The organism is Polaromonas sp. (genome assembly GCF_012927415.1).
Classification (GTDB): Bacteria; Pseudomonadota; Gammaproteobacteria; order Burkholderiales; family Burkholderiaceae_C; genus Polaromonas.
The window spans coordinates 1-55627 of record NZ_JABBPF010000161.1 but is presented as its reverse complement, the minus strand read 5'-3'; the positions used below and the strand labels follow the sequence as shown (position 1 = coordinate 55627).

52 protein-coding genes and 1 tRNA gene (1 of these 53 cut by a window edge) are annotated in these 55627 nt (G+C 61.2%); 28 read left to right on the top strand and 25 right to left on the bottom strand.

From position 1 onward, the window contains the following. Positions 1-568, bottom strand: the 5' portion of a protein-coding gene (locus HHJ19_RS13685) for a c-type cytochrome (protein ID WP_296908299.1). 308 nt of this gene lie to the left of the window's left edge; the window shows 568 of its 876 coding nt (coding positions 1-568); the start codon lies at positions 566-568; the stop codon falls past the left edge of the window. Between the two features lie 203 nt (positions 569-771). Here HHJ19_RS13685 and HHJ19_RS13680 point away from each other — a divergent pair. Then, a tRNA-Arg gene (locus HHJ19_RS13680) sits at positions 772-847 on the top strand. Between the two features lie 285 nt (positions 848-1132). On the opposite strand, the gene HHJ19_RS13675 is transcribed toward HHJ19_RS13680, so the two are convergent. After that, complete coding sequence (locus HHJ19_RS13675; RefSeq protein WP_296908298.1) at positions 1133-1447, bottom strand: high-potential iron-sulfur protein; 315 nt, start codon at positions 1445-1447, stop codon at positions 1133-1135. 436 nt (positions 1448-1883) lie between these two features. On the opposite strand from HHJ19_RS13675, the gene HHJ19_RS13670 reads away from it, so the two are divergent. The 3 genes from HHJ19_RS13670 to HHJ19_RS13660 all read left to right on the top strand — a co-directional run bounded on the left by HHJ19_RS13670 (position 1884) and on the right by HHJ19_RS13660 (position 3189). Beyond that, positions 1884-2192 carry an EthD family reductase gene (locus HHJ19_RS13670; protein WP_296908296.1) on the top strand — a complete coding sequence of 103 codons (309 nt, stop codon included), beginning with the start codon at positions 1884-1886 and terminating at the stop codon, positions 2190-2192. Between the two features lie 293 nt (positions 2193-2485). Beyond that, positions 2486-2923: a universal stress protein gene (locus HHJ19_RS13665; protein ID WP_296908294.1), complete on the top strand. Its 438-nt coding sequence runs from the start codon at positions 2486-2488 to the stop codon at positions 2921-2923. Positions 2924-2931: 8 nt separating this feature from the next. Next, the gene (locus tag HHJ19_RS13660) at positions 2932-3189 is read left to right on the top strand and encodes a hypothetical protein (protein WP_296908292.1); all 258 of its coding nucleotides are present in this window, start codon (positions 2932-2934) and stop codon (positions 3187-3189) included. 33 nt (positions 3190-3222) lie between these two features. Here the strand turns inward: HHJ19_RS13660 and ytfE are convergent, their stop codons facing one another. Further along, the gene (gene ytfE / locus HHJ19_RS13655) at positions 3223-3969 is read right to left on the bottom strand and encodes an iron-sulfur cluster repair protein YtfE (protein WP_296908290.1); all 747 of its coding nucleotides are present in this window, start codon (positions 3967-3969) and stop codon (positions 3223-3225) included. Between the two features lie 189 nt (positions 3970-4158). Here ytfE and HHJ19_RS13650 point away from each other — a divergent pair, with 189 nt between their 5' ends. Next, positions 4159-4644 carry a hypothetical protein gene (locus HHJ19_RS13650; protein WP_296908288.1) on the top strand — a complete coding sequence of 162 codons (486 nt, stop codon included), beginning with the start codon at positions 4159-4161 and terminating at the stop codon, positions 4642-4644. A 20-nt stretch (positions 4645-4664) separates the two neighbouring features. Here HHJ19_RS13650 and HHJ19_RS13645 read toward each other — a convergent pair whose 3' ends face one another. After that, positions 4665-5891 (bottom strand): multidrug effflux MFS transporter, encoded by a 1227-nt coding sequence (locus HHJ19_RS13645; RefSeq protein ID WP_296908286.1) that lies wholly within the window; start codon positions 5889-5891, stop codon positions 4665-4667. Then, on the bottom strand, positions 5888-6748 hold the full coding sequence (rsmI, locus tag HHJ19_RS13640; RefSeq protein ID WP_296908356.1) for a 16S rRNA (cytidine(1402)-2'-O)-methyltransferase: 861 nt from the start codon (positions 6746-6748) through the stop codon (positions 5888-5890). Before rsmI ends, HHJ19_RS13645 begins: the two co-directional genes overlap by 4 nt. Positions 6749-6798: 50 nt before the next feature. Here rsmI and HHJ19_RS13635 point away from each other — a divergent pair, with 50 nt between their 5' ends. The 3 genes from HHJ19_RS13635 (at position 6799) to HHJ19_RS13625 (ending at position 8624) form a co-directional block, all read left to right on the top strand. Then, positions 6799-7269 carry a YraN family protein gene (locus tag HHJ19_RS13635; protein ID WP_296908285.1) on the top strand — a complete coding sequence of 157 codons (471 nt, stop codon included), beginning with the start codon at positions 6799-6801 and terminating at the stop codon, positions 7267-7269. Between the two features lie 123 nt (positions 7270-7392). Continuing rightward, positions 7393-7992 carry a phosphoheptose isomerase gene (locus HHJ19_RS13630; protein WP_296908283.1) on the top strand — a complete coding sequence of 200 codons (600 nt, stop codon included), beginning with the start codon at positions 7393-7395 and terminating at the stop codon, positions 7990-7992. Further along, positions 7989-8624: a BON domain-containing protein gene (locus HHJ19_RS13625; protein WP_296908281.1), complete on the top strand. Its 636-nt coding sequence runs from the start codon at positions 7989-7991 to the stop codon at positions 8622-8624. Before HHJ19_RS13630 ends, HHJ19_RS13625 begins: the two co-directional genes overlap by 4 nt. A gap of 50 nt (positions 8625-8674) precedes the next feature. Here HHJ19_RS13625 and HHJ19_RS13620 read toward each other — a convergent pair whose 3' ends face one another. The 4 genes from HHJ19_RS13620 to HHJ19_RS13605 form a co-directional block, all read right to left on the bottom strand. Next, the gene (locus HHJ19_RS13620) at positions 8675-9577 is read right to left on the bottom strand and encodes an NAD(P)-dependent oxidoreductase (RefSeq protein ID WP_296908279.1); all 903 of its coding nucleotides are present in this window, start codon (positions 9575-9577) and stop codon (positions 8675-8677) included. 78 nt (positions 9578-9655) lie between these two features. After that, the gene (locus tag HHJ19_RS13615; protein WP_296908278.1) at positions 9656-10792 is read right to left on the bottom strand and encodes a PilT/PilU family type 4a pilus ATPase; all 1137 of its coding nucleotides are present in this window, start codon (positions 10790-10792) and stop codon (positions 9656-9658) included. 44 nt (positions 10793-10836) lie between these two features. Then, entirely contained in the window at positions 10837-11466 is a 630-nt protein-coding gene (locus HHJ19_RS13610) for a cyclic nucleotide-binding domain-containing protein (RefSeq protein WP_296908276.1), read from the bottom strand. 25 nt (positions 11467-11491) lie between these two features. Then, positions 11492-12535, bottom strand: coding sequence for a type IV pilus twitching motility protein PilT (locus HHJ19_RS13605; RefSeq protein ID WP_296908274.1), 1044 nt, complete (start codon positions 12533-12535; stop codon positions 11492-11494). A gap of 44 nt (positions 12536-12579) precedes the next feature. Between HHJ19_RS13605 and HHJ19_RS13600 the strand changes: the two genes are divergently transcribed. After that, complete coding sequence (locus HHJ19_RS13600) at positions 12580-13299, top strand: YggS family pyridoxal phosphate-dependent enzyme (protein WP_296908272.1); 720 nt, start codon at positions 12580-12582, stop codon at positions 13297-13299. A gap of 266 nt (positions 13300-13565) precedes the next feature. Here HHJ19_RS13600 and HHJ19_RS13595 read toward each other — a convergent pair whose 3' ends face one another. Further along, positions 13566-14045 carry an Lrp/AsnC ligand binding domain-containing protein gene (locus HHJ19_RS13595; RefSeq protein ID WP_296908270.1) on the bottom strand — a complete coding sequence of 160 codons (480 nt, stop codon included), beginning with the start codon at positions 14043-14045 and terminating at the stop codon, positions 13566-13568. A 132-nt stretch (positions 14046-14177) separates the two neighbouring features. Between HHJ19_RS13595 and HHJ19_RS13590 the strand changes: the two genes are divergently transcribed. Further along, complete coding sequence (locus HHJ19_RS13590) at positions 14178-17207, top strand: L-glutamate gamma-semialdehyde dehydrogenase (protein WP_296908268.1); 3030 nt, start codon at positions 14178-14180, stop codon at positions 17205-17207. On the opposite strand, the gene HHJ19_RS13585 is transcribed toward HHJ19_RS13590, so the two are convergent. Continuing rightward, positions 17204-19660, bottom strand: coding sequence for an EAL domain-containing protein (locus HHJ19_RS13585; RefSeq protein ID WP_296908266.1), 2457 nt, complete (start codon positions 19658-19660; stop codon positions 17204-17206). The genes HHJ19_RS13590 and HHJ19_RS13585 overlap by 4 nt on opposite strands. A gap of 118 nt (positions 19661-19778) precedes the next feature. Further along, positions 19779-20981, bottom strand: coding sequence for a non-hydrolyzing UDP-N-acetylglucosamine 2-epimerase (wecB, locus tag HHJ19_RS13580; protein WP_296908264.1), 1203 nt, complete (start codon positions 20979-20981; stop codon positions 19779-19781). 435 nt (positions 20982-21416) lie between these two features. Between wecB and HHJ19_RS13575 the strand changes: the two genes are divergently transcribed. The 7 genes from HHJ19_RS13575 to HHJ19_RS13545 all read left to right on the top strand — a co-directional run bounded on the left by HHJ19_RS13575 (position 21417) and on the right by HHJ19_RS13545 (position 29602). Beyond that, positions 21417-21818 (top strand): RNA-binding protein, encoded by a 402-nt coding sequence (locus HHJ19_RS13575; RefSeq protein WP_296908262.1) that lies wholly within the window; start codon positions 21417-21419, stop codon positions 21816-21818. A 57-nt stretch (positions 21819-21875) separates the two neighbouring features. After that, positions 21876-24179 carry a hypothetical protein gene (locus HHJ19_RS13570; RefSeq protein WP_296908260.1) on the top strand — a complete coding sequence of 768 codons (2304 nt, stop codon included), beginning with the start codon at positions 21876-21878 and terminating at the stop codon, positions 24177-24179. 354 nt (positions 24180-24533) lie between these two features. After that, a complete protein-coding gene (locus tag HHJ19_RS13565) occupies positions 24534-25817 on the top strand; it encodes a glycosyltransferase (RefSeq protein ID WP_296908259.1) in 1284 nt (427 codons plus the stop codon). Beyond that, complete coding sequence (locus tag HHJ19_RS13560; RefSeq protein ID WP_296908257.1) at positions 25814-26857, top strand: polymer-forming cytoskeletal protein; 1044 nt, start codon at positions 25814-25816, stop codon at positions 26855-26857. Before HHJ19_RS13565 ends, HHJ19_RS13560 begins: the two co-directional genes overlap by 4 nt. Then, the gene (locus tag HHJ19_RS13555; RefSeq protein WP_296908255.1) at positions 26854-27834 is read left to right on the top strand and encodes a hypothetical protein; all 981 of its coding nucleotides are present in this window, start codon (positions 26854-26856) and stop codon (positions 27832-27834) included. Before HHJ19_RS13560 ends, HHJ19_RS13555 begins: the two co-directional genes overlap by 4 nt. Before the next feature lie 71 nt (positions 27835-27905). Continuing rightward, complete coding sequence (locus tag HHJ19_RS13550) at positions 27906-28748, top strand: YaiO family outer membrane beta-barrel protein (protein ID WP_296908253.1); 843 nt, start codon at positions 27906-27908, stop codon at positions 28746-28748. 14 nt (positions 28749-28762) lie between these two features. Next, positions 28763-29602, top strand: coding sequence for a hypothetical protein (locus tag HHJ19_RS13545; RefSeq protein WP_296908252.1), 840 nt, complete (start codon positions 28763-28765; stop codon positions 29600-29602). Between the two features lie 85 nt (positions 29603-29687). Here the strand turns inward: HHJ19_RS13545 and fusA are convergent, their stop codons facing one another. Further along, the gene (gene fusA / locus HHJ19_RS13540) at positions 29688-31793 is read right to left on the bottom strand and encodes an elongation factor G (RefSeq protein ID WP_296908251.1); all 2106 of its coding nucleotides are present in this window, start codon (positions 31791-31793) and stop codon (positions 29688-29690) included. 198 nt (positions 31794-31991) lie between these two features. Between fusA and HHJ19_RS13535 the strand changes: the two genes are divergently transcribed. Together HHJ19_RS13535 and HHJ19_RS13530 are read left to right on the top strand one after the other, a co-directional pair. Further along, entirely contained in the window at positions 31992-33851 is a 1860-nt protein-coding gene (locus tag HHJ19_RS13535; protein ID WP_366929410.1) for a carboxyl transferase domain-containing protein, read from the top strand. Positions 33852-34030: 179 nt separating this feature from the next. Then, the gene (locus HHJ19_RS13530; RefSeq protein ID WP_296908248.1) at positions 34031-34582 is read left to right on the top strand and encodes a polymer-forming cytoskeletal protein; all 552 of its coding nucleotides are present in this window, start codon (positions 34031-34033) and stop codon (positions 34580-34582) included. A gap of 59 nt (positions 34583-34641) precedes the next feature. Here the strand turns inward: HHJ19_RS13530 and HHJ19_RS13525 are convergent, their stop codons facing one another. The 6 genes from HHJ19_RS13525 to purU all read right to left on the bottom strand — a co-directional run bounded on the left by HHJ19_RS13525 (position 34642) and on the right by purU (position 40388). Then, entirely contained in the window at positions 34642-35367 is a 726-nt protein-coding gene (locus HHJ19_RS13525; protein WP_296908246.1) for an LrgB family protein, read from the bottom strand. Further along, the gene (locus HHJ19_RS13520) at positions 35360-35743 is read right to left on the bottom strand and encodes a CidA/LrgA family protein (RefSeq protein WP_296908244.1); all 384 of its coding nucleotides are present in this window, start codon (positions 35741-35743) and stop codon (positions 35360-35362) included. Before HHJ19_RS13520 ends, HHJ19_RS13525 begins: the two co-directional genes overlap by 8 nt. A 61-nt stretch (positions 35744-35804) precedes the next feature. Then, positions 35805-37307, bottom strand: a complete 1503-nt coding sequence (locus HHJ19_RS13515) for an FAD-linked oxidase C-terminal domain-containing protein (RefSeq protein WP_296908242.1) — start codon at positions 37305-37307, stop codon at positions 35805-35807. Between the two features lie 205 nt (positions 37308-37512). Continuing rightward, complete coding sequence (locus HHJ19_RS13510) at positions 37513-38406, bottom strand: LysR substrate-binding domain-containing protein (protein WP_296908240.1); 894 nt, start codon at positions 38404-38406, stop codon at positions 37513-37515. After that, entirely contained in the window at positions 38403-39512 is a 1110-nt protein-coding gene (locus tag HHJ19_RS13505; RefSeq protein WP_296908238.1) for a hypothetical protein, read from the bottom strand. Before HHJ19_RS13505 ends, HHJ19_RS13510 begins: the two co-directional genes overlap by 4 nt. Positions 39513-39539: 27 nt before the next feature. Continuing rightward, on the bottom strand, positions 39540-40388 hold the full coding sequence (gene purU / locus HHJ19_RS13500) for a formyltetrahydrofolate deformylase (protein WP_296908236.1): 849 nt from the start codon (positions 40386-40388) through the stop codon (positions 39540-39542). Between the two features lie 139 nt (positions 40389-40527). On the opposite strand from purU, the gene HHJ19_RS13495 reads away from it, so the two are divergent. Continuing rightward, positions 40528-41868, top strand: a complete 1341-nt coding sequence (locus tag HHJ19_RS13495; protein WP_296908234.1) for an aspartate aminotransferase family protein — start codon at positions 40528-40530, stop codon at positions 41866-41868. Between the two features lie 25 nt (positions 41869-41893). Here the strand turns inward: HHJ19_RS13495 and HHJ19_RS13490 are convergent, their stop codons facing one another. Beyond that, entirely contained in the window at positions 41894-42769 is an 876-nt protein-coding gene (locus tag HHJ19_RS13490) for a ChaN family lipoprotein (RefSeq protein WP_296908232.1), read from the bottom strand. 42 nt (positions 42770-42811) lie between these two features. Between HHJ19_RS13490 and HHJ19_RS13485 the strand changes: the two genes are divergently transcribed. Beyond that, a complete protein-coding gene (locus HHJ19_RS13485) occupies positions 42812-43936 on the top strand; it encodes an AbrB family transcriptional regulator (protein WP_296908231.1) in 1125 nt (374 codons plus the stop codon). A gap of 15 nt (positions 43937-43951) precedes the next feature. Here the strand turns inward: HHJ19_RS13485 and HHJ19_RS13480 are convergent, their stop codons facing one another. Together HHJ19_RS13480 and HHJ19_RS13475 are read right to left on the bottom strand one after the other, a co-directional pair. Continuing rightward, on the bottom strand, positions 43952-44233 hold the full coding sequence (locus HHJ19_RS13480; RefSeq protein WP_296908229.1) for a DUF3567 domain-containing protein: 282 nt from the start codon (positions 44231-44233) through the stop codon (positions 43952-43954). Between the two features lie 156 nt (positions 44234-44389). After that, a complete protein-coding gene (locus HHJ19_RS13475) occupies positions 44390-45583 on the bottom strand; it encodes a DUF3108 domain-containing protein (RefSeq protein WP_296908227.1) in 1194 nt (397 codons plus the stop codon). Positions 45584-45760: 177 nt separating this feature from the next. Here HHJ19_RS13475 and HHJ19_RS13470 point away from each other — a divergent pair, with 177 nt between their 5' ends. Then, a complete protein-coding gene (locus HHJ19_RS13470) occupies positions 45761-46750 on the top strand; it encodes a fumarylacetoacetate hydrolase family protein (RefSeq protein WP_296908225.1) in 990 nt (329 codons plus the stop codon). On the opposite strand, the gene HHJ19_RS13465 is transcribed toward HHJ19_RS13470, so the two are convergent. Further along, on the bottom strand, positions 46751-47356 hold the full coding sequence (locus HHJ19_RS13465) for a MarC family protein (RefSeq protein WP_296908223.1): 606 nt from the start codon (positions 47354-47356) through the stop codon (positions 46751-46753). Between the two features lie 17 nt (positions 47357-47373). Further along, entirely contained in the window at positions 47374-47787 is a 414-nt protein-coding gene (locus tag HHJ19_RS13460) for a VOC family protein (protein ID WP_296908222.1), read from the bottom strand. A 332-nt stretch (positions 47788-48119) separates the two neighbouring features. Between HHJ19_RS13460 and HHJ19_RS13455 the strand changes: the two genes are divergently transcribed. The 6 genes from HHJ19_RS13455 (at position 48120) to HHJ19_RS13430 (ending at position 55197) form a co-directional block, all read left to right on the top strand. Next, positions 48120-48986 (top strand): PhaM family polyhydroxyalkanoate granule multifunctional regulatory protein, encoded by an 867-nt coding sequence (locus HHJ19_RS13455; RefSeq protein ID WP_296908220.1) that lies wholly within the window; start codon positions 48120-48122, stop codon positions 48984-48986. Between the two features lie 36 nt (positions 48987-49022). After that, a complete protein-coding gene (locus tag HHJ19_RS13450; RefSeq protein WP_296908219.1) occupies positions 49023-50324 on the top strand; it encodes an FIST N-terminal domain-containing protein in 1302 nt (433 codons plus the stop codon). Between the two features lie 230 nt (positions 50325-50554). After that, entirely contained in the window at positions 50555-52528 is a 1974-nt protein-coding gene (locus HHJ19_RS13445) for an MFS transporter (protein ID WP_296908217.1), read from the top strand. A 75-nt stretch (positions 52529-52603) separates the two neighbouring features. After that, a complete protein-coding gene (locus tag HHJ19_RS13440) occupies positions 52604-53677 on the top strand; it encodes a zinc ribbon domain-containing protein (RefSeq protein WP_296908216.1) in 1074 nt (357 codons plus the stop codon). 192 nt (positions 53678-53869) lie between these two features. Then, positions 53870-54586 carry a hypothetical protein gene (locus HHJ19_RS13435; RefSeq protein WP_296908214.1) on the top strand — a complete coding sequence of 239 codons (717 nt, stop codon included), beginning with the start codon at positions 53870-53872 and terminating at the stop codon, positions 54584-54586. 8 nt (positions 54587-54594) lie between these two features. Beyond that, on the top strand, positions 54595-55197 hold the full coding sequence (locus HHJ19_RS13430; RefSeq protein WP_296908212.1) for a hypothetical protein: 603 nt from the start codon (positions 54595-54597) through the stop codon (positions 55195-55197). Positions 55198-55364: 167 nt separating this feature from the next. Here the strand turns inward: HHJ19_RS13430 and HHJ19_RS13425 are convergent. Beyond that, the coding region (locus HHJ19_RS13425; RefSeq protein WP_296908210.1) for an aldo/keto reductase at positions 55365-55627 on the bottom strand (263 nt) is incomplete at its 5' end.

The window sequence follows — 55627 nt, the reverse complement described above, 5'->3', positions numbered from 1 at the left end:
TCGCTGTAGCGGCTGGAGCCGTAGCCGCGGCAGCCACAGGGGCCGAAGCAGCACCTGCCGCAGGTGCTACGGGCTCGGGGAATTTGCCGCCCGCTGCGGCAGTCATGTAGACCACCGCACGGCCAATTTCAATGTCCTCATAGTCACCGCCACCCTGCGCGCCCATGGCGTTCTTGCCCTTGAGCGCTGAGAGCAACAGTGCGTCATAGCCGGTGCTGATACGCGGGCTCCAGGCAGCGGCATCGCCAAACTTGGGCGCACCCGCCAAGCCCGCGCCGTGGCAGGTCACGCACTGGGCTTTGAAGACTTCCTCGCCGGTCTTGAGCACTCGGTTGGCGTCGCGGATTTCGACCATGCCGATTTTCTGGATACGCTGCGCCACTGCCCGTTCGGAGTTATCGCTACCGGCCAGCGGCTTGTTGGCGGAAGTCACGTAATAAACCAGTCCGATAATGGCAAAAATCGGAACCACAAAAGAGAAAAAAACCGCGGCCAGCAGCTGCTGAGGGGTCTTGATCGGTCCGGTGTGTACTTCTGCGTGGGCCGTTGTGTGATCGTTAGCGCTCATGGCGTCCTCAAAAAGCTAGAAATCGGGGGGCTATCTCGGTCTGCTGAAGCAGCCTCATATTATAGCCGCGAGCCTTGCAAAACCTCCCGCGGCAGGCTGGCTGATAGAATCATGTTCCTGCGCGTTAACCAGTTAATGCGCAGCGTGATTGCCCAAGAGCCAGTCTCGCCTTCAGACTTTGCGTCAAGTTGTTTTCCAGCGTTGCGGCTGTAGCTCAGTGGATAGAGTATTGGCCTCCGAAGCCAAGGGTCGTGGGTTCGATCCCCGCCAGCCGCACCAAGAACTGCATCGCCCGCCGTGGTCATCCGCCCGGAGGATGTTGAATGTTTGCCCAGGTGTTGGCGTCATATCAACTAACGCCAAGCCGCACTTCAACATGAATCTTTACACTTGGTGGGATACGGCAACTTATCTGGCTTGGCGACTCGCCGGCTACAGTTTGCTTAACGTCGGTGAAGACGCCGCCCTGATCGCCCTGATGTTTTGCTGAGCAGCTGCCCGGCAAGCCGGGCAGTGCTGCAATCAGCTGTTAAGCGCATGGCGCTACGAAGGCCAGGTCTGGACTCAGGCCTTCTTGGCCCACGCACTGCACCAGCCCTTGGCTGCCACCTGCTTGCCCGCAAACAGCGGGCAGCCGCCGGCGACGTCGGTTGGCTTGCCCAGGTAAAGTGCGCAACTGGCGCAATTCTGACCCGCTGCGTATTTGGGGAACTTGACCTTGTCGGCCTTGGTGGCGTCGGCCTTGTAGCCCAGCGCCGTAGCCTGTGCATCGCTTTCCTTGACCATCGGCGGGGTTTGGGCCCGTGCAAGGTGGGCAGTAGCCAGTGCCCCTGCGCCGACGACGGATTGAATGACGAAGATTCTGCGGTTTGAATTCATGATGTGGGTTCTCAATTATAAAAATTGGAACTGACCCCGGGACGACTGCGATGCAAAGCGCTCGCATCGAAAAATCATCGTGCTGTTTGTGCCGGCCGCCAACGGTCGCGCACAAATCAAAATTAGGCCATGTCCCTGTTTTTCTCACCAAAATGGGCGAAAGAGTAGTCTACGCCTAAGCGCGAAGCGCTGCCCATGCGCCGCTGGCCGTACCGCGAGCTCGCACTTTTTCCAGCGGCTTGATTGCTATTAAATATGTAGCGCGACATAGCCGTTTTATATGGACTTCAGCGCAATCTAGTTCATTTTTGGCTGCCGGACAGGTTGCCCCGCTGTGCCCCGGCTGCGGTTTGATGTAAGGTGTATTGGCACGCTGCCAGTGGCAAGGTAGCGCTGGACGCGTCCACCCGCCTCAACCCCGTGAAGGAGACATTCCATGGCAAAGCTCGTCGCACTCTACAAAAACCCACCGGACCCTGCGGCGTTTGACCGCCACTATTTTTCGGTTCATGTACCTCTTGCCAAGACTATGCCGGGCTTGCGTACCTATGAAGTGAGCAGCGGCGCGATCAGCTCGAACACCGGCGAGTCGTCTTTTCATTTGGTGGGCATTCTGACCTTTGATTCGCTGGCCGCCATTCAGCTGGCCCTGAGCTCGCCGCAAGGCCAGGCCGCGGCAGATGATCTGGCCAGTTTTGCGCAAGCCGGGGTCGAGCTGCTGATGTTTGATTTCAAAGAAATCTGATTTACGGCTGCTGTTCAGTTTCCCGTGTGGCCTCCGAAAACCCGTCGACGAAGCGGTGTGACAGGGTCACGCAACGCCATGCCGACGGTGCCCCGCTGATCCCGGACGGGGTCACGGTGATCAGCCTTAGCAGCCGGAAAATGGCCATCACCGTGCTGGTTTGGGGCGCTGCACAATGACAGTAGCGCGCCAGCGGCCAGGTTTTGCCGCGCACGGCAGTTGCGCGGCCTGCGCATGAGGTTTATGCTGAATTCGCGTGCCTGACGCGTCTTTCTCACTTTAAGGTGTGCTCTATGTATAAACGCATTTTGCTGGCTTACGATGGCTCCGAGGCTGGTCAGAAAGCTTTGCTGGACTGCCGGGATATCGCCCACTGGAGCCAGTCGGCCATCTTTCTCGGCGCGGTGATGTCGATGTCGGTTGGTGTGATGGGGATCGAGGGCGGCTATTACAGCTCGGAGATGATCGACCAGGAAAAGGACAGGTATCAGACAACCCTCAACGACGGATTACGCCGGCTGGCCGAGGCCGGATATCAGGCGCGCGGCGAAGTGCTGGTGGGTGAAGTTGTGCCGGAAATCACCCGCTATGCGGGCACGATGCAGGCTGACCTGATCGTGGTCGGCCACAAGCACCTCGACAACTGGGCGGCCCGCTGGTGGCGCGGTTCAATGTCAAGCACACTGATAGAGCACTCGCCCTGCAGCGTGCTGGTCGTCATTACTCGCTGACCGCCCTGATGGGCATCGCCACCTTCAACTTCGGGCTGGGCCTGCAGCAGCTCACCTTTTTCAATACCTTCGAGTCTTTTGGCCATCAGCCCGCATCGCGCAAGACTGACCGGTTGGGCGCGGCGGGCAAAGACCCTGCAGCCTTCGAGGCTGGGTGGGATGGCCCGCCGATCGACCCGGCAAGCGCCGATCCGGTGGCGCGCACGGCAGCGCATTCTGGAGCGCCGACAAATCGCCGCAAACCCGGCTTGCCGGCTGGGCGCTAACGCCGCTCGCGCTTGCCAGCCTGATTCAGCGGCTTATTGGCAGCCGCAAGCGCTGCCTTCGGCGCTGCCGCAGCCCGACACCCTGGCGGCTTCAAAGGCCGGAAACAGCACGTTGTTTTCCAGATGGATGTGGTTGATCAGGTCGTCGGTGAACTGCGCGATGCCGGTGTAAAGCGCGCGCCAGGTATTGCACGCGCCTTCGGGGGCCTGCATGTCGTTCGTGAGGGCATGGACCTGGTCCAGCGCCTGGCCGTGGCTGGTGTGTTCCTCGCGCATCACGCTGATGGGCCGGTCGGCAAAAGGGCGGCCGCCCGACTTGAGCAGCGGAAACAAAATAAGCTCTTCTTTTTGCATGTGTGCCAGCAGTTCCTGCTCCATCCCTTCCAGCAGTGCGGCCAGCCCGGTGGGCAGATCCGGGTGTTCGCGGTGCACCGCCTCGACGCGGCGCGCCATGCGGACCAGCTCGGGCAGCTGGATGCGGTGAACCTCATGGTAGCGGCTGATGATGTGGTCGATCAGCGCGCCGGGTGCCACGTTTTCAGGCAGGGCGTCAGGCCGCTCCAGCGCGGCGAGCTGGCCCAGCACGTCGTCCAGGTCCAGCTGTTTGTCCAGTGCCGCCTGGCGCAGGCTGACGAGACCGCCGCAGCAGAAGTCCAGTTTCAGCTTCCTGAACACGGCCGTCGCGCCTGGCAGGTCCACGGCAAGGCGTCCCAGGGATTGCTCTGCGCGATCGGCTGTCGCGGTCGCAGCAGTGGGTTCAAATTTGTCTCTGGCGCTCATGGAAATATCCTCGATGGTTCGTGTAAGAACGCTATTTTATGGCATAAAGTGCATTAACAATGTATCTTTTAATAGCAGGGTCAGGGTCAGGGTCAGGGTCAGGGTCAGGGTCAGGGCAGGACTCAGGTTTCGCCGGGAAACAATCTTTTCCGGAAAATGTCAAACTAGTCCATCAATCGGGAGTAAGCCATGAGGGTTGTCAAAAATGTTGCAAGTCTTGCGCTGGCCGTGCTGCTCACGGCGGCTTGTGCCATGTCCGCAGTGCAGCCGGGCATGTCGCGCGAAGATGTCGTGGCGCATTACGGCAAGCCGTCGCGCGTGCTGCCGGTGGCTGGCGGGACACGGCTGCAGTACTCGTCCCAACCCGCCGGCCAGCGCGCCGTGATGGTCGATCTGGACGCTGCGGGCCGGGTGATCGCCGTGCGTCAGATGATGACGCTCGCCGAGCTTTCAAAAATCGAGCCGGGCAAATGGACGCGTGGGGACGTGGAACGCGAGTTTGGCCGGCCCGCGAGCATTGACCGGGTCGCCTCCTGGTCCGGGGACATCATGACCTACCGCTGGCTGGACGTCACCCAGGACATGTACTTCTGGGTCTATCTGGACGGCGGCAATGTCGTCCAGCGTACCGGCCAGGGCATGGAAATTCCCATCAGGATGAACGACAACAACTGATGCCCCGGATCGGCCCGGCGCTAGCCCACAGCCCGGCCAATGTCGGGCCAGCGATGGTGCAGATAGACCCACGCGACCAGGCCAATGCACATCATGCCGAGAGACACGGCGGCCAGCGCCGGTGTCGAATGCATCACCAGCGGCGCAACCACGCCAGCCACCAGGCCGTTGGCGGTGGAGCCGATAAAGGCCTGCAGGGAAGACGCCATGCCGCGCCGCTCGGGGTAAAGGTCAAGTACCAGCAGCGTCACCACCGGCACCATCATCGCCCAGCCGAAGGCAAAAATGGCAATCGGAAACAGCGCCCACGCTACGTGCGCGGTGAACAGCAGATTGGCCACCAGATTGAGCACGGAGGTCACCAGCATGATGACAAAGCCGTGGCGGATTTGCCGTTTGGGCGCGATTTTTCCGGCCATGCGGCCACTCAGCCAGGCGCCCGACATGATGCCGGAGATGGTCAGCATGAAAAACCAGAAAAACTGGGTCGGCTGCAGCGCCAGGTGCTCACCCAGAAACGCCGGCGCCGACAGCACATACAAAAACATGCCATTGAAGGGCACGCCGCTGGCCAGTGCCAGCAGCAGAAAGCGCGGGCTTGACCCCAGTTGCCAGTAACCGCGCATCAGGTGTCGTACTTCAAAAGGCTGGCGCGCCTCAAGCTGCAGCGTTTCCGGCAAAAAACGGTAGTTGGTAAGCCAGAGCACGACACCGACGCCAGTGAGAAACCAGAAAATGCTGTGCCAGCCGAGATGCACAAACAGCCACCCACCGACAATCGGCGCCAGCGCCGGGGCCACGCCGAAATAAATGGTGACCTGGCTCATCACCTGCTGCGCCTGTGCGGGCGGAAACATGTCGCGTATCACGGCGCGTGACACCACGATGCCCGCGCCGGTGGACAAGCCCTGCATGGCCCTGAAAAACACCAGCTGGCCCACGTTTTGCGACAGGGCGCAACCGGCAGACGCCAGAGTGAACATGGCAATGCCCCACAACACGATGGGCCGGCGGCCAAAGCTGTCGGCAAGTGCGCCATGGAACAGGTTCATGAATGCAAAACCGAACAGATAAGCCGATAGCGTCTGCTGCATTTGCACCGGCGTTGCGCCCAGCGACTGAGTCATGCCGGCAAAGGCCGGAATGTAGGTGTCAATTGAAAACGGTCCCAGCATGCCGAGTACGGCCAGCAAGGCGGCGAGCGCCCAGCGCGGTCCGCGCCAAAGTGAGTCGGCGTTGGGATTCATTCTTTTTTGAGTTTCAGGGCGGCGTCATAAAGCTCGTTGCGCGCCGCACCTGTGATTTCGGCGGCGAGCCTGACGGCGGTCTTCAGTGGCAATTCCGCCAGCAGCAGTTGCAGCACCCGGCTGCTGTCGTCCGGGCCCTGATGCGGTGCCGATGCATGCAGCACCAGTGCGAATTCGCCGCGCGTGCGCTGCGGGCCAGCAGCCAGCCAGGCGGCAAAATCCTGTGCGGGCATGGTGGCAATTTCCTCAAACTGTTTGGTCAGCTCACGCCCCACCGTGATCAGCCGGCTTTGCAGCAAGCCAAGCGCGCGGGCCAGCGCTTCGATGCGGTGCGGCGCTTCCAGAATCACCGTTGCGCGCGTGTCGGCCTGCAGCAGGGCAATCGCCTGGTCGCGCTCGCCCGCCTTGCTGGGCAAAAATCCGGCAAAGACAAAACTGGTGCCACTCTCGGCGCTGCCTTCGGCCCTAGTGACGCCAGCGGCGCTGAGCACGGTGGTAACGCTGCTGGCACCGGGCAGAGGCATGACCTTGAATCCGGCGCCGCGGACAGCGGCCACCAGGCGCGCGCCGGGGTCGCTCACGGCGGGTGTTCCGGCGTCGCTGACATAAGCCACGCGCTCGCCGCGCTGCAGGCGCTGCACGACGAGGCCGGCGGCTTCGGCTTCGTTGTGCTGGTGCACGGCCAGCAGCGGTTTGTCAATGCCGTACTGGCGCAGCAGGGGTTGGGTGTGGCGCTTGTCTTCGCAGGCGATGGCGTTAACAAGCTGCAGGACGTACAGGGCGCGCAGGCTGATGTCAGCGAGGTTGCCAATCGGGGTGGCCACGACATACAGCGCGGCTTCAGGATAATGCTGCATACCCGCTGCGGCGCGGGCGGCGTCCAGTGCCAATTCGAAAGAAGCGTTCAATGTGGTTTTCCAGAAAACAGGGGATCAAGGCAGCGCCCGAGAGCTTGGAAAAGATTGCTCCGGCCTTGCCAAAAGAGATTACCACCAAGTCGCGCGGTGATGCGGCCGAGTCGGCCGCGCTCGCCTGGCTGATTCGTGGCGGAATGAAATTGGTGGAGGCCAATTATCGGACGCCGGGGCGAGGTGGTGGCGAAATTGATCTGGTGATGCGCGCCGCCGATGGCACGCTGGTGTTTGTCGAGGTGCGCCAGCGCTCGGGCAGTTCGCATGGTGGCGCTGCGGCCAGCATCGGCAGCGTCAAGCAGCGGCGCATTATTTTTGCCGCGCGTCACTATCTGCTGCGGTTTGCCAGCCCGCCGCCTTGCCGTTTTGATGTGGTGCTGGTGCAGGGCGCGCTGCATGGTGCGGCAGCTCACGGCAGGCCCGAAGCGCACATTGAATGGCTGATCGCAGCCTTCGACGCTTCATGACAGCCGGGTGCCGCCATGATGCCGGCGCGAAAATGGCGGCGAATTTGTAACCATACCTTGCGCTGTCAAGGCTCAAGCCTCCCGAAGGCACGGGGCGGCACAGTGACCCGGTATCATTCGAGCATGCTTGAACAACGAATCGAACAGCAATTTATCGACAGCGCCGATCTCAAATACCAGGCGGCGCAAATCCTTTCCAAACCTGTCGCTGCGGCGGTGCAGGCCATTTTGGCCAGCGTCACCAGTGGCGGCAAGGTACTGGCTTGCGGCAATGGCGGCTCGGCCGCTGATGCGCAGCACTTCGCTGCAGAATTTGTCGGCCGCTACGAACGGGAACGGCCAGAACTAGGCGCAATTGCCCTGACGACCGACAGCTCCATCATTACCGCGATTGCCAACGATTACGATTTCAGCGTGATTTTTTCCAAGCAGGTCCGCGCCCTCGGCGTTGCCGGCGATGTATTGCTCGCCCTGAGCACCAGCGGCAACTCGGCCAATGTGCTGGCCGCTATCGAAGCGGCGCACGAGCGCGAAATGACCGTGGTGGCGCTGACTGGCCGGGGCGGCGGCAAGATCAGCCAGGCCCTGCGCGAAACCGATGTCCATGTCTGTGTGCCGCATGAGCGAACTGCCCGTATTCAGGAAGTGCATTCTCTCGTCATTCACTGCATTTGTGACGGCGTGGATACCCAGTTACTTGGTGATCAGGAGTCTTCGGTATGAAAGCAATTGTGATGAAACGTCTGGCCCTGTCGGCATGCGCGGCGACGCTGCTTTGTGGCGCCCTGGCGGCTTGTGTACCGCTCATGGTGGGCGGCGCGGTGGCAGGCGGGTCGCTGGTGGTCATCGACCGGCGCACCTCGGGTGCCCAGCTTGACGATGAGGCCATCGAGCTACGGGCTGCCAACCGGATCCGTTCCGAGCTTGGCACGCGCGTGCGCGTCAGCGTCACCAGTTACAACCGTCAGGTGCTGCTGACCGGTGAGGTGCCCAATCTGCAGGACAGGAAGCTGGTTGAGCAAGTGGTGTCGCGGGTGGAAAATGTCACGAGCGTCGTCAATGAGCTGGCCGTTCTGAACAGCCCGTCGCTGGTTGAGCGCTCTTCGGATACGCTGCTCACGGGACGCATCAAGGCCATGCTGCTCGACGCCAAGGATCTGCAATCGAACGCCTTCAAGGTCGTGACCGAGCGGGGCACGACCTACCTGATGGGGCGGGTGACGATGCGCGAGGCAGACCGGGCGACCGAAGTGGTTCGCGCCACGCCCGGCGTGCAAAAAGTCATACGCATTTTTGAAATCATCAGCCAGGATGAGCTGATGCGCATTCAGTCTTCATCATCCGTCAGGTTGTGAGCCCTTGCCGCCACGTTCACGGGCGGCTGGCCTGAAGATATTCCCCAGGCTTATTTCAGGCGCCTGATGAGGCTGGAAGTATCCCAGCGCTGGCCACCCATGGCTTGCACGTCGGCATAAAACTGGTCTACCAGGGCCGTCACGGGCAGTCGGGCTCCATTTCGTTTGGCTTCGTCCAGCACCAGTCCCAGATCCTTGCGCATCCAGTCAACCGCAAAACCGAAATCGAACTGGTCGGCCACCATGGTCTTGCCGCGATTGTCGAGCTGCCAGCTTTGCGCTGCGCCCTTGCCGATCACGTCGAGCACCTGATTCACATCCAGCCCGGCTTTCTGGCCAAAGGCCACGGCTTCGCTCAAGCCCTGTACCAGGCCGGCAATACAGATCTGGTTGACCATTTTGGTGAGCTGGCCGGCACCTACCTCGCCCATCAGGGTGAAAGCCTTTGAAAAAGCCATGCCGGCCGGCTTGACGATGTCGAACGCCGCCGCGTCGCCACCGCACATCACGGTGAGCGCGCCGTTCTGGGCACCTGCCTGGCCGCCAGAGACGGGGGCGTCGATGAATTGCAGGCCAAGTGGCCGGGCTGCGGCGTGCAGTTCGCGGGCCACATTGGCCGATGCCGTGGTGTGGTCTGCAAACACGGCAGCCGGCTTCATGCCTGCAAAAGCGCCTTCCGTGCCCAATGCCACCGCACGCAGGTCATCGTCATTGCCGACGCAGCAAAACACAATATCGGCACCGGCGGCGGCTTCGCGCGGGGTGGTGGCCGACGTGCCCTTGAATTCGCCGCACCATGCGTGGGCTTTTGCGGCGCTGCGGTTGTAGACCGTGACCCGATGGCCGGCCAGCGCGAGATGGCCCGCCATCGAGTAACCCATCACGCCCAGCCCGAGAAAGGCAACTTTGCGCGGGGTGGATGATTCGTAGGTTTTGGGGTGGGTGCTGGTCATCGGATAGAACTCGCGAAGGGTCGAGGTGAATGAGGCGTTCAGGAAAGGCGCTGGCCGCTCTGGTGCTGCCGCGTGTGTTTAAACGATGGCGAAATTTTCGGTACCCGCTGCCAGGTCGGATGACTTGGCGCGCTGGGAATTGAGCTTGATCTGCAGGCGCAGGTCGTTCACCGAGTCGGCGTTGCGCAGGGCGTCTTCGTAGCTGATATGGTTGCCTTCGAAGGCATCAAACAGCGCCTGGTCAAAGGTCTGCATGCCCATATTGCGGCTTTTCTTCATGATCTCCTTGATTTCGGTCACCTCGCCCTTGAAGATCAGGTCGGAAATCAGCGGTGAATTGAGCATGATTTCGACCGCTGCATAACGCCCCTTGCTGTCCTGCTTGGGGACCAGCCGCTGGGAAACCACGGCTTTGAGGTTGAGCGACAAATCCATCAACAACTGGTCCCGGCGTTCTTCCGGGAAAAAGTTGATGATCCGGTCCATCGCCTGATTGGCGCTGTTGGCGTGCAGCGTGGCAATGCACAAATGGCCGGTCTCGGCAAAAGTCAGGGCATGCTCCATGGTTTCGCGGTCGCGGATCTCGCCCATCAAAATCACATCGGGCGCCTGGCGCAGCGAGTTTTTCAGTGCGGACTCCCAGCTGTCCGTGTCCAGCCCGACCTCGCGCTGCGTCACCACGCAGTTTTTGTGCATGTGGACAAATTCCACCGGATCTTCAATCGTGATGATGTGGCCAAACGATTGCTCGTTGCGCCAGTCAATCATGGCGGCCACGGTGGTCGACTTGCCCGAGCCGGTGGCGCCTACCAAAATGGTCAACCCGCGCTTGGTCATGGCCACGTCCTTGAGGATCTGCGGCAGCGCCAGGGCGTCAATCGTGGGCAGGGTGGCCGGAATGACGCGCATCACCATGCCGACCTTGCCCTGCTGCAGGAAAGCGTTGACCCGAAACCGGCCTACGCCGGGCGGCGAGATGGCGAAGTTGCACTCCTTGGTGCGCTCAAATTCGGCTGACTGCTTGTCGTTCATGAGGGCACGCGCCAGTGCCAGCGTATGGCCGGCATTCAGCGGCTGCGACGATACCTTGGTCACCCTGCCGTCCACCTTGATGGCGGGGGGGAAGTCTCCGGTGATGAACAGGTCGCTGCCGCCGCGGCTGACCATGAGCCTCAGGAGATCGTTGATGAATTTACTGGCCTGATCGCGTTCCATGAAGGGTCCTCTAGAAATTCAGCGGGAGCATTGGTGGGAACACGTCAAATTTTCTTGTCGCTCAGCCGGGCGCTGACCACCCTGAGGCGCCGCGATAGCTTGCGTGCCAGCAGGGCAATCAGGCTGGCGGCCAGTGCCGGGTCAGCGACCATCATCTCGTCGAGCGCCTGGGCGCTCAGCACGGCAATTTCGCAATCGGTGAGCGAGGTGCAGACTGAAAAGCGCATGCCGCTGTCCAGCAGCGACATTTCCCCCAGCAATTCGCCTGGGCGCGCTTCCGTAAGGCGAAGGCGCTCGCCCCAGGGTTGGGCGCGGTCCACAGCAATGGTGCCGGTCAGCAGCACGATCATGAAGTCGCCGTATTCATCCTGGCGGATGATGTCCCGGCCGGCCGTGACAGAGGCGAAATCAAAAAACTGTTCCAGCCGGGAAACGAAGTTAGAGGACAGCTTTGCCATGTATTTGTCTTTGGCCCACAGGGCCTGCAGCAGCTTGCTGCCGCGGCTGGCGGACAGGCGCTTGGAGCCGATTTCGTTGGCGCGGGCCTCCCACGGAATCAACATGGCCGAATCGACGCCCAGGTCGGCAAAAGCGGTCGAAAACAGCAGCGAGTCGCTGTCGTCAACCTCTTTGGTTCGCCTGGATTGCTTGAGAAGTCCGAGTAAGCCCTTCATTGATTTTCTCCTGGTGTCAGGTCGTTCAGCCCGGAAAGTTTTCGGGAATTTTGGCCTTGCTGCGAGCTTCCGCCGCAGAAATCACGTTGCGTTTGACCAGTTCGGTCAGATTCTGGTCCAGCGTCTGCATGCCCACGCTGTTGCCGGTCTGGATCGACGAGTACATCTGCGCCACCTTGGCTTCACGGATCAGGTTGCGGATGGCGCTGGTGCCCAGCATGATTTCGTGTGCTGCGACGCGGCCCTGACCGTCCTTGGTCTTGCACAGCGTTTGCGAAATCACCGCCTGCAGCGATTCCGATAGCATGGACCGGATCATCTCCTTTTCTGCTGCCGGAAAAACGTCAATCACGCGGTCAATCGTCTTGGCGGCGCTGGAGGTATGTAGCGTGCCAAACACCAGGTGGCCGGTTTCGGCTGCCGTCATGGCCAGTCGAATGGTTTCCAGATCGCGCATTTCGCCGACCAGGATGGCGTCGGGATCTTCGCGCAAGGCCGACCTCAGCGCCGCGCTGAAGCTCAGCGTGTGGGGACCGACCTCGCGCTGGTTGATCAGGCATTTTTTGGATTCGTGGACAAATTCGATGGGGTCTTCGACCGTCAGGATATGGCCGTACTCGGTTTCATTCAGGTAATTGACCATGGCCGCCAGCGTGGTGGATTTGCCCGAGCCGGTAGGTCCCGTCACCAGCACCATGCCACGCGGCTTGAGCGCCAAGTCGCCAAAAATCTTTGGCGCGCCGAGTTGCTCCAGCGTCAAAATCTTGGAGGGAATGGTTCGCAGCACGGCGCCAGCGCCACGGTTCTGGTTGAAGGCATTGACACGAAAGCGCGCCAGACCGTCAATTTCGAAGGAGAAATCAACCTCGAGAAACTCTTCGTATTGCTTGCGCTGGGTGTCATTCATGATGTCATACACCATGGCATGCACCTGTTTGTGGTCCAGCGGATCAATATTGATGCGGCGCACGTCGCCGTGAACCCGGATCATGGGAGGCAACCCAGCCGATAAGTGCAAGTCGGACGCCTTGTTCTTGACGCTAAAGGCCAGCAGCTGCGTAATGTCCATCCCTGGGAATCCTTGGAGTTTGTATCTGAGTTTACATTTGCATTATGACCACGATTGCACGCAGTCTCCAGCTTGTTCTTGACCGAATTCACGCGGCATGTATTGCTGCAGGGCGCGACCCGGCCAGTGTCCGGTTGCTGGCCGTTTCGAAAACCTTTGGCGCCGATGACGTGACGCAGGCGGTGCTGGCCGGGCAGCGCGCGTTCGGGGAAAACTACATTGTCGAGGGTGTCGCGAAGATTGAGGCATTGAACGGCTGGCAGCAAGCCCAGCCGGGCGGCCAACGTGAAGCGCTGCAATGGCACTGCATCGGTCCGGTGCAAGGCAACAAGACCCGGCTGTTGGCGGAGCACTTTGACTGGGTCCAGTCGGTCGATCGTTTGAAGATTGCCCAGCGCCTGAGCGAGCAGCGGCCGCCAGCCTTGCCATCGCTGCAAATCTGTCTGCAGGTCAATGTGGACGGCGGCGCCAACAAATCCGGGGTGGCGCCTGCCGATGTCCCGGGATTGGCGCAAGAGGTCGCCCGGCTGCCGCGACTGGTACTGCGCGGCTTGATGGCGATTCCCGAGCCTGCTATTGATTTTGCAGCTGCTTGCGCCCTCCATGCAAGGACCAAGGCCATTTTTGACCAGATCAATGCGGCTGGCGTGCTGGCGTTGCCGATGGACACGCTTTCCATGGGCATGACGGCTGATCTGGAGGCGGCGATTCATGCCGGCAGCACCATGGTGCGGGTGGGGACGGCCATTTTTGGCGGGAGGTAAAGAGCCCCCACGCTTGTCGCTTCGCGTACTGCGCTGCCCCCCGAGGGGGCCGCTGCGCCAGCGGACTGGCAAAGCCAGATCCGCGGCCCCTGCTCGAAAATAGAAAGCCTACGCTTGTCGCTTGGCGTACTGTGCTGCCCCCCGAGGGGGTCGCTGCGCCAGCGGACTGGCAAAGCCAGATCCGCGGCCCCGGCCGGAAAATAGATCCCCCACGCTTGCTCACTGCGGCGTGGGGTAAATGCGAACCGCCCGGATGTATCGGTCAGCTAAACGCCCAGCGCCAGCCGGGTGGTGTTCTTGACTTCCTCCATCACTGCGTAGGTGCGGGTTTCGCGCACGCCGGGCAGTTGCCACAGCACGGTGCCGGCAAATGACCGGTAAGCGGCCATGTCGGCCATGCGGGTTTTGAGCAGGTAGTCGAAACCACCGGCCACCATATGGCATTCCATGATTTGGGGATACACCTGCACGGAGGCCTTGAAGGCTTCAAACACATTGGGCGTGGTGCGGTCCAGCAGCACCTCGACAAACACCATCATCCCGGCGCCCAGCCTGAGCGGGTCCAGCCGCGCCTCATAGCCCAGGATGTAGCCGTCGCGGGTGAGCCGCTGCACGCGCGCCAGCACGGCCGTGGGTGACAGCGCCACGCCTTCAGCCAGCTTGAGGTTGGAAATGCGGCCGTCGCGCTGCAGCGCATTCAGGATTTTCAGGTCGATACGGTCAATATCTGGTGAGGTCTCGAACATGAGTAGTGAATTATTTGGTAAAGAACCCGAATTTAGCGGAAAACTCGGCGGCCTTCGCTGGAACATCGCTGTATTGAGTTTGATTAGGGCGGTTTGCCCGAATTGCTGAAAAAAACCTGGATGGAGCGCTAGATGTCAGAAACCCCCCGCCTGCCTTTTCCTTACCGCACCGAGGCCACGGTGGTGGCAAGCCAGCTGCAGCGGCTGTCAGGGGCGCTTGACTGGGCTGCTGCGGCCCAGTCAGCCCAGCCCTGGGTGCAGGAGGTGCGCAAGAATCCGCCGCCTTTCTGGGCCATGGAGAGCCTGCTCCGGGAGTACCCGATTTCCAGCGCCGAAGGGCTGGCGCTGATGCGGCTGGCCGAAGCGCTGCTGCGCGTGCCCGACACCGAAACCGCGATTGCGCTGACCGCTGACCAGCTCGGCCGCGCTGACTTTGACAGCGCCAGCGATGGCGTGATGGTCCGGTTGTCGGCCTCGGCGATTGCCCTGTCCAAGAAGTTTCTGCCGGAGGATGGCCAGCCCGGCCTCATGAGCCGGCTGGGCGCTCGTTCGGTGGTGGCAGCCACGCTGCGCGCGGTGCAGCTGCTGGGCCGCCAGTTCGTGCTCGGCCAGACGATAGCCGAGGCCATGAAGGAAGCCGACGCTGCGCGCCGCAAAATCAGCAATTTGCGCTACAGCTACGACATGCTGGGCGAAGGCGCACGCACCGGGGCGGATGCGCAGCGGTATCTCGAAAACTACGTGAATGCTATTAAATCAATAGCTGTTGGTGCCGATACTCATTCGACATGCGAGCAAAATGACGGTATTTCTATCAAACTCAGCGCGCTCCATCCGCGCTATGAGGACGCGCAACACGCCCGCGTGATGGCCGAGCTGGTGCCGCGCGTCTGGGACCTGTGCGAGCTGGCCGCCCGCGCCAATATCAACCTGACGATTGACGCCGAGGAAGTGGATCGGCTGGAATTGTCGCTCGACGTATTTGAGGCGCTGGCCGCCCGGGTGGCGCAGCAGCAGCCGCAGTGGCAGGGGTTTGGCCTGGCGATGCAGGCCTATCAAAGCCGCTCGCTTGAGCTGATCGAACATGTCATCGGCATTGCCCGCAAACACCGGCTGCGCCTGATGTGCCGTCTGGTCAAGGGCGCGTACTGGGATTCGGAGATCAAACGCGCGCAGGAGCTGGGCCTGCCGCATTACCCGGTGTTCACGCACAAACACCACACCGACGTGTCTTATCTGGCGTGTGCCCAGGCCTTGCTGGCCGCGCCCGATGCAATCTATCCGCAGTTTGCCGGCCATAACGCCGCCACCATCGCCGCCATCCTGCAGATGGCTGCGAATGCGGCGGCGGGGGGCAGCGCAGTACGCGCAGCGACCAGCGTGGGGGTCACACCTCAGTTTGAGTTGCAAAAGCTGCACGGCATGGGCGACGGCATTTTTCGCGAGGTGCTGAAAAACCCGTTGATCAGCTGCCGCGTCTACGCGCCCGTCGGAGCGCACCGCGACCTGCTGGCCTACCTGGTGCGCCGTCTGCTGGAGAACGGCGCCAACTCCTCCTTTGTGCACCAGCTTGCCGACGAGTCCGTGGGCATGGATGAGTTGCTGACCTCGCCGCTACGGCTTGAGCCCGAGGCTTCCCTGCCGCTGCCGCCGGTGTTGTATGGCCCCGGACGCGCGAACAGCCTGGGGCTGGATCTGACGGTCCAGAGCATGCGCGCGCCACTACTGGCGGCACTCGACACCACCCAGCTGCCCGTTGTGCCAGAATTTGACGCCACATTGGCCGCAGGTCCAGTAAGTATCGGCATTAGTAGCTATCAAAAATGGAGCAAAGTGGAGGTTTCCGAGCGCGCCGCCATTCTGCGCCGCGCTGGCGATGCGCTGCAGCAGCAAATGCCGAGGTTCTGCGCGCTGCTGGTAAAGGAAGCCTTCAAAACCTGGGGCGATGCGGTATCCGAGGTGCGCGAGGCGGTGGACTTCCTGCGCTACTACGCCGATGAAGCCGAAAGAATCATGCAGCCAGTGGCGCTGCCGGGGCCGACCGGCGAAACCAACGAGTTGCGGCTGGTCGCTCGCGGCGTCTGGGTCTGCATCAGCCCGTGGAATTTCCCGCTGGCGATTTTTACCGGCCAGGTCGCGGCTGCGCTGGCCACCGGCAATGCCGTGCTGGCCAAGCCCGCCGAACAGACGCCAGGCGTTGCCTGGGAAGCGGTGAAACTGTTGCACCAGGCCGGCGTTCCCGAAGGCGCTTTGCAGTTGCTGCACGGCCCTGGCGAAACGGTGGGCGCGGCGCTGGTAGCAAGTCCCGGCGTGGCGGGCGTCGTCTTCACCGGCTCGACCCAGGTCGCCAGGGTGATCAACCGGGCGCTGGCCGCCAAGGACGGTCCCATTACCCCGCTGATCGCCGAGACCGGCGGCATCAACGCGATGCTGGTCGACAGCACGGCGCTGCCCGAACAGGTCGTCGATGCAGTGGTGCAAAGCGCATTCCGCTCGGCCGGCCAGCGCTGTTCGGCGCTGCGTCTGCTTTGCGTGCATGAAGGTATTGCCGATGCCGTGATCGAAATGATCCAGGGCGCAGCGCAGGAACTGGTGGTCGGCAACCCGGCCGAGCTGGCGACCGATGTGGGGCCGGTGATTGACCGCGAGGCGTTTGACAACATCCAGCGCCATCTACAGCGCCTCAATTCAACATCAAAAGTGCTCCATGTCCAGGTGTTGCCGGCACAAGCAGCTATTGATTCAATAGCAAATACGATTTTCCCCGCCGCTTTTGAAGTAGCCCGCCTGGCCGACGTCAGCGACGAGATTTTCGGCCCCGTGCTGCAGATCGTGCGTTGGGGCAGCGGCGCGCTGAAAACGCCCGAAGCGGTGATTGAACAGATCAACGCCCTCGGTTACGGCCTCACTCTGGGCCTGCAGACCCGCATCGATTCGCGCGCCAGGGCGCTGGCCCGGGCGGCGCGCGTCGGCAACATCTATGTCAACCGCAACATGATTGGCGCCGTGGTGGGCGTGCAGCCTTTCGGCGGCGAAGGCCTGTCGGGCACCGGCCCGAAAGCCGGCGGGCCGCACTACCTGTACCGCTTCTGCAGCGAGCAGACGGTGACGGTGAACACCACGGCGGCGGGCGGCAATGTGGCGTTGCTGGCGGGCGCCTAGGCTGCCGGGTCGGCCGGCCGGCAGGCTTGAGTCAGCAGGTAACGCTCCAGCTGTTCGAGCGGCAGGGGCCTGGAGAACAGGTAGCCCTGAAAATACTCACAGCCCTGCTCCAGCAGAAAGTCGCGCTGCGCCTGCGTTTCCACACCTTCGGCCACCACCTGCAGGCTCAGGCTCTGGGCCAGCGTGATGATGGCGCGCGAAATGGCGGCGTCATTCGGGTCGGTCAACAGGTCGGCGACAAAAATTTTGTCGATCTTGAGCTGGTCCAGCGGCAGGCGCTTGAGCGCTGACAGCGATGAGTAGCCCACGCCAAAGTCATCGAGCGACAGCGTGACGCCCAGCGCCTTGAGCGTGCCCATCTTGGCGATGGTGATTTCCATGTGGTCGGCCAGCAGGCTCTCGGTGAGTTCAAGCTTCAGGCGGTGAGCCCGTATGCCGGTGCGCTGTATCGTCGCGATCACCGTGTCGACGAAATCCGGGTGCCGGAACTGGCGCACGCTGACGTTCACCGCGATGCTCAGGCCCACCGTCTCCGGCCGCATTGCCCAGGCCGCGAGCTGCTGGCACGCGGTCTCCAGTGCCCACTGGCCCAGGGGCAGGATCAGGCCGGTATCCTCCGCCGTCGGGATGAAGTCCGCCGGCTCGACCAGGCCCCTTTCGGGGTGCTGCCAGCGCAGCAGGGCCTCGACGCCGGTGACGCAACCATGGCGATCCACCTGGGGCTGGTAGTACACGACAAACTGGTTCTCCCGCAGGCCGACGCGCAAGTCGGAACTGACGGCGGCCTTGGCGCTGACCGTGGCTTGCAGGTTGGGGTCGAAAAAGCAGACGGTATTGCGACCCAGGGTCTTGGCCTGGTACATCGCCAGGTCGGCCTGCTTGAGCAATTCGCTCACACGGTCGTGCTGGCCGGTGAGCGACGTCACGCCCAGGCTGGCCGACGCGTAGTGCCGGTGGCCGTCCAGATTGAAAGGTTCGCGCAGGCAGTTCAATACCTTTTCGGCCACGATCCTGGCCCGCGACGTGGCGGCTTCCGGGTCATCGGCCAGGTTCTCCAGCATGATGACGAACTCGTCACCGCCCAGGCGTGCCACGGTGTCGGTTTTGCGCACGCAGTCAAGTAGCCGCGTCGCGACTTTCTGAAGCAGCAGGTCGCCCTTGTGGTGGCCCAGGGTATCGTTGAGGACCTTGAAGTTGTCCACGTCAATGAACATCAGCGCGCCCTGGCGCTTCGTCTGGGTATTCTGGGCCAGCACGCGCTGCAGCCGGTCCATCAGCAGTTGCCGGTTGGGCAGCTGGGTCAGCGGATCGTAAAAGGCCAGGTGATGAATCTCGGCCTCTGCGGCCTTGCGCTGGGTGATGTCACGACCCACGGCCACCCAGTGCGTCAGCTGACCCGCCGGCGCGAGCACCGAGACAATCTCCAGCTCCACCCAGAACCAGCTGCCACTTTTCGTGTAGATTTTCAGCTCGCTGCGGCCATGCCTGTTTTCTTGAAGTGCCCCCTTGCCGCGGAGTAATTGGCCCAGCTGGGGATCGGGCCCAAGCAGCATGCCCGGCGTTTGCCCGAGCACGTCGTCGCGGTTGTAGCCGGTATGCCGCACGAATGCATCGTTGACGAACACGACGCGCGGCTCGGGGTGGCGGGAAGGTAAAGCCTCGGCGATAAGTACGATGTCGTTAAGCCGCGAAATGCTGGTTTCCAGCAGCATCAGCTGTTCCTGCGATTTGCGCCGGTCGGTCACATCGCGGAAGTACACCGCCAGGCCTTCGGTAAAAGGGTAGGCACGCACTTCCAGCCATTTGCCCAGGGCGGGATAGAAGTCGTCGAATTCCACGCGGCGATTGGTGGCGAGCGACTTTTCGAGCTGCTGCTCCAGGCGCTGTCCGACGGCGCCGCCAAATTCATGCCAAGCTTGCTTGCCCAGCAGATCGCCGGTCGTGCGCTGCAGCAACCGTTCGCTTTCCCGGTTGAGGTAGGTGAAGCAGCACGCGTGATCGAGCGTCACGAAGGCTTCCGTGATGCTCGCCAGCGTGGTGGTCAGGCGCATCGCCAGACGAAGGGTTTCGCGCTGGGCCTGCTTGCGCGCAGAGATATCCTTCAGGACCCCCTGCAGGCGGACGATCTGGCCCTTGTCATCGTGTTCGGCTTCGCCCACGGTCCGCACCCACCTGCTGCCCTGGGCCGCCGCCACGATCTGCATCTCCTCGTCGAACGGGCTGCCGTCCCGCCCGCATTTGCGAAACAGTGCCTCAATGTTTTCGCGCCACTCCGGCGTGTAACGGGCCACCATCTCGCTGAACGTGAGGGACTGGCCCGGCGCCACGCCAAGAATTGCCGCGCATTCGCGCGAGTGCGCCAGCCGGTCGCCCGGCAGCTCGATGGTCCAGCTGCCGATGTGGGCGGTGCGCTCGGCCATGTCCAGCAGCTTGCGGCTCGTTCGCGGTGCCATGTCTGCTGGCACGTCAAAGGCGGGCGAGGTAACCGGCCCGACCGCCAACACAGCGACAGCGACGGGTGGGAGGGGTACGAAAGGTAAGGACTTCACTGGGGGGGGCTGCGGCAGGTGCTCAGGCTTTTCCGGATTGACCCAAGGCAGTTTTCTTGGCCGTCGCCGGCTCGGGCGCCGACGCAAACGCAACCGCCGATTGCCCGGCGATCAATGCCTGTGCAATGCGCTGGCAGGCCAGCCCGTCGCCGTAGGGGTTATGGGCAAAGGCCATGGCTTGATAGGCCCGTTCGTCGGTGAGCAGGGTGCTGGCGTGGCTGGCGATTTTTTTCGCATCGGTGCCGACCAGTCTGACGGTACCGGCTGCAACCGCTTCGGGGCGCTCGGTGGTGTCCCGCATCACCAGAACAGGTTTTCCCATGGAGGGCGCTTCTTCCTGAACGCCACCGGAATCGGTCAGAATCAGGGTGCTTTTGTCCATCAGGTACACAAACGGCAGGTAGTCCAGCGGCGCTATCAGGTGGACGTTTTCAATACCGCCCAGCAAGCGCTTCACCGGCTCCTGAACCTGGGGGTTGAGGTGCACCGGGTAGACCACCTGAACGTCGGCGTGGTTTTTGGCGATGTGGGCCAGGGCCTGGCAAATGCGCTCGAAGCCGTCGCCAAAATTTTCGCGGCGATGGCCGGTCACCAGAACCAGCCGCTTTGCGGGGTCAAGAAAGCCGAAATCCTGATCAAGCTGTTGCCGCAGTGGGGCGCCGTTGACGATTTTTTCGCGCACCTGCAACAGCGCATCGATCACGGTGTTGCCAGTGACATGGATCGAGCCGTCGGCGACCCCTTCAGCCAACAGGTTGCCGCGCGAGGTTTCGGTGGGGGCAAAGTGCCATTGCGCCAGCACGCTGGTGAGTTTGCGGTTGGCTTCCTCGGGCCAGGGGGCGTAAAGGTTGCCGGTGCGCAGGCCTGCTTCAACATGGCCGACCGGAATGCGTTGGTAAAACGCGGCCAATGACGCCGCAAAGGTGGTGGAAGTGTCGCCATGCACCAGCACGGCGTCGGGGCGCCATTGGGTCAACACGGATTGCAGCCCCGACAGGACCCCGGTGGTGATGTCTGAAAGGTCCTGTCCGGGCTTCATCAGGTTCAGGTCAAAGTCGGGCTGGATATCGAAAAGATGAAGCACCTGGTCCAGCATTTGCCGGTGCTGGGCGGTCACGCATACCTTGACCTCAAACGCGGCATTTGCCTGCAGCGTCTTGACCAGGGGCGCCATCTTGATGGCTTCGGGACGAGTGCCGAAAACAAGAAGAACTTTTTGGGTCATCGAGACGTCCCTGCATCAAGTTTGTAATCGCAACGGGCAGAAATAAAACCCTTGATCCAGTAACAGAATCGCGGTTTTGTTTGCCGAGTCTACATGGCTGATGGCGCAAATGCTTGAGGCAAATTGCACCGACCTGTTGCCAACGGTTGAAAGCCACGATGTTGAGCCGCATGCCGTACGACGCTAGTGCAACAAATGTGACGTGATGTGTTGCTTTGCTCACTTTTTTGACGCGAATTTTGCCGGTGGAGCCCGGATTATTTTGTTTGCCGCCAGAGTGAAAGACCTCATTTTTTCGCCCCGGTAGCTAGGTATTTCGGAAAATTTTCTGTCCGGTATTTCCGGTTGTATCGGGCATGTGACGTTTTTCAAATTACCGTTTACAGTAAATTTATATATCCGGAAAACAGCGACAAACTTTCGGGGAAAACCATCATGAATGCACTCGATGAACTCAAGCATTGCCCGGACGTTGCCACCCTCAAGCCGGCCCTGCATCGGCTGTGCGAAAGGTTCGGGCGAGTGGCCCGGCTTGACGTGCTCACCGCCATCCATGAGGGCATGAAGCAGGCGATCTGCTTTTTGCGACTGGAGTCGCCCGAGAAGGAGCAGTCCCTCATGAAAACGCTGGGGGTGGGCCGATTCGGCGGCGAAATCGTATTTGTGGTCGATCTCAACGTTCCCCTGGAAAGCGAGGACGCCGGTCCATCCTCCCAATGGGCCGAACTGCAGGATTTTGACTTGCCGACGACGGATTGCCAGCCGTCTGACGCTGTTGGTCCGCAATGTATCCAGCTTGCCAGGGCGAGCGTGTCGAGGCAACCGGATTGCAATTGATTCTTTGGGTTGGTTGGTATTGGTGCAAGTCCCGAGTTTTCATTTATAGGAGCCATCATGTTTAACACCGCAAGAAGTATCCGCTCGAGCTTTTTTCGCTGGTTTTATGGTTTGTTTCTGATCTCGCTCATGGGCGTATCCCATGCGCAGAGCTTGTCCAAAATGGCACTGCTACTGCCCGATGGGCTGGCGATCACGGATGTCCAGGTGACCGCCTGGACCGATGCGGCTCAGGAGCAGGGCTATCAATTGAGCATTTTGCGCAATGCGGACTTCCTCTTGGCCGGGGCCGGCATACGCACGCAATACAGCGGCATCATCGTGCCTGACCAGATGCAGGTCTCCATGAGCGACGCGATGGTCAGCACGATACAAAACTACGTGATGCAGGGCGGCAACATCATGCTGGTGTATGACGCGGGCGCGCTCACGGACACGGGGTTTTATGCCATTCCCAAGTCGCGCTTCAGCACTATGGTCGGTGTGGACTATGTGCTTTACGACTCCCTGCGTGATCGAACGATAGGTTTGGGCCCGGTTATCGGCGGCGTGTCGCTTATGCGGGCGATCCTGGTGCCGCCCGGAAAATCCATGCCTTACACCGCCTTTGGAGCCCAAGTGGTAGCGGGTTATACGCCTTCAGGCATGGCAAGTGCCATACGCGTGGCCCAACCCGCCAAGGCTGCGTCGCCCAACAAGTCGACCGCCGAATTTCTGCCAGCCAGCCCTGCCGACCCGGGTGGCCTGAAAAACTATGACCACTCGCTTCACTTCAAGCTGCCGGCTAACTCACATGACACAAAATCCAGCCGCAGTCAGAAAAACCTCAAGCGCGAGGGCATGCATGTAAAACAACCCAACGTGATCGAGCGCGAGGAAGTGCCCAATGTGTCGCCTGGCATTCTGGATAATTCAAAGCGCGGGAACAATCGCGAGGATGGTGGCAAGCAAAGCGGGGTCCAACAGGGTGAGGTACAGGGCGTCTTGGTAAATTCAGGACGCGGGGACAATGCTGCCAGCATGTCAAGGCCCATCGTCTTTCGCAACACCGGGCTGAAAACCCTGACGGCACTGGCCCCGGCCCCGGCAGGTGATCCGGTGCACAGCATTTCTGGCTACTATTACGGTGCACTGACATACCCCAGCTTTGTGACGCAGGGCGTGGCTCAGGGCGCGGTGCTTTTCTCTTCACCCCAGCATGGTCTTGTGGCCAGCAGCCGTACCTTCGGCAGTGGCAATGTGCTGTTCGTGAACCTGCCGTTGACTTATCTCAAGCTGTCGGAAGACGCCATGCCACTGCACGGCTTTCTGCACCTGTTCGCACGCGGGCAACTCAAGCAGCCACGTCTGACCAACGTGCCAAACGGCACAGGCGGCCTGGTCTTCAACTGGCACCTCGATTCACTGGGAGCCCAGGATCCTATGCAGGTCCTCAAGGACATGGGCATATGGAACAACAAACCGTTTTCCATCGATATAACCGCGGGCCCCGACACCATCAACTTTGGCGATGGGCTGGGCTTTGATTTGCCGAACAACCCGGTAGCGCAACAGTTCCTCAGAGACTTTGATGCACAGGGACACTCCGTGGGCAGTCACGGCGGATGGATTCATGACTACTACGGCAACAACGCCAACGAAACCAACCAGGCCGAGTTCCAGAACTACCTGGTGCTCAACCGCAACGCTGTTCAAGCCGCCATCGGTCACCCTTCGAAGGGATACTCAGCCCCTCAAGGAAACAACCCGCTGTGGGCGCTCAACTGGCTTGAGCAAAACGGTATTAACTCGTATTACTCGCTCAGCCACACAGGGACGGCAGCCACGCGTACCTATCGGGCCGGCCAACGGATCAACCCTTCTCTGTGGGCGATCCCGCTGACGCCATTTGGCGTTGCCGCGACCTTTGAAGAATTTCAGGACCTTCAGTTTGCGCAGGCGGACGTCAGTCAGTGGTATTCAGACCTGATCGACTTTGCGGTAAAAAACGAAACCAATCGCATGATTTATGCGCACCCCCCGGGGGCGGCTGATTGGCCCGATGTGATCACTGGACTGATGACTTATGCCAGACAAAAACAAACGGCGGGTATGTTCAAGTGGTACACGATGCCCCAGTTGGCCACGTTCATGAACCAGCGAACCACCGTGACATGGAACAGCGCCCTGTCAACCACGGGAAGAATGCGCGTCACGGCCAGTCACCCCTTGAGCCTCAAGACCATGGCGTGGGCATATCCCAAAACACTGTATTCGCGGCCCGTCGTTGTTTCGGGAACCATGACCATCGTTGATCAGGGGAGCGATTGGCTGGTCCGCCCGACCGGCCAGAATGCCGCTTTCGAGGCAGCGCCTTTGTAGCCGCCTGGCTGCAAGTTCAGTGTGCTGCTCTAAACGTCAGCCCGCTAACGCATGACACGTGGCCAGCACGCAGAGGGTGCAGGCCGTGCTTTTGCCGGCGGGACTACAGGCTGGCGTATGGTTCGGGAGTTTGCCGATCGATGGGGCGAGGCCGACGCCGGCCCCACTTTCGCTGCATGGCAGGTTCGAACGGGAGTCAAACAGATGCGATATTTCCCTCTGGAATCCGGGCAAAAAAATTGCATCCTTCGCTTTTTGGCTTTGGGCCGGGTGCGAACAATGGGCGTCTTTCTTGCCAGCTGGCTGATTGGTTTGCTGCCGGCTCTCGCGCAGCCGCGGAATTCCGCTGTTCTGATGCCGTCATTCAAGGACTACCCGGTGGCGGCGGCGATGGCGTCGTTGCTGTTTTTGATCGTGGTGATCATGATGCTTTACGGCGTTCGGCACTTTTTGTTCACCATGAACCGCCTGGCCGGCGTGCAGCGTCACCCCTACATTGACATTGCGCTGGCGCGCTGGCCAATGATCACGGTGTTCATTGCGGCGCATAACGAAGAAAAAGTCATTGCCGGTTGTATCGAAGCGTTGCTCAATACCGATTACCCGGCCGAGCGGCTGAAGATCATTCCGGTCAACGATCGTTCCAAAGACGCGACCGGACAAATCATCGACGGCTATGTGGCCCGCTTTCCCACGCGTATTTCACCCTTTCACCGGGTATCCGGCAAAGCCGGCAAATCGGCCGCCCTGAAAGACGCACTCAGCTTTGCCCAGGGCGACATTGCCATTATTTTTGATGCCGACTACGTTCCCGGGCGAGGCCTGCTCAAGCAGCTGGTAGCGCCTTTTTTTGATCCCGAAGTGGGGGCTGTGATGGGCCGCGTGGTGCCCGTCAACAGCGGCGCCAACTTGCTCACCCGAATGCTGGACCTAGAGCGCTCGGCGGGCTACCAGGTCGATCAGCAAGCGCGCATGAACATGAATTTGCTGCCCCAGTACGGTGGCACCGTGGGCGGGGTACGCCTTTCTGCAGTCCAGGCCGTCGGAGGCTGGCACGACGACACGCTGGCTGAAGATACCGACATCACCTTTCGGCTCATGTTCAATGGCTGGAAAACCGTCTACACCAACCGCTCCGAGTGCTACGAAGAGGTACCCGAAGAATGGAGCGTCCGGATCAAGCAGGTGACGCGCTGGGCCAAGGGCCACAACCAGGTGACGGCGCGCTACTGGTGGCAGTTTGCGACCAGCTCCTACCTGACTCTCGGGCAGCGCATTGATGGCTTGCTGCTGCTGTTCGTCTTTTTCATTCCGGTCCTCATGCTCGTCGGCTGGTGCCTGGCCCTGGGCTTGTATTTCCTCAACGCCGGCTCGTTGCTGTCGAAACTCATTCCGATTTTCGCCCTGATGGTCTACGGCACGCTGGGCAACTTTGCGGCCTTCTTTGAAATCGTCATCGCGGTCCTGATCGACGGCAACCGCCGGCGTTTGAGATTGCTGCCCTTCAACATGCTGGGCTTTTTGGTCAGCCTGTTCGCGATTGCCGGCGCCGTCTGGAGCCTGATGCTTGACAGCCTTCTCAAGCGCGAGATGGTCTGGGATAAAACCATCCGCTACCGCAAGGAGGCATCCAAATGATGTCTGCAAACTACCTCACCTACGCCGCGTTTGCCCTGATTTGCCTGGTGCTGCTGACGCTGCCGTTTGTGCCGGCATACCGGGAGTGGCGCCATCCCAGCGATATTGCAGCGCTGCCCATTTCACCCAATTACAGCAGCGACATCGATCACTTTGCCTGGCGCCTGAAGGCGGACGCCACGGCAAAGCTCGGGGTAGGGATGCCGACCGGCTACGAAGACTTCGATTTTGTGAGCCATCCCGTTGAAAGCATGGACTGGAGCAGGGCGGCCAAACGGCTGATTTCCCCAGACAGCATTGACACCAGCGTGGCGATCCGCAACTCCCGGCCGATCTACGTTGAGGGCGACATCCGAGCGGGCGCCGGGTCTGCCTTCTCGGCGCTTTACGCAACCGGCAACGTCGAGCTTGGCGCGCGCAGCGAGATCAACGACTGGGCCCATGCCGACGGCATATTGCGCCTGGGGCCAAACAGCATTGCCCTTCGGCGGATTTCGGCCGGCACGGCCATCGAACTGGGCAACGAAGCCTGGTTTGAGCGCCTGCAGGCGCCGACCCTGCGCTTTGGTTCACGCAAAAGCCGCGTGTTGCCGCCCGCCCAAGCCGATCAAACCCCAGCCAGCTATGCCGACTTGCCCGGTGCCATCCAGCAAACACCGTCGCTTTTTTTGGTGCGCGGCGACTGCGCGCTGCCTGCCGCAAAGATTTACCGTGGCTCCCTGATCGTGACCGGCTTTCTGACCATCGACTCGGCAACCACGGTGATCGGCGACATCAAGGCGCGCAAAGGTGCGAGCATTGGCCGCAACGCCTGGGTGCAAGGCGCAGTCACCTGCGAAAAGCGTGTCTATGTGTTTCAGGATGCACGGGTGGCGGGACCGTTGATTTCGGAGAGCGATATTTTGATAGGCGCCAGCGCCGTGATAGGCCTGCCCGACGCCCAAACGACGGTCAGCGCCCTTAACATCATTGTCGAAGACGGCGTAACCATACACGGCGCCATCTGGGCGCACGAGATCGGCATGGTCAAGCCGGTATGAAGATTGGACGTTTCCTTTCAGCCGGCGCCCTGGCGCTGTCGGTTCATGCGGTCTGCGCAAGCGCGGCGCCCGCGCTCGAACTCGACGGTTACATGGACGAGGGCGGTGCCATCACGGTCTTGCATGGCGGTGACTCGGCCGATCCGTACTTCGCCCTGCAGGCGCTGCTGCTGGCGCACGAGAATGGTCTGGATATTTTTGCTCCTGCGCAAAGGTTCGCCGACTGGCTGGCTCCCAATCAAAAGCCCGATGGTACGTTTGACCGGTTTTGCCGCAGTGCCGAAAAAAAGTGGCGGCCATGTAAAACCGCCGACGCCGATGACTCCTTGCTGGCCATGTGGATAAAACTGCTGGAAACCATGCCGGCCAGGCTGAACAAAAATCCCGTCTGGATGAAGAGCTACCAAATCAGCAAAACATCGCTCGAACATTTGTTTCAGCCTTCGCGCGGCATCTATGTGGTTTCTCCCGTGGTCCTGCACGGATTGTTCATGGACAACCTGGAGGTTTGGTCACTCAAAGCCCATTTGAAGCAGCCCAAACAGCTGGGCGAAGCCAACCAGCTGGCGCGGGCCATTCATGACACGTTCTGGGACCCGGTCAACAAGCGCTTTTTGGTCTCGACCCAGCTTGAGCAGCGCGCGCAAAGCCCGGCCTTTTACCCCGACCATGTTGCGCAAATATTCCCCTTGCTGGTGGACTTTACTTTACTGCCCCTGGAGCCAAAAACTTATTACCGCAACTGGATGACTGCGCATCGTGCAGAGTGGCTCGTTCAAGGCAAAGCGGACTACCCGTGGGGCCTGCTTGCCGTGCTTGCGCTGCGCCAAAATGACAAGGCCAGCGCTGCTTGCTGGCTGCGCGAATCGGTGCCGCTGCGCCACTCCTCGCGCTGGGCGATCACGGACGAGACGTCCTACCAGATACTGCTCAGCAGGGGCCTGTCGCCAGCCGCCAAAGACGCCAACTGCAAATGATCGGGGGTACAGGTTGCCGCCATAATCTGGTCGCGATCTGCCTTAGCTGAAAATTTTAACAATGGAGTTTCATGTTGAAAAATATGCCTCTTGCTCTGCTGGCCCTCATGATCAGCGCATGGTCCGCGCAAGCCCAGCCGGTAGCCCAATCCGATGTCCAACCGCAGGAGATCAACACTCCGGCAACCCTGGTGCCGGTGGCCGATGAAGGAAAGCGCAGCCTTGAACTTACCGCGGGAGGCCAGAGCCTCAGCGCGGGCTTTGGCGACTGGCGAGAGCTGACGTTGCGCGGCAGCTACGGGTTGCCCCGGCATCTTCTTCAGGGCGAGGTGTCTTTGAACCGAAGGTTTGACAAAAATGGCGCTTTTGTCGGTTTGAGCGATACCTACACCTTCAACGAAGACTGGTTTGGATGGGCCGGACTCGGGGTGGGTGACGGTGCCTTCTACCTGCCGCGTTATCGCATTGACATGGCACTCTATCGTAAGTTTCTACCCAATCGAAATTTTGTGGCTTCAGTCGGCCTGGGCTATTACAACGCGCCTGATGGCCATACCGACAAGAGCGTGTCATTGGGCGGGGCTTATTACTTCGAGGCGCCCTGGATTGTGGAGGGCGGCGTGCGCCTGAACAGCAGCAATCCGGGTTCCGTTCAGACCCAGCAGCAATTCGTCGCGGTCACCTACGGCCGCGACAAGCAGGACTTGGTGAGCGCGCGTTACGGTTGGGGTGGCGAAGGCTATCTTGCCATTGCCGCCAACACGCAACTCGTGAACTTCAACAGCCGGGAGGCCAGTGTCGTCTGGCGGCATTGGCTGAACCCGCATACCGGCCTGCTGGTCAGTGCCAACCGCTACACCAACCCGCTGTATCGCCGGAGCGGCTTGAATGTCGGCGTCTTTCACGATTTCTGACTGGATTGCCCACCATGAACTCAACTGCAAACTCCGCGTCTGAGCAAGCCCGCGAGCACGATCGCGTTTTTCATGCGGCCTTTTCCGCCGCCAAGGACGCCCGCGGTCGTCTCGTCAAGATACGCCCACATCGCGCCATCACGCCGCTGAAGGTGACGCCCTCCCTATTGGCGCAAGCCGTCATCCTGCCGCTGATGCTTTGCGGTTTGTTGTTCTGGGCCAAGCCGCAGCTATTCGACTTCTGGCGCAGCTGCATTCTTTTCTGGTCCAGCGGCCTGGATTTGCCGATCGGCCTTTCGCGCCGGCTTAACGACTCGGGGCAACACGCCCTGAATCTGTCCAAGGCGTCAGACGGCGCGCCATTGCCCGACACGATCGCCCTGACGATCACCACGCTGCTGACGCTGATTGCGTTTGCTTTTTCGGCGCGCATGAATAATGCCCGGTTGCCACTTAAATATCCGCTACGTATTGTCTGCGTGGTGCAATTCGTCGCGCTGCTATATTTTTGGTTGTCGCCTTCGACCTTTCCCTACAGCATTGCACGCCATAGCGAAGAACTCATGACCATGGGGTATGTCGGCATGCTGGCAATGCCCGTTATGCTGGCGGTGGGTTATTACATACTGAACCAAAGCGTGGTGATGAAGCTCTTCAATACGGCCTTAATTTTGCTGTTCTTCGTGATCCTGATCCCCCACCAGGTGTTGGCGCACGCCTTCATCATGCAGCACCTTTCGGTGCTTTTCATGCCTGTTCTGTATATCTGTTTCGGTGCTGTCTTTGATGCCCTGATTTTCGTTGCGCTGTATTCATGGGTTGTCAGCAACGCGCCGGCCGAAGCGACGATCTGACGCGCGATGACGGGGCGCGACGGACTTTGCCGTGTGAGTACGGTAGTCCTGCCGCTATCTCCGGTTAGCGGGCCGGGGCGACTTTTCAGCTGCCCTTGCCGCGGCTGATTGCCGCCGATACATCCACAGGCGTTTCGGCATATCGTTTGAACTCCATGGTGTAGGTTGCGCGGCCCTGGGTCAGTGAACGCAGCGTGGTCGAGTAGCCAAACATTTCTGCCAGCGGCACCTCGGCGCGCACCAGCTTGCCGCCGCCGCCGGCGATTTCTTCCATGCCCTGCACCATGCCACGGCGTGAGGCGAGGTCGCCCATCACATGACCCGTGAAATCCTCCGGTGTCTCCACCTCGACTGCCATCAGAGGCTCCAGCAGCACCGGGCTGGCGCGCCGCATGCCTTCCTTGAAAGCGAGTGCACCAGCCATCCGGAAGGCGTTTTCATTGGAATCGACGTCGTGGTAGGAGCCGAACACCAGCGTGGCCTTGATGTCGACGACCGGATAGCCCGCCAGCACGCCGGCCTTGAGCGTGTCCTGAATGCCCTTGTTGACGGCCGGAATGTATTCCCGTGGAATCACGCCGCCCTTGATCGCGTCGACGAACTCATAGCCCTTGCCGGACGCCTGAGGCTCCAGGGTGAGCACGGCGTGGCCGTATTGGCCGCGCCCGCCCGACTGCTTGATGAACTTGCCTTCGACGTCCTTGACCGCCTGCCTGATGGTTTCCCGGTAGGCGACCTGTGGCTTGCCGACGTTGGCCTGCACACCGAACTCACGCTTCATGCGGTCCACCAGGATTTCGAGGTGCAGTTCGCCCATGCCCGAGATGATGGTCTGGCCCGACTCCTCGTCGGTGTGCACGCGAAATGAAGGGTCTTCCTGTGCCAGGCGATTCAGTGCGATGCCCATCTTTTCCTGGTCGGCCTGGGTTTTGGGTTCGACCGCCTGCGAAATTACCGGCTCGGGGAACACCATCTTTTCAAGGATGATGATTTTTTCGGCGTCGCAAAGCGTGTCGCCGGTGGTCACGTCCTTCAGTCCTACCGCCGCCGCGATGTCACCGGCACGCACCTCCTTGATCTCGTTGCGCACGTTGGCATGCATCTGCAGCAGGCGGCCCAGTCGCTCGCGCTTGCCTTTGACCGGGTTGTAAACCGTGTCGCCAGTCCTGACGACGCCCGAATAAACGCGAAAAAAGACCAGCTGCCCGACATACGGGTCGGTCATTATCTTGAAGGCCAGCGCCGAGAACGGTTCATCGTCGCTCGGGTGACGCTCGGCATCGCTGTCGTCCTCCGTATGGCCCAGGATCGCCGGCACGTCCATCGGTGAAGGCAGGTAGTCGATTACCGCGTCGAGCATGGCCTGCACCCCCTTGTTCTTGAAGGCGCTGCCGCACAGCATGGGCACGATTTCGCTGGCGACGGTGCGCTGGCGCAGGCCCTGCCTGATTTCGTCTTCGCTAAGCAGCTCGCCCGCAAGGTACTTGCCCAGGAGCTCGTCGTTGGCTTCGGCCGCCGCTTCGACCATTTTGGCGCGCCACTCTTGGGCCATTCCCAGCAGGTTCGCGGGAATCTCGCCATAGTCGAAATGCAGGCCTTGGCTAGTGTCGTCCCAGATGATGGCTTTCATCTTCACGAGGTCGACAACACCCTGGAAATGGTCTTCGCTGCCGACTGGAATCTGCACCGGTACGGCCACGCCCTTGAGGCGCTCGCCAATCTGCCGTTGCACGCGGAAGAAGTCAGCGCCGATACGGTCCATCTTGTTGACGAAGGCGATACGCGGCACCTTGTATTTGTTGGCTTGGCGCCAGACGGTTTCGGACTGCGGCTGCACCCCGCCAACTGCGTCGTAGACCATCACCGCGCCATCGAGCACGCGCATCGAGCGCTCGACCTCAATGGTGAAGTCCACATGGCCCGGCGTGTCGATGATGTTGATGCGGTGCTCGGGGTAATTGCCGGCCATGCCTTTCCAGAACGCCGTGGTCGCCGCTGAAGTGATGGTGATGCCGCGCTCCTGCTCCTGCGCCATCCAGTCCATGGTCGCCGTGCCTTCATGGACTTCGCCCAGTTTGTAGTTCACCCCGGTGTAGAACAGAATGCGCTCGGTCGTCGTGGTTTTACCAGCGTCGATGTGGGCGCTGATGCCGATGTTGCGATAGCGCTCAATGGGTGTGCGGCGTAGCATGGCGATCTCCTTCAAGACAGAACCTTAAGTTTGCGCCAAAGAGCCGAATCTTGTTGTGCGGGTTTTCCGCTTCTGCGTGCAAGCCAGACTGCTCGAATTCGTGAAGCGCGCCGCAACGCGACATCTGGCGCGCAGCGCCTGTCGCCTGCTTGACGGTCTGTGTCCAGCGGGTGGCTGCAAAATCGGTTGATGACAACACTGTTTTCCCCGCTTCAGGCCCAGATTGTGCAATGGCAGGTCCAGCCGGGTGACATCGTGGCGGCCGGTGATGTGCTGGTCATTCTGGAGGCCATGAAGATGGAGCACGAGCTTCGAGCGCCCACCGGGTGCGTGATCGGCGAACTGTTTTTTGCCGCGGGCCAAGTCGTGGCCGAAGGTGCTGTATTGGCCGCATTGACAGAATGCACACTGGCTGAAAAAATTATGTCGCGGCAGCCGGCCATGACGCCGGCCAGCACCAGGGCCGCAGCGGCTGAATCGCCTGAGGCCGTCGCGCTGCGCGCCCGGCCCGATTTGAGGCGGGTGCTTGACCGCCAAGCCAGCACGCTGGATGCCAACCGGACCGATGCCGTCTCCAGACGGCATGCGCTGGGCCTGCGCACCGCACGCGCCAACATTGCGGACTTGTGCGACGATGATTCCTTCATGGAGTACGGCGCGCTCGCGGTGGCCGCGCAGCGCAGCCGCCGCAGCGAACAGGACCTCATTCGCAACACCCCCGCAGACGGCATGGTGACAGGAATTGGCAGCGTCAACAGCCTGCTGTTCGGCGCCGAAGCCAGCCGCGTGGTGGTGATGGCCTACGACGCTACGGTGCTGGCGGGTACTCAGGGCCTGCGCAACCACCAGAAAACCGACCGCATGCTCGGCATCGCCCTGCAAAACCGGTTGCCGGTCGTGCTGTTTGCCGAGGGCGGCGGCGGCCGGCCCGGCGATACCGACATGCCCATCGTGGCAGGCCTGCATGTCAGCACCTTTGCCGGCTATGCGCGTCTTTCGGGGCAGGTGCCGGTGGTGGGTGTGGTGGCGGGGCGTTGTTTTGCCGGCAACGCAGCGCTGCTTGGCTGCAGCGACGTCATCATCGCCACCCGGGGATGCAATATCGGGATGGGCGGCCCGGCAATGGTGGAAGGCGGCGGGTTGGGTATTTTCAGCCCGGAGCAGATTGGCCCGGCCACGGTGCAACATGGCAACGGCGTCATTGACGTGCTGGTGGATGACGAAGCGCTGGCGGTCGCGGCGGCGCGCCACTACCTTTCCTTTTTCCAGGGCCGCATAAAGGACTGGCTATCACCTGACGCCATGCCGCTGCGCGAGCTGGTCCCCCAAAACCGGCTGCGCGTATATGACACCCTGGCTGTGCTGGAGGGCGTAGCGGACCAGGGCAGCATGCTCGCATTGCGCACGGGTTTCGGACAAGGAATCCACACCGCGCTGGCGCGGATTGAGGGGCGCGCGGTGGGTCTGCTGGCCAATAACCCTTCGCAGCTGGGCGGTGCCATTGATGCCGATGCTGCTGACAAGGCTGCGCGCTTCATGCAGTTGTGCAATGCGCATGGGCTGCCGCTTGTCAGCTTTGTCGATACGCCCGGCTTTATGGTGGGCCCGGGCGCCGAAGAAAAGGCGCAAGTCAGGCATGCGAGCCGCATGTTTGTTGCGGCTGCTGCCTTGCGCGTGCCATTTTTCAGTGTGGTGCTGCGCAAGGGTTATGGGCTGGGTGCGATGGCCATGACTGCGGGCAGCTTTCATTCGCCCCAATTCACGGTGGCGTGGCCGACCGGCGAATTCGGCGCCATGGGGCTGGAGGGCGCCGTCAGGCTGGGCTATCGCAAGGAACTTGAAGCCCTGCCAGACGGCCCTGCCCGGGAAGCGCTTTATCAGCAACTGCTGGCGAAACAATACGACAGCGGCAGCGCCATCAATGTGGCGACAACGCTGGAGATTGACGCCGTGATTGATCCGGCGCAAACGCGAACCTGGATTGCCAGGGGCTTGCAGACTGCAAAGCCGCCTGCAAGCGCTGCGTTTCCCCAGTCCCGCTTCATAGACAGCTGGTAAGAAATAAGGTGTGAAGCAAGTCGGCTGTCGCGACGGTTGGCGAGTGTATTTTTTCTCTGGATGGTGAACGCCAGCACGACATTCCAAATGTAAAAAATTAATTTTGTTACTTCTCTTGCATAACGGTAAATATTTCAAGGTGTTGCGGACGTACCATGCTTTCTTTTTAAGGAAGTCACATGGCAACACCGTTTTTTGGCAAGCGAGACAATGAGACACCAACCGGCGTGCGCCCTGGTGCAGCAAGCGGCTACGGGAGCTCCAATTCATCCAGCACCCTGCAGTCTGCTTTCCAATCAGCAAGCCAACCCAACACGACCAAGCCTGTGAGCGACGCACCAGCCCCAGCGGTCGCCAAAGAAGGCGGCAGCAAGCTGACGGTTGGCCCAAATATCAAACTCAAGGGCGTTGAAATCACCGACTGCGACACACTCGTCGTCGAAGGCCTGGTTGAAGCCACCATGGACTCGCGTGTCATTCAGATTGCCGAGCAGGGCGCTTTCAAGGGTTCGGCCGAAATTGATGTGGCCGAAATCCGTGGCGAATTCAGCGGCAACCTGACCGTGCGCGACAGGCTGATGATTTATTCGACCGGCAAGGTCACCGGCGTCATTCGCTACGGCAAACTTGTCGTTGAGGAAGGTGGCCAGCTTTCGGGAGAAATTTTGTTCGGCGCACAAGGCAGCGCCAAACCGGCCGCATCGGCCAAGCAAGGGTTGCAGGCAGTTTAATAAAACGAGCATCCTGGCCGCAGCAGCGCGGCTGGACGGTCGTGCTGATTGCGGCCGGTTTACAAGAGCTCGAAAGCCAGCGGAATCAACAGCGACGACAGCACCACTTGCAGGCCCAGCGCGAGCCCGGCATAAGCGCCGGCGTCGGCATTGACCTGCATGGAACGGGCAGCGCCCAGGCCGTGCGCCGCGGTGCCCAGCGCGAAACCCCTCGCTGCCCAGCCCTGAGCGTCTGTTGGGATGCGCATGGCAGCAAAAAGGTATTTGGCGCTGAGCGCACCCACCAGTCCGGTAATCACCGCAAACACGGCTGCCAGTGCCGGAATGCCGCCGATCTGCTCGGCAATTCCCATCGCCACCGGCGCGGTGACTGATTTGGGCACCAGTGAGCGAAGCACCTCTTGAGGAAGGCTCAAGGCCGTCCCGAGCAGAAAGGCCGAACCTGCTGCAGCACTGCCACCGGCGAGCGCTGCAAGCAGCAAGCGGCCCCAGCGCCGGCGCAGTTCTGCGCGTCGCAGCCACAGTGGCCAGGCCAGGGCGACCACGGCCGGGCCCAGCAGGAAGTGAATGAATTGCGCACCGGCGAAGTAGCTTGGATAGGACACACCGCTTGCCAGCAGGGCACAGGCCAAAACGACCACAGACCAGAGGACTGGATTGGCCAAGGGTGCTTGACCCGCCCGAAGATAAATCGCGTGCGCAAGCACGTACACCACCAGGGTGGCGGTCAGGCCGAACAGCGGCGTTGCTGAGAGATAGACCCACAACTGGACAAAATCAGCCATGCGGATCGTCCTTTTCCGAAGATGCGGAAGCTGCGCCGCTGCGGTCGCGCAACAGGTGAAGGCTCAGCGCAGTGACGCTCAAACCGGCCAGGGTGGACAGCAGCAGCACGGCCAGCATGCGAAGGCCATACTGGTTTAGCAGCGCAAGATGCGTCATCACCCCTACGCCAACCGGCACGAAGAGTAACGAAAGGTGAGAGAGCAGAAAGTCGGCGCAGCCTGAAACGGACTCGCGCACCGCGGGCAAGCGCAGTGCTGGTAATAGCAAGATCATACCGATGACCGGGCCCGGGAGCGGCAAAGCCAACCCACGCGCCAGCAACTCACCAATTGATTGAAAGACCAGCAGCCAGGCCATTCCACGCAAGCCGTTCATTGCTGGCTGCCAGCCCGGCTGGCCGATGGTTGGGAAATGGTGCCCATGGCTGCTTCGAGCGCTAGAAGCGGGGCAATTCAGGGTGCGCGATTTTCCCGCCACGCACCAGCATTTTTCCGTATTCGGCGCACCGGTTCAGCGTGGGAATCACCTTGCCCGGGTTGAGCAGGCTGCGGGCGTCAAACGCGCGCTTCACGCCAAACATCTGCTCGTTTTCTTCGGCAGAAAACTGCACGCACATCGAGTTGAGCTTTTCCACTCCCACACCGTGTTCGCCCGTCACCGTGCCGCCCATGGCGACACTGGTTTCCAGAATTTCGGCGCCAAACAGCTCGCAGCGGTGCAGCTGGTCGGCATCATTTGCATCAAACATGATCAGCGGGTGCAGGTTGCCGTCGCCCGCATGAAACACATTGGCGCAGCGCAGGCCGTACTTAATTTCCATCCCGGCAATCGCCAACAGAATGTCGGCCAAGCGCTTGCGTGGAATGGTCGAGTCCATGCACATGTAATCCGGGCTGATGCGGCCGGAGGCCGGAAAAGCGTTTTTCCGGCCACTCCAGAAGCGCAGCCGCTCGGCTTCGTTCTGGCTGACCGCGATGGCCGTGGCCCCGTAGAGCTGTAGCACCGCGCTCATGCGGCCGATTTCCTCCTCCACCTCCTCGATCGTGCCATCGCTTTCGCAAAGAAGAATTGCCGCCGCGCTGAGGTCATAACCGGCATGCACAAAATCTTCCACGGCGGCGGTCATCGGCTTGTCCATCATCTCGAGCCCGGCCGGAATGATACCCGCCGCAATTACCGCCGCCACCGCGTCGCCGGCCTTGCGCAAATCGTCAAAGCTGGCCATGATGCAGCGCGCCAGTTGCGGCTTGGGAATCAGCCTGACGGTGACTTCGGTGGTGACGGCCAGCATGCCTTCGCTGCCGATGATGACGGCGAGCAGGTCGTAGCCAGCGGTATCCAGCGCATCGCTGCCAAACTCGACTTCGTCACCCTCGATGGTGAAGCCCTTGACCTTGAGCACGTTGTGGACCGTGAGACCGTATTTCAGGCAATGCACACCGCCCGAGTTTTCGGCCACGTTGCCGCCTATGGTGCAGGCAATCTGGCTCGACGGGTCTGGCGCGTAATACAGGCCATGCGGCGCAGCAGCTTCTGAAATCGCCAGGTTGCGCACGCCGCCCTGCACGACTGCGGTCCGGCTGGCCGGGTCCAGCTTCAAAATCCGGTTGAACTTGGCCAACGACAGTGTCACACCCAGCTTGTGCGGCAGGGCGCCGCCGCTCAGGCCGGTACCCGCGCCGCGCGCCACCACCGGCACCGCCAGCGCATGGCAGGTCTTGAGCACCGCCTGCACCTCGGCATAAGTCTCGGGCAGCGCCACGACCAGCGGCCGCTCGCGATAGGCCGTCAGTCCGTCGCACTCATAAGGCGTGGTGTCCTCGCTGTTCCAGAGCAGCGCGTGGCCGGGCAGCACGGCCTGCAGGGCGCGCACGACTTGCGCCTGGCGCGCCGATCGTTCAGTTTGGAAAAGCTGTTGCAGCGAAGCGGGTGCGTTCATGTCGTTTTCCGTCAGTTAAATCAGACTGTAGTGCAAACCGCCCGTGCCGGGAGTGAAGAAATTTAATGTGGCGCGTGAAACCGGTAAAACGCCATACCGCCGTAAATGCTCTGTTTATAATAGCAATATAGGGCCGTATTCAATGGACTGCAGACCGATTTGATGCGTAAATTGACGCGCTGCAGCCAGCCGGCGCGAGCCACTCCTAAACCAGGCTCTTGCGCAACCAGTCGGCAAAAGCCGCGCATTCCCAGCGCTCCATCGTGCCGGTGCGCCAGCACAGGTAGTGCGCGTGCGGACTGGGGATGTTGCTGCCAAAAAAGGTGTTGCCGCCAAGTCGAACCAGTGAGCCGTTTTCCAACCAGGGCGCGCCCAGCTTGAGGCGGATCAGGCCTATGCCCATGCCGGCTGCGGCGGCATCGCACATCAGGCCGATATCGTTAAATTGAGAGCCATCGACCGGTTCGGGCCAGCCGAGCTGGTGCGCTTCGAACCAGGTGCGCCATGGTTCCAGCGGGGAGCGCAACAGGCTGATCCCCTCCAGGTCTTCGGGTGTGTCGAAAGGCCCATGCTCGCGCACAAAGGCGGGGGAGGCCAGCGGCGTGACCTCATCCCTGAGCAGGCAGACATGTTCGACATCGGCATAACGGCCGGTGCCGAAGCGAACGATCAGATCAGCGTCTTCGGCCACCACATCAAGCAGGGGAATCGACACCTGCAGCGTGAGGTCGATCTCGGGGTAGGCATCGGTGAACTGGCGCAGACGCGGAATCAGGATGGAGCGCGCGAACGTGGGCGTGACGGCCAGCCGCAGCTTGCGTTTGCCCGGCGTGGCGCTCTGACCTGCCATACCCGGAAATTTTTGCAGCGTGGCCAGGCCCTCGCGTACATGGGCGAGGTATTCGCTGCCTTCGGTCGTCAATGAAAAATCAGCCCGGCCAAATAGCTTGGTGCCGATGATCTGTTCCAGCTGCTTGACCCGGTGGCTGACCGCACTGGGCGTGACGCAAAGCTCCTCGGCCGATTGGGTCACGCTGCGCAATCTGGCCAGCGTTTCAAAGGTCAGCAGGCATTGAATGGGCGGAATTCGGGTATTCATAAATCCACTTGAGGGGCGGGCTGGGCACGCGCCTTTTCAAGCTCCTCCGGGTTCAGTTTTTTCTCGACCAAGGCGAGAAAATTGACGATGAAAGGAATTCCGGTTTTTGCCGCCAGAGTCAACCACGCGATTCCGGCCAGATGGTCAGCTTCGACACCGATGCCCTCCATCAGGGCAGCGCCCCACGCAAACTGAGCCGGAAGATTGCCCTTTTCTGCTCCGCGCTTGAACCAGAGGGCGGCGGTTACGGAATCCTGGTGGGTAATAACGCCACGGAAGTACGCCATCCCGACAAAGAAAGCTGCCACGGGTTGAGCGTTGCGGATGAACAGCTGGCTTGCCTTGCCTGAACGAAGAATGATTGCGGGAATTTCACCCTGGCCAGCTGCCAGGGATTCCATCTGCTGCAGCATACGCTGGTTGAAAGCCCCGGAGCGCAGACTGGCATCCCCGGCGGGCACGCCAAGATCACTCTGTCTGGCCACGGCATCGCTGAGGACTACCAGCGCCTCCAAGGGCGTTGCATTTTCGGGCATGGCAGGCGAATACCAGGCGGCAAGCATGAGTTGGTCAAGGTCCATCAACGCGTCGCGCCGATAGGGAAAATAGCTGAGCACTGTCTTGCCCGAGGGGTGACCGATGATGCCCATAACATGCATCATCTCGTGAAATGTACAGCGCCAGGTATCTCTCGAGCGCATCTTGACAGATACTTTTTCCAACGCGCCGCCGTTCAGTTTGCGATGGTAGGTGACACAGGGCTCGTTGTCCCGCAAATCGGTGTCCTTGACTACTTCGAGATCAAGCGCAACGGTTGTCTCGGCATCGGCTTGAGCAGACACATCGATAATTTGAATGTGGGCTATTTCCGCCACGGCTTGCAGCGCGCTGCGGATATGGTCCTGATGGCGAGAAGCATCGGGACCATGGATACGGTAGTGGATCGGTTTGTTCCAACGCAGTACCGATCTTGGGGAGCCCCGTTGATCCCACAGGCTTTCCCAAACAGTCTGCAGGTTGTCGTCGAGCTTGTCGGCATGCGCCGCCCCCAGGCAGAGGCTTAGCAGTAAAACGCCGAACGGTTTGAGCAAGCGCAGCACCGTCATGGAAAAGTGCCTCCATCTTGGGTTCGATTATTTGAAAATCACTGTTTTATGGCCATTCAGCAGCACGCGGTGCTCGCTGTGCCACTTGACGGCACGGGCCAGCACCTGGCTTTCGGTGTCGCGGCCCATGGCAGTCAGGTCTTCGACGGTTTTACTGTGGTCGGCGCGCGCCACGTCCTGCTCGATGATCGGACCTTCGTCCAGGTCGGCCGTCACGTAGTGCGCGGTGGCACCTATCAGTTTGACGCCCCGGTCATGCGCCTGATAATAAGGTTTGGCGCCCTTGAAGCTGGGCAAAAAGGAATGGTGAATATTGATGGCGCGGCCAGCGAGCTTTTTGCACATGTCATTGGACAGAATCTGCATGTAGCGCGCCAGCACCACAAGTTCCGCGCCCTCGGACTCGATGATCTCCAGCTGTCTGGCCTCGACCTGCGCCTTGGTGGCCGCCGTGACGGGCAGGTGGTGAAACGGGATGTTGTAGCCGGCCGCCAACTGGTAGAACTCGCGGTGGTTGGAGACAATAGCGCGTACCTCCAGTGGCAACAGACCCGATTTGCAGCGAAACAGCAAGTCGTTCAGGCAGTGACCTTCCTTGCTGACCAGAATCACCGTGCGCACGGGACGGCTAGTGTCGTGCAGTTTCCAGTCCATCTGGAAGGGCTCGGCGAAGGTCATGAGCCGGGCTGACAGGGCTGCGTGGTCCAGCAGGTCGCAGGCAAACTGCACGCGCATGAAAAACAGGCCGGTACCCGGGTCGTTGTACTGCGCGGCTTCTTCAATATTGCCGCCATGCTCGAACAGAAAACCGGACACGGCATGAACAATGCCCCTGCGGTCGGGGCAGGACAGGGTCAGGATATAAGCGTGATTCATAGGGGGTGAATTGTCGCAGGTGAGGCCCGGCTGCACGCATTGCCGGTGGTTTGGCAGCTCACCCAGTCCAGCAAGGGTGCCAGAATGCAGTTTCACCACGGCACTTGCCGTCTTCACCTTGTTCCCCCAGGAGACCGATATGGCTTATCAGACCTTCAACATGGATCACCAGTGGCTGCCATTCACACCGAATCGCAGCTTCAAAAAAGACCCGCGAATTTTTGTCGCTGCCGAGGGCATGCATTTCACGACGCACGATGGCCGACAGGTGATAGACGGGATTTCCAGTCTCTGGTGCGTCGGCGCAGGCCATAACCGCAAGCCGATCAACGAAGCCATCAAGAAGCAGCTCGACACGCTGGACTACGCCACGGCGTTTCAGGTAAGCAACGACCAAGCCTTCAAGGCCGCTGAAATGATTGCCGCCATGGCGCCTGGCGACCTGAACAAGGTGCTGTTTTGCAATTCCGGCTCGGAGGCGGCCGACACCTCGCTCAAGGTGGCGCTGGCCTATCACCGCGCCCGGGGCGAGGGCCACCGTAACGTCTTCATCGGCCGCGAAAAAGGCTACCACGGCGTGGGCTTCGGCGGCATGAGCGTGGGCGGCATTCCGTCCAACCGCAAAGTCTATGGTGCTGCGCTGTTGCCGCGCGTTGACCACATGCGCTTCATCCACGACCCGGTGAACCACGCCTACATCAACGGCGTCGAGCCGGAGTGGACGGAAGACCTGCTGCTGGAGCTGGAAAACCGTATTCTGCCTCTGCATGACCCGAGCAATGTGGCAGCGGTGATTGTCGAGCCCATATCCGGCAGCGCCGGCTGGTATTTGCCGCCCAGGGGTTACCTGAAGCGCCTGCGCGAGATTTGCGACAAGCACGGCATCCTGCTGATTTTTGACGAGGTAATTACCGGTTTTGGCAGGCTGGGATGCAACTTTGGCGCCGACTACTATGGCGTCGTGCCCGACCTGCTGAACTTCGCCAAGTGCGTGACCAACGGCGTGATTCCGCTGGGCGGGGTGATCTGCACCGACCGCATCTATGACGCCATGATGAATGCCAACGCCAGCAGCCCGGACTACGCGGTGGAGTTCTTTCACGGTTACACCTATTCGGGACACCCGGTGGCGTGCGCGGCGGCGATTGCCACGCTGGAGCTATTCAGGAAAGACAATCTTTTTGAGCGGGCCGGCCAGATGGGCAAGGTGCTGGGTGACGCCATGCATAACGGCCTGAAGGGCTTGCCCAACGTCATCGGCATCCGCACGCTCGGGCTCGCCGGTGCCGTCGAGCTGGCTTCGGTGGCCGGCGCACCGGGCAAACGTGCCTACGACATCTTCATGGACTGCTACCACCACGGCGTGCTGGTGCGACCCGCCGCCGAGAACATCGTGATCTGCCCGCCTTACATCGTCGAGAAGGAGCACATCGACCGCATCGTCAACGTCGTGGCGGATTCGATCCGGAAACACGCCTGAATGATCTGCTTTCGGGCCATGCGCTTCAGGGTTTGGGTCCCAGCTCCTTGCTTAAGGCGGCGCAATAATCGGTATCGGGCAGCGCGGGCGTGATCCAGACGCTTTGCAGCGCGTCGGCCTGCTCCACGGCCGCGTCCGGACCGGCGCGCAGGCGGATGATACTGGTTTTGAGGTCTGTCGGCAGATGTTGCGGCACGCCCAGCTGGCGATCCACATGGCCGTTGCCCGCCAGCAACACCACGACCTTGCCCGGCAATGCCGCTTGATGAATGGCCCCGGCCATGGTGATGTCCCTCGCAATCTGGACACGCGTCAGCGGTGTGACCTGGCTCTCGGGCAGCAGGTTGCAGTGGCCGATACGGATGGCTTGCTGCTGCGCCTTGAGGGCGGGGCCGGGCAGGCGGATGTCGAGCTTGCGGTCGTCCATGCTGCCTGGTAGCTGTTCGCGCGGCAGGTTGCCGCCCAGCACCGGTATACCGGCCCGCACGGCGGTCATTACCACCGGCCCGTATGCGGCCCACGGCCAGCCTTTTTCGTCCCATTTCAGCGACCTGCGCGTCTGCTCCTCGGTGGAACTGGGTTTGAGTGTGGCCGTGCTGAGCCCGACGTCGGCCATTTCAAGCGTCACGGCCGCCAGCAGGCCCCGCGCGGCAAGCGCCGAGATAATCTGCTGCTCGATTTTCTGGTGCTCGGCGGCATCGTGCTGTTCGCCGACCAGCAGTACGTCGGTCGGCAGCAAGGCGTCAAGCCGGACCGCGGTCGCTGCCGAGGCGCCCCCGCTGGCCAGCTCAACAATGGGCGATTCGGGCCGGCCGGCGCAGCCGCCTGCAAGGGCCAGGAATACGGCGCAGAGCGACACGGCCAAGCCGCGTATCGGGAGGTGGCAAAAGAGGTGGGGCATCGGGCGATACTACCGCGTGATGACTGACTTCCTGCTTTCGCCATGATTTTCCGTGGTGCCAGACGTTTCACCCCGTTTTTGGAGGGCTGGCCGGCCCGTGTCGTGCTGACGCTGCTGCTCGCCGGGGCGGCGGCCAATCTGTGTGTCCTGCTGGACTGGCCCCTGCCCTGGATGATCGGGCCGCTGCTGGTGACGGCTATTGGTTCAATGCTCGGCGTCCCGACTGCCAGCTGGACCCCCTTTCGCAATCTCGGCCAATGGGTGATTGGCGCTGCACTGGGACTTTATTTCACGCCGCAGGTGGTAGCACTGGTAGCCGGGTTGTGGTGGGCCATCGGGCTCAACATTGTCTGGGCACTGGCGCTTGGCCTGGCCTTTGGCGCGTGGCTGCACCGGGTCCACCACGGGCCGGGCAGGCTTCACATTGCGGGTCTGTCGCGCATCACCACCTACTTCGCAGCGCCGGTCGGTGCCGCTTCAGAAATGACGCTGATGGCCGAGCGCCACGGTGCGCAAACCGAGCTGGTGGCGTCAGCCCACAGCCTGCGGGTGCTGCTGGTCACACTGGTGATTCCGTTTGGTTTTCAGTGGGCGGGACTGCATGGCCTGGACAGCACCGTGCCGGGTGCGCGCGTGGTCAACGCCTTCGGGCTCGCGCAACTGGCGGTGCTGACCGGCCTCGGCTGCTGGCTCATGCTCAAGCTGAAACGAACCAACCCGTGGTTCATTGGCGCGCTGCTGGTCTCCCTGCTGCTGACGGCCGCAGGCGTGACGCTTTCAGCGATTCCACCGGCCATGAGCAATGCCGCGCAACTGTTCATCGGCATCAGCCTGGGCGTGCGTTTCAGTCGCAGCTTCCTGCATCTGGCGCCTCGCTGGCTGGGCTCGGTGGCGCTGGCCACCATGGCGATGATGGGTTTGTGCGCCGCCTTCGCCTGGGGGCTGGCGCAGTTTGCCCAGCTGCACTGGGCCACGCTGCTGCTGGGAACTGCGCCGGGAGGGATTGCCGAGATGTCGATCACGGCCAAGGTGCTGCAACTCGGGGTGCCGGTCGTCACGGCGTTTCATGTCACGCGGCTCGCTGCGGTCTTGCTGCTGGCAGAACCGATGTACCGCTGGCTTTATCAGAAAAAGAAGCCCGCTGGCGCCTCTGACCCTGTCGATTGACGGCTGGGCAGGGGTTCAGTGCAGGGAAATGGGCGTGGTTGCCAGTCCGCTATAGCCTTCGAGCGTATCTTCGACCTCTTCCTGGGTCGGCGTGTCTTTGGCCCAGGCGCTCAGGCGCTGCTGGAACATTTCTGCCCACGAGCCATCCAGGTAAACCTCTTTGCCCGAACGTTTGTCCACAATTTCAAAGCCGTGCCGCGCCAATTGCGGGGCGAGAGGGGCGGGCGCCGATGCTTCGGGCGCGTTTGCATGAATTTGCACCACCACAAATGATTCCGAGTCGTAGAGCAGTTGCATCAATATGTCCTTTAGTATCAGATGGCAACAAAGCCGCCAAGTTCAATAGGACCGCCCCAACCGGCCCGAAATAGGTGAGGTTGGCAGAGGATAAGCCTGGTAAGCCTGGTAAGCCTGGTACGTTTGCCATGCCGGTTGGCCGCCGAAGAGCGCGAATCACTGCGGGGGTTTCCCGACGGTCTTGAGTTGCTGGTCGACGAAATCGCCATTGGATTGCGTGATTTTGCTGCGCACCGGCAGGTAGCCCAGGGACGGCGCGTACCAGATTTCGACTTTCTGGTCGAACTCCTTCCTTGGCTGACGCGAGAGCTTGAGCGTATCGAGTTCGCCGAAGGGCAGGCTGAGTTTTTCCCCCGCTTCGACCAGAAAAGTCCAGCCGTCGGCATCGCGCGGCCCCACAGTGACCATCGAAATGGTGGCGCCGACCGGAAAGCCGTTCGGGTTGCCTGCCAGCATGCCGGCCAGCTGGAAAAACACGCTCACCCGGTCCTGCATACCCTTGATCCATGGCGTGGCCGGCGTGTTGGCGCTGAAGCTGACCTGGCCCTTGTCAGGCTCAAAATGCGCCGCCACCTCGCTTTTGTACTTGTCGGCAAAGCGGCTCGGTGCGAGCCCCTCGCCGACGATTTTCCCCCGGCTGGCCATGCTGCGCGAGCCAATGAACAGGGCGCTGACAGTCATGCGGGCCTCGTAGTCGCCGCCCGCGTTGTTCCAGTTCAGCTCTGCGTTTGCATGATAAGTCAGCCCTTTGGCACCACCCGTCACCTTGTAGTCAAGCCGGGCGCTCTCGGGGAGCTTGATGTCCGTGACCAGGGTCTGGCGTGGTCCGGGCGGCGGCACGGGTGTACCGGTGGCCGCGCTGGCGGCGTCGGCCGCGGGCGCTGCCAGCGCCGCAGTGCTGGACGCAGGACCGCTGTTCGGCTCGGCCGACAAGGCCGGCTCTTCGGCAACCGGCGGTATGCTGCCCGGTGGTTCGATAGTCTGAGGCGCTACGAAATCGATAGCTGGTAGTGTCGGTACTTCCTGGACTACAGCTTTGTTTTGCTTGAAAACAGATTTTTTGACGGGTTTCACAACAGGTTTTTCCACCGACGCGGCTGCAGCGGCTGCCACGGCGGGAGCGGCGGCTTTGGTGGCCGAGGGTGGTTTGATGCTGCGCGTGGCAAAAACCGGCGCGCGCTGTGCGGCCGGATCCGGTGTGGGGCCAAAACGCTTGGGGGCGGTACGCAACACCAGCAAGTGAGCGCCGAGCACCAGCAGCACGAGCAGCGTTAGCGTGCCGCGGCGCGGCGCGGCGCGGGCAACCGGCGCAAACGGGTTTTCCATGGGAAGTTGCGCCAAGGTGCTCATGCGCCGGTGTAGCTGGCGCTGTGGCCTGTCGAAGGGTTCGCTTGCATGGCCGTGAGGTCAGTTGATGTCAGGGTGCGCCGGTCAGGCCGTGCGAAGCGGCAAGTCACGGCACAATCAGCATTGCGACCGGCGGCGGGAAACCTCGCCAATGCCGCACGCCACCGATTCAGGATTTTGATGAAATTTGCCACTTACAAAGATGCCTCCCGCGATGGCCAGCTGCTGGTCGTGTCGCGTGATCTTTCAACCGCCCATTATGCGACCGGCATTGCCAACAAACTGCAGCAGGTGCTGGAAGACTGGAACTTCATGTCGCCGCAGTTGCAGGACCTGTATGAGCTGCTCAATAGCGGCAAGGCGCGCCACGCCTTCCCGTTCGAGCCGACCCGTTGCATGGCGCCGCTGCCGCGTGCCTACCAGTGGGTGTTTGGCGCGGCTTTCGCCCACCAGGTCGAGCTGGTGCGCCAGGCCGCCAATGGCGACCTGCCCAAAAAACTTAAAACAGAGCCGCTGATCTGCCAGGGCAGCGGTGATGGTTTCTGCGGGCCCTGCGATGACGTGCTGGTTGATGGCGAGGCGCTGGACATCGATTTCGAGGCGGAAATTGCGGTCATCACCGGTGACGTGCCGATGGGCGCGAGTCCCGAGCAGGCGCTGGACGGTGTCCGCCTGCTGCTGCTGGCCAACGACGTGTCATTGCGCCGGCTGATGTCCGGCGAGCCGGCCCAGGGCGCCGGCCTGTTGCAAGGCAAACCGGCGACGGCCTTCAGCCCGGTCGCGATCACGCCGGACGAAGCGGGCGACGCCTGGCGCCAGGGCCGCCTGCATCTGACGCTGCAAAGCACGCTGAACGGCCGCCGGGTTGGCATGTGCGAGGCCGGTCCAGAGATGACATTTCACTTCGGTCAGCTGATTTCCCGGCTTTGCAAGACCCGCAAGGTGAGCGCCGGCAGCATCGTCGGCTCAGGTCCGGTCAGCAACCAGGACCGCAGCCATGGCTATAGCTGCATCGCTGAAAAACGCGCAATTGAAACCCTCGAATACGGCAAGGCCAAAACGCGCTTCATGAAGCCGGGCGACAGCATCCGCATCGAGGTCAAGGGCAGAAACGGGCAATCGTTGTTTGGCGCCATCGAACAGAAAGTGCTCGCCACGGCGCCTGCGTAGTCAGGTTCCACTGGCAATCTGCGTGACAAAAAGCCGGATGCCGCGCAGCAGCATTTCGACCGCTATGGCCACCAGAATCAGGCCCATCAGCCGTTCAAAAGCCATCATGACGCGGTCGCCGGCAATGCGCTGGATCTTCTCCGACAGCACCAGCACCACGGCGCAGACGGCCATCGTCACGCACAGCGCGGCAATCCATTCCAGCCGGCGGGCGGGTGCCTGCGAGACCAGTAGCATCACGGTGGCCAGCGCAGACGGGCCGGCCAGCGCCGGAATCGCCAGCGGCACGATCAGCGGCTCGCCCGCCAGCGGAGCGGTCTCTGGCTGGCTGTATGGAAAAACCATGCGCAGCGCGATCAGGAACATCACCACCGCGCCGGCAATTTGAAGCGACAGGTCGCTCAGGTTCATCAGGCGCAGGAAGCCATCGCCGACAAACATGAAGGCCAGCAGCAGCAAAAAGGCAATCAGCACCTCGCGCAAAATCACCCGCATGCGCCGCGCCGGCGCGACGCCGCGCAGGGCGTTGACAAAAATCGGGATGTTGCCGAACGGGTCGGTGATCAGCAGCAACAAGACAGTGGCAGAGGCGAAGGTGTAAGCCATGGCATCAGGCTTGAAAGTCAGGCCGAGTAAAGCGTGTCAAGCGTGCGAAAACCTTTAATTTCAACCGGATTGCCAAATGGATCGCGAAAAAACAGAGTCCACTGCTCGCCAGGCTCACCTTTAAAGCGCGCCTGTGGCGCCAGCACAAATACCGTGTTGGCGGCTTTCAGCCGCTCGGCCACCGCTTGCCAGTCGGGTAGCGCCAGCACCAGGCCAAAGTGCGGCATGGGCACCCGCTGGTCGCCCACATGGCCGGTGTCTTCGGTCTTGAATGGTTCACCCAGATGCAGTGAAAGCTGGTGGCCAAAAAAGTCAAAGTCGACCCAGCTGGGGGCGGAGCGGCCTTCGCTGCAGCCCAGCACACCGCCATAAAACGCACGCGCCTGGTCGAGGTTTGCGACGTTGATGGCAAGATGAAACAGGCTTTTCATAAGCTAAGCTTAGCAGGGCGAAAGGGCCGGCAGGGGCAATCGCAAGCCTGGCCCGGCCAAGCCGCCACCCTGCAAGGACTCGCTGGCAAGTTTCGCATCGCTATTAAATAAGTAGCGTGTCCGGCCCGATTTGCAAGGGTAAAGTTTGATTTGTATGGTAGAAATGAAGCGCATGTTTGAAGTCGCCGGCAAGTCGCGCCGGTCTTGTCGCAGGGACTAAAAACCGGTTGACGCAGCGCCACGGCGTTGCACAATAAAGACGCGCCGCAACCGCATGGCCCTAGCAGCCGTCCGATCAGGGCAATCAGAGCAAAAACCGTCAGGAGACACTCATGAGCAACGCCAACACCCCTTCTTTTCCCGACTTCGGCAAATTGGTGCCAGGTTTCGACTTTCTGCAAAACCTGGCCAAGCAGGCAGCCGGCAGCGCGACGCAAAGCATTCCGCAATTGCCCAATCTTGGCAACTGGATCGCGCCGACCCTGAATGTCGAAGAACTGGAAAAACGCATCCAGGAACTCAAGGCAGTGCAGTTCTGGCTTGACCAGAATGCCGCTGCGCTCAAGGCCACCATCCAGGCACTGGAAGTGCAGAAAATGACACTGGCCACCCTCAAGGGCATGAACTTCAATATGGGCGACGTGGCCAATGCCTTCAAGCTCAAGGTCGCCGACAGTGTGGCCGGCGGCGTGCAGCGCGTGGCCGACAAGGCCAGGACTTTTTCCGGGCTGGAAATTCCAGCGACGGCTGCCGACGCTAAGAGAGCCAGTGCCGAACCGCAGGAAGAAGCCGCCACCGCTTCCGCCAAACCAAAGACCGGAGCCACCAAGGAAGCCGCAGCAGCGTCGGGCAGTTTTGTCGACCCGATGCAATGGTGGGGGGCGCTGACCCAGCAGTTTCAGGCGATCGCCACGGATGCCATGAAGGAGGCGGCCAAAAAAACCGCCCTTGACGCGACCAAAGGCATGGCCACCGGGCTGGCAAAAGATGCTGTAAAAACAGCCACCGACATGGCCAAGGGCATGGCTGAAAGCGCCAGCAAAACCATTTCGGGCAACGCCCGCGCGGCCATGGACTCGGCCTTGCGCAGCACGCAGGGCTGGCCGACACCGGCACCGGCCAAAACCGCGGTGAAAGCCGTCGCCAATCCAGCCGCAAAGCCAAAAGCCAAGGCGCCGGCCCGCAAAACGACACGCTGAACTTCTCCTTGCCGAGCCCATGGCTCACTTAAAACCATGAAGCTATTTCCCTATGGCCATGCCGCCCACCCGCAATGGCAAATGGCTGCTGGCCTTGTGCTCGCGCAGTTGCGCGCCTTGCTCGCTCTGCCGGAGTACGCCAGCGCGCCCACGCTGGCCTTGCTCTACACCACCGACCATTACGCCAGTCAGGCGCAGGATATCCTGGATCACCTGAGCGCCGAGTTGCCCGACGTCACCGACTGGAGCGGTACCGTGGGCGTGGGCATCGCCTCGAACAACGTCGAGTATTTTGATGAACCCGCGCTGGCCGTCATGCTGTGTGAGTTGCCGCACGACCAGTACCGGGTTTTTTCGGGGGTTTCTCCGCTGCCGGCAACCTCCGCTTCCGGCAGCCGCCGCTTCAAGGCGCATACCGCGCTGGTGCATGCCGATTCCAGCACGTCCGACGTGGCCGAGCTGATTGACGAGATGGCCCAGCGCACCGAGAGCGGCTACATCTTTGGCGGCCTGGCGTCCAGCCGCTTTGGCACCGTTCAGTTTGCGCTCAGCGGCCACGGCAATGTCAAGGGCCAGGGCGCCGCCAGTGGCGTTTTCAGCGGCGGCCTTAGCGGCGTGGCCTTTGCGCGCGATCTTTCTGGCGGCATGGCGCTGTTGTCGCGGGTGACGCCGGGCTGCAGGCCGGTCTCGGCCGAGCACGAAATCACGGCCTGCGAAGGCAATGTGGTGACCGGGCTGGACGGCCAGCCTGCGCTGGAGGTGATGCTGGCGGACCTTGGCGTATCGCTGGACCAGCCGCGCGAGGCGCTGGCCAGGGTACGCACGACGCTGGTCGGCCTGAGCCTGCCGGCTGACCGCCTTAACGACCGGCCGGCCCGGCATGCCGGCCAGTTCGGTGCCGATGTACTGGTGCGCCACCTGATCGGCCTGGACCCGGCGCGCCAGGGTATTGCGATTGCCGAAGTACCGGCGCTTTCCATGAAGCTGACGTTTTGCGAGCGCAACGCCGAGGCCGCGCGTACCGATCTGATCCGGATCTGCGCGGAAATCCGTGAAGAGCTCGAGCCTGAAGAGCTCAGCGTGGAAGTCGCCATTGTCCTGCACGCATCTGAAGCCGAAGCAGCCCCGCATGCCGCCAGGCGTATCGCCGGCGCTGTCTACGTCAGCTGCTCGGGGCGCGGCGGTCCGCACTTCGGTGCACCTAGCGCCGAACTACAGATTGTGCGTCGCGCCTTGGGCGACGTACCGCTGGTCGGGTTTTTCGCGGGCGGGGAAATTGCCCGCAACCATCTCTACGGCTATACCGGTGTTCTTACCGTGTTCACTGCCACTGATTGACCGCTGGCGGTTCGCCGGCGCGTGGGCTCCCTGCGAATTTTTTGAGCCGCTCAGGCCGCTGGTCCAATAGTAACGGACACAACACGCTATTTAAAATATAGCAGAGGCACGCTGAGCGCCTGCAGGATCAGGGCAAAATTCGCTGTGTCTTTTAAAAACAGAGCAGGCGTCCCGGGCGATGCCGGAGCCGCAAGAGCTTGCCGCACATCAATTGAAAAGAGGAGTCAGGCATGAGTGTTGAGCTGTCCACGTCAAGTGCGCTGGAGGCGGTGGCAGCTGAGTCGCCGCCAATTGTCCATGCACACCCCAACCAATTTGCGCTTCTGAAGCAGCGCCGCTTCGCGCCCTTTTTCTGGACCCAGTTTTCCGGCGCGGCCAATGACAATCTATTCAAGTTTGCCTTCACCGTGATGGTGACATACCAACTCAGCGTCGGCTGGCTGCCGCCTGCGCTGGCCGGCCTGGTAATCGGGGCCGTGTTCATTCTGCCTTTCCTGCTGTTCTCGGCCACCAGCGGGCAACTGACCGACAAGTTTGAAAAAACCCGGGTGATCCGTTTTGTCAAGAATCTGGAAGTGGTGATCATGCTGATCGCTGCCGTCGGCTTCATGAGCGACAACGTGAGCGTGCAGGTTCCCGTCTTGCTGGGCTGCACGTTTTTGATGGGGCTGCATTCCACCCTGTTCGGGCCGGTCAAGTTTGCTTACCTGCCCCAGGCCCTGAACGAGCGCGAACTGACGGGGGGCAACGGTATGGTCGAGATGGGCACTTTCGTGGCCATCTTGCTTGGCAATATCGTGGGCGGCCTGATGGTGGCCGTGCCCGGCGCCGGGCCTCACTATGTGGCAATCTTCTGCGTGCTGCTGGCGCTGGCCGGGCGCGTCGTGGCGCAGTTCATTCCGCTCGCACCGGCGACCGATCCCGGCTTGAGGATCAACTGGAATCCGATCACCGAGACCTGGCGCAACCTCCGGCTGGCCAATGACAACGTTGTGGTGTTTCGCTCCATGCTCGGCATTAGCTGGATGTGGTTTTTCGGAGCCACTTTCCTGAGCCAATTCCCCAGTTTTGCCAAGGAGGTGATGCACGGCAACGAGCAGGTCGCGTCGCTGCTGCTGGTGGTTTTTTCCATCGGCATTGCCACTGGCTCGCTGCTGTGCGAAGTGCTGAGCAAGCGCCATGTGGAAATTGGCCTGGTGCCGTTGGGCGCGATTGGCATGAGCGTGTTTGCCGTCGATTTGTACTTTGCCTCACGCGGCCTGCCGCCGTCGCGGCTGATGACCCTGGGCGAATTCATCTCGCATCACGCGCACTGGCGCGTGATGGCCGACCTGGCGTTGCTCAGCCTGTTTGCCGGCCTGTACAGCGTTCCCATGTACGCGTTGATCCAGTTGCGCAGCCAGCCGACGCACCGGGCGCGCATCATCGCGGCCAACAACATTCTCAATGCGCTGTTCATGATTGTCAGTGCCGTCCTGGCCGGCGCGCTGCTGAGGGCCGAATTCACCATTCCGCAGATTTTCCTGTTCGTCGGGCTGGCCAATGCCGTGGTGGCGTTTTACATCTTCATGCTGGTGCCCGAGTATTTGCTGCGCTTTATTGCCTTTGTCGCTTCGCGCTGCATTTACCGTTTCAAGATCAGCGGCGATCACAACATTCCCACGCAGGGAGCCGCAGTGCTGACCTGCAACCACGTCAGCTTCATAGACCCGGTGCTGCTGATGGCTGCCAGTCCACGCCCGATCTACTTTCTGATGGACCACCGCATTTTCAAGATGCCGGTGCTAGGCTGGCTGTTCAGGCTGGCCAGGGCGATTCCGATTGCGCCGCGCGCTGAAGATCCGGCCGCCTATGAATCCGCTTTTGAAGCTGCCGCCAAGGTGCTGCGCGACGGCGATTTGCTGGCAATCTTTCCAGAAGGCGGAATCACCAGTGACGGCAAACTGCAGGCCTTCAAGGGCGGCATCATGAAAATTCTGGAGAACGCCGAGCGGGACGGCATCAAGGTGTCCGTGGTGCCGATGGCGCTGACCAATCTGTGGGGCTCGTTCTTTAGCCGGGTCGAGAAAGGCGGCGCGATGGTACGTCCTTTCCGGCGCGGCCTGTTCAGCCGCGTCGGCCTGATTGCGGGCGACGCGCTGGCGCCCGCCCAGGTGCAGCCCGAAGTGTTGCGCAGCCGAATAGCCGGACTGCTGAAGCTTTGAAATTATCAAGTAAGGTCGTTTCAAGGCGGTTTGACCGGCACTCGCTTTCCTTGAAACAAAGAAACGGAAACTTCCATGAGTAAAACCTTGCGATTGACCGAAAAATGGATGCATCGCGGCTTGTGGCTGGTGGCGCTGGTTTTTGCCGGTTTCCTGATTGGTCTGGGCGGCACCGTGGTGGGCGACCTGCCCAAGGTGGAGAAGAGGCTGACGCTGGACGACTTCATGGATGCCAAAGCCGTTGCTGCATTGCGCGGCACAATCAAGAACTCCGAGCGTGCCGGCCAGGAGGCCGACAGCGCGCTGGAACATGCGCAGCTCGAACGCCGCGTGGCGGAGGCGGACACTGCGGCGGCGCGAGAGACCTTCAACAACTGGCTTGCCACGCGCCGCGCCACGCAACTGGCCGAACAGGATGCAGAGCTGCTGTCACGTACCAAGGCGCTTGATGGGCTGAAGGACAGGGAGCGCGCGGCGGGCGTGGTCGTGGAGGCCCAGCAACAGACGGCGCTCGACGCACGGCAGACCGTGAAGCGCGAGCGGCGCGAACTCGGTGAGAGGGAAGACGTGGCGCAAAAACTGCTCAACGCCGAGCAGCGCCGCGTCGAATTGCGGGTCTTTCTGTACCGCTTGACGCTGACCCTGCCGCTACTGGTCATTGCCGGCTGGCTGTTCGTGAAAAAGCGCAGGGGCAGCTACTGGCCTTTTGTCTGGGGCTTCATCCTTTTTGCCGTGTTCGTGTTTTTTGTCGAGCTGGTGCCCTATCTGCCTAGCTACGGCGGATATGTGCGCTACGTCGTCGGCATTGCGCTCACAGTGCTGGTGGGGCGGCAGGCCATCGTGTCACTGAACCGCTACCTGGAAAAGCAAAAGCTGGCCGAGCAGCTGCCCGATGCGCAGCGCCGAGATGAGCTGAGCTATGACACCGCGCTGGCGCTGCTGTCAAAAAGCATGTGCCCGGGCTGCGAACGGCCGGTGGACCTGAAAAACCCGGAGATCGATTTTTGCCCGCATTGCGGCATCGGGCTGTTTGAGCACTGTCTGCAGTGCAGCGCGCGCAAGAGCGCGTTTGCCAAGTTCTGCCAGGCCTGCGGCGCCAGCCGTGAGCGGCCCGGATTGCGGCCCGAGACTGGCATCAACCCGGCTTGAGCTGGCCGTGGGTGGACGATTGGTCATTCGCCAAGTTTTTACAGGGTGCTGGAGCGGATTTGGCCGTGAAAGCCGGGGATCGGGCGCCGGGGCGGCTACCGTCGCTGACCTACCCAGCCCGGCTGTATTGGCCTACAGAAAGCCGTTAAAGCAGATTTACATTAAGAAATCTACTTTACAAAGGTTTCCATCATGAACGTCTATATACGCAACCAGGTGGCAGCGCTGTTCATTCTTTTGCCCGTCGCCACGGCCATGGTCGCCTTTCCAACGATGGCCATGGCACAGCCAGCGTCGCCCGAACTGCGCTCGTTGCAGGTGACTTCCGATGACGGTCTGAGAGCCGGCGCCGAGCTGGAGTTCACTGTCGAGGGAACGCCCCGTGCACAGACCCAGCTTCGAATTCCCGGTGTTCAACGAAACATCGTATTGAAGGAAACCGAGCGCGGTATCTACACCGGCAGCTACACCATCAAGCGCCAGGACCGCATCTCGCCAGCCAACCCGATTCGGGCCACGCTGCGGGTACGCAACCGCAGCATCGCCGCCAACTACAGCTTCCCGGCCGGCATGGCCAATCCGCCAGTAGCCGCGCCCGCGCCCGTGCCTGTGCCTGTGCCGCCAGTGGCCGTGCTGAAGATAGAACGCTTCACCGTAGTCCCGATCGACAAGGTAGAGCCGGGTGCCGAGTTGCGGTTTTCGCTCAACGGCCCAGCGGGCGGCAGTGCCGAATTTGACATTCCCGGCGTGGTTGAACATGTTCCGATGCGGGAAGTCCGTCCGGGTGTTTATGAAGGGGCCTACACCCTTCGCAGGCTGGACAACCTGACGCCGTCACGCCCCATCGTGGCCACGCTGCGGATGGGCGACCGGTCCGTCAAGGCCAGGCTGACGCCACACCGCCGGTGATCCGCAACATGTCGCCGCGCGATGGAGAGGCCATCGTGGACCGGACCAACATTTCAGTCTCGGGAACTTTTGACGACGCCGGCGGCGTGGGTGTTGACCCGAAGAGCGTCCGCATCCTGCTGTCCGGCCGCAATGTTACTGCCGACAGTGACATCACCGCCCAGTTTTTTACCTACCGCGCCAATATGCAACCTGGCCGCTACACGGTGGATGTCAGCGCCCGCGATCTGGCCGGCAACGCCGTGCGCAAGACCTGGGGTTTTGACGTGGTCATCCCGGTAGGCGCAGCCCCGGTGACAGTGCCGCTGCAGGTGACCAGCCATGCCAACAACGCCATCATTGAAGGGCGGACGACCCTGGTGCGGGGGCGCACGGCGCCAGGCGCGGTGGTTGACATCAAGGTCAATGCGGTTGCGCCCATCGCCGGCCTGTTCGGTGTGACACAGGATGTGCTGACGCAAAAAGTACAGGCCGATGCCAACGGCGACTTCTCTTTCAGCATCGCGCCGCAGTTGCCCCTGCCAGGCACCCGCTACGAGGTGACGATGGTGTCTCGCAAGGACAATCTGACGGCCGAGTCCCGGCTGGTGCTGTTCCAGAAACAGGGTTGATGGCTACTACTTTTTAACCGAATCGGCATCTTGCGCACGCTGGATAAGCGCAAGATGCTATTTATTTAATAGTGTCGTCCGGTCGGCGGCAATTACTTTCAATTTGCCGTTTCCCCGGGGGTCCGGTGATGTGTCAGCCGCTCTCCCGAGTTTTTTCTGAATCCGGCTCAAACCGGGCGGCCAAAAAACGGGTAGCTGGGGTCGTTGAATCCTGCAGTGGATGAATGGCCGGGCACCACCAGGCCATTGATGAAGGCCTCGTCCTCGGTATCGAGCACCAGGTCCAGCGCACCATAGACATCCTCCAGATGCGACAACGTGCGCGGTCCGACAATGACCGCACTGACCAGCGGATTGGCCAGCACCCAGGCGGCTGCAAACTGTCCGGGCACACAGCCTTTTGCGTCGCAGCGCGCCTTGATTTGCTGGG

Bases quoted from the DNA above. Each gene is read 5' to 3' on its own strand.
- HHJ19_RS13610 (WP_296908276.1), bottom strand. From the start codon at position 11,466: ATGAAGGGCTTACTCGGACTTCTCAAGCAATCCAGGCGAACCAAAGAG.
- HHJ19_RS13545 (WP_296908252.1), top strand. From the start codon at position 28,763: ATGAACTCAACTGCAAACTCCGCGTCTGAGCAAGCCCGCGAGCACGAT.
- HHJ19_RS13560 (WP_296908257.1), top strand. From the start codon at position 25,814: ATGATGTCTGCAAACTACCTCACCTACGCCGCGTTTGCCCTGATTTGC.
- HHJ19_RS13525 (WP_296908246.1), bottom strand. From the start codon at position 35,367: ATGGCTGATTTTGTCCAGTTGTGGGTCTATCTCTCAGCAACGCCGCTG.
- HHJ19_RS13675 (WP_296908298.1), bottom strand. From the start codon at position 1,447: ATGAATTCAAACCGCAGAATCTTCGTCATTCAATCCGTCGTCGGCGCA.
- HHJ19_RS13520 (WP_296908244.1), bottom strand. From the start codon at position 35,743: ATGAACGGCTTGCGTGGAATGGCCTGGCTGCTGGTCTTTCAATCAATT.
- HHJ19_RS13590 (WP_296908268.1), top strand. From the start codon at position 14,178: ATGTCAGAAACCCCCCGCCTGCCTTTTCCTTACCGCACCGAGGCCACG.
- HHJ19_RS13495 (WP_296908234.1), top strand. From the start codon at position 40,528: ATGGCTTATCAGACCTTCAACATGGATCACCAGTGGCTGCCATTCACA.
- fusA (WP_296908251.1), bottom strand. From the start codon at position 31,793: ATGCTACGCCGCACACCCATTGAGCGCTATCGCAACATCGGCATCAGC.
- HHJ19_RS13670 (WP_296908296.1), top strand. From the start codon at position 1,884: ATGGCAAAGCTCGTCGCACTCTACAAAAACCCACCGGACCCTGCGGCG.
- HHJ19_RS13455 (WP_296908220.1), top strand. From the start codon at position 48,120: ATGAGCAACGCCAACACCCCTTCTTTTCCCGACTTCGGCAAATTGGTG.
- HHJ19_RS13505 (WP_296908238.1), bottom strand. From the start codon at position 39,512: ATGACGGTGCTGCGCTTGCTCAAACCGTTCGGCGTTTTACTGCTAAGC.
- HHJ19_RS13630 (WP_296908283.1), top strand. From the start codon at position 7,393: ATGCTTGAACAACGAATCGAACAGCAATTTATCGACAGCGCCGATCTC.
- HHJ19_RS13435 (WP_296908214.1), top strand. From the start codon at position 53,870: ATGAACGTCTATATACGCAACCAGGTGGCAGCGCTGTTCATTCTTTTG.
- HHJ19_RS13620 (WP_296908279.1), bottom strand. From the start codon at position 9,577: ATGACCAGCACCCACCCCAAAACCTACGAATCATCCACCCCGCGCAAA.
- HHJ19_RS13605 (WP_296908274.1), bottom strand. From the start codon at position 12,535: ATGGACATTACGCAGCTGCTGGCCTTTAGCGTCAAGAACAAGGCGTCC.
- HHJ19_RS13595 (WP_296908270.1), bottom strand. From the start codon at position 14,045: ATGTTCGAGACCTCACCAGATATTGACCGTATCGACCTGAAAATCCTG.
- HHJ19_RS13450 (WP_296908219.1), top strand. From the start codon at position 49,023: ATGAAGCTATTTCCCTATGGCCATGCCGCCCACCCGCAATGGCAAATG.
- HHJ19_RS13570 (WP_296908260.1), top strand. From the start codon at position 21,876: ATGTTTAACACCGCAAGAAGTATCCGCTCGAGCTTTTTTCGCTGGTTT.
- HHJ19_RS13575 (WP_296908262.1), top strand. From the start codon at position 21,417: ATGAATGCACTCGATGAACTCAAGCATTGCCCGGACGTTGCCACCCTC.
- HHJ19_RS13445 (WP_296908217.1), top strand. From the start codon at position 50,555: ATGAGTGTTGAGCTGTCCACGTCAAGTGCGCTGGAGGCGGTGGCAGCT.
- HHJ19_RS13490 (WP_296908232.1), bottom strand. From the start codon at position 42,769: ATGCCCCACCTCTTTTGCCACCTCCCGATACGCGGCTTGGCCGTGTCG.
- HHJ19_RS13510 (WP_296908240.1), bottom strand. From the start codon at position 38,406: ATGAATACCCGAATTCCGCCCATTCAATGCCTGCTGACCTTTGAAACG.
- HHJ19_RS13480 (WP_296908229.1), bottom strand. From the start codon at position 44,233: ATGCAACTGCTCTACGACTCGGAATCATTTGTGGTGGTGCAAATTCAT.
- HHJ19_RS13635 (WP_296908285.1), top strand. From the start codon at position 6,799: ATGTGGTTTTCCAGAAAACAGGGGATCAAGGCAGCGCCCGAGAGCTTG.
- HHJ19_RS13650 (WP_296908288.1), top strand. From the start codon at position 4,159: ATGAGGGTTGTCAAAAATGTTGCAAGTCTTGCGCTGGCCGTGCTGCTC.
- HHJ19_RS13465 (WP_296908223.1), bottom strand. From the start codon at position 47,356: ATGGCTTACACCTTCGCCTCTGCCACTGTCTTGTTGCTGCTGATCACC.
- HHJ19_RS13515 (WP_296908242.1), bottom strand. From the start codon at position 37,307: ATGAACGCACCCGCTTCGCTGCAACAGCTTTTCCAAACTGAACGATCG.
- HHJ19_RS13565 (WP_296908259.1), top strand. From the start codon at position 24,534: ATGCCGTCATTCAAGGACTACCCGGTGGCGGCGGCGATGGCGTCGTTG.
- HHJ19_RS13550 (WP_296908253.1), top strand. From the start codon at position 27,906: ATGTTGAAAAATATGCCTCTTGCTCTGCTGGCCCTCATGATCAGCGCA.
- HHJ19_RS13615 (WP_296908278.1), bottom strand. From the start codon at position 10,792: ATGGAACGCGATCAGGCCAGTAAATTCATCAACGATCTCCTGAGGCTC.
- HHJ19_RS13625 (WP_296908281.1), top strand. From the start codon at position 7,989: ATGAAAGCAATTGTGATGAAACGTCTGGCCCTGTCGGCATGCGCGGCG.
- purU (WP_296908236.1), bottom strand. From the start codon at position 40,388: ATGAATCACGCTTATATCCTGACCCTGTCCTGCCCCGACCGCAGGGGC.
- HHJ19_RS13660 (WP_296908292.1), top strand. From the start codon at position 2,932: ATGGGCATCGCCACCTTCAACTTCGGGCTGGGCCTGCAGCAGCTCACC.
- HHJ19_RS13430 (WP_296908212.1), top strand. From the start codon at position 54,595: ATGTCGCCGCGCGATGGAGAGGCCATCGTGGACCGGACCAACATTTCA.
- HHJ19_RS13645 (WP_296908286.1), bottom strand. From the start codon at position 5,891: ATGAATCCCAACGCCGACTCACTTTGGCGCGGACCGCGCTGGGCGCTC.
- ytfE (WP_296908290.1), bottom strand. From the start codon at position 3,969: ATGAGCGCCAGAGACAAATTTGAACCCACTGCTGCGACCGCGACAGCC.
- wecB (WP_296908264.1), bottom strand. From the start codon at position 20,981: ATGACCCAAAAAGTTCTTCTTGTTTTCGGCACTCGTCCCGAAGCCATC.
- HHJ19_RS13530 (WP_296908248.1), top strand. From the start codon at position 34,031: ATGGCAACACCGTTTTTTGGCAAGCGAGACAATGAGACACCAACCGGC.
- HHJ19_RS13475 (WP_296908227.1), bottom strand. From the start codon at position 45,583: ATGAGCACCTTGGCGCAACTTCCCATGGAAAACCCGTTTGCGCCGGTT.
- HHJ19_RS13665 (WP_296908294.1), top strand. From the start codon at position 2,486: ATGTATAAACGCATTTTGCTGGCTTACGATGGCTCCGAGGCTGGTCAG.
- HHJ19_RS13440 (WP_296908216.1), top strand. From the start codon at position 52,604: ATGAGTAAAACCTTGCGATTGACCGAAAAATGGATGCATCGCGGCTTG.
- rsmI (WP_296908356.1), bottom strand. From the start codon at position 6,748: ATGCAGCATTATCCTGAAGCCGCGCTGTATGTCGTGGCCACCCCGATT.
- HHJ19_RS13485 (WP_296908231.1), top strand. From the start codon at position 42,812: ATGATTTTCCGTGGTGCCAGACGTTTCACCCCGTTTTTGGAGGGCTGG.
- HHJ19_RS13470 (WP_296908225.1), top strand. From the start codon at position 45,761: ATGAAATTTGCCACTTACAAAGATGCCTCCCGCGATGGCCAGCTGCTG.
- HHJ19_RS13555 (WP_296908255.1), top strand. From the start codon at position 26,854: ATGAAGATTGGACGTTTCCTTTCAGCCGGCGCCCTGGCGCTGTCGGTT.
- HHJ19_RS13460 (WP_296908222.1), bottom strand. From the start codon at position 47,787: ATGAAAAGCCTGTTTCATCTTGCCATCAACGTCGCAAACCTCGACCAG.
- HHJ19_RS13585 (WP_296908266.1), bottom strand. From the start codon at position 19,660: ATGGCACCGCGAACGAGCCGCAAGCTGCTGGACATGGCCGAGCGCACC.
- HHJ19_RS13600 (WP_296908272.1), top strand. From the start codon at position 12,580: ATGACCACGATTGCACGCAGTCTCCAGCTTGTTCTTGACCGAATTCAC.